Origin of the sequence: Streptomyces sp. CNQ085, from assembly GCF_022614595.1 — a bacterium.
GTDB lineage: Bacteria > Actinomycetota > Actinomycetes > Streptomycetales > Streptomycetaceae > Streptomyces.
This window is the reverse complement of the sequence record NZ_JAJFAU010000015.1, coordinates 6,788-49,753: the sequence shown is the minus strand read 5'-3', so window position 1 is coordinate 49,753 and position 42,966 is coordinate 6,788. Positions and strand designations below refer to the sequence as shown.

General features: G+C 72.1%; 41 protein-coding genes. 23 read left to right on the top strand and 18 right to left on the bottom strand.

Going from position 1 to position 42,966, the window contains the following annotated elements; all coding sequences use genetic code 11:
* The 3 genes from LJ221_RS05195 to LJ221_RS05185 form a co-directional block, all read right to left on the bottom strand.
* Window positions 1–762, bottom strand: a 762-nt coding sequence (locus tag LJ221_RS05195; protein ID WP_241714137.1) for an NAD(P)-dependent oxidoreductase, incomplete at its 3' end; no start/stop codon positions are given.
* A complete protein-coding gene (locus LJ221_RS05190; protein ID WP_241714135.1) occupies window positions 759–1,976 on the bottom strand; it encodes a GNAT family N-acetyltransferase in 1,218 nt (405 codons plus the stop codon). The genes LJ221_RS05190 and LJ221_RS05195, both read right to left, overlap by 4 nt.
* Window positions 1,973–3,199 carry a pyridoxal phosphate-dependent aminotransferase family protein gene (locus LJ221_RS05185; RefSeq protein ID WP_241714133.1) on the bottom strand — a complete coding sequence of 409 codons (1,227 nt, stop codon included), beginning with the start codon at window positions 3,197–3,199 and terminating at the stop codon, window positions 1,973–1,975. The genes LJ221_RS05190 and LJ221_RS05185 overlap by 4 nt, the downstream gene beginning before the upstream one ends.
* 470 nt (window positions 3,200–3,669) lie before the next feature.
* On the opposite strand from LJ221_RS05185, the gene LJ221_RS23395 reads away from it, so the two are divergent.
* The gene (locus LJ221_RS23395; protein WP_302851951.1) at window positions 3,670–4,938 is read left to right on the top strand and encodes a wax ester/triacylglycerol synthase domain-containing protein; all 1,269 of its coding nucleotides are present in this window, start codon (window positions 3,670–3,672) and stop codon (window positions 4,936–4,938) included.
* A gap of 233 nt (window positions 4,939–5,171) precedes the next feature.
* Complete coding sequence (locus LJ221_RS05175) at window positions 5,172–5,828, top strand: hypothetical protein (protein WP_241714131.1); 657 nt, start codon at window positions 5,172–5,174, stop codon at window positions 5,826–5,828.
* A gap of 47 nt (window positions 5,829–5,875) precedes the next feature.
* Here the strand turns inward: LJ221_RS05175 and LJ221_RS05170 are convergent, their stop codons facing one another.
* Window positions 5,876–6,331 carry a tellurite resistance TerB family protein gene (locus LJ221_RS05170; RefSeq protein WP_241714129.1) on the bottom strand — a complete coding sequence of 152 codons (456 nt, stop codon included), beginning with the start codon at window positions 6,329–6,331 and terminating at the stop codon, window positions 5,876–5,878.
* A 406-nt stretch (window positions 6,332–6,737) separates the two neighbouring features.
* Between LJ221_RS05170 and LJ221_RS05165 the strand changes: the two genes are divergently transcribed.
* Together LJ221_RS05165 and LJ221_RS05160 are read left to right on the top strand one after the other, a co-directional pair.
* Complete coding sequence (locus LJ221_RS05165) at window positions 6,738–8,090, top strand: hemolysin family protein (protein ID WP_241714127.1); 1,353 nt, start codon at window positions 6,738–6,740, stop codon at window positions 8,088–8,090.
* The gene (locus LJ221_RS05160; RefSeq protein WP_241714124.1) at window positions 8,087–9,109 is read left to right on the top strand and encodes a hemolysin family protein; all 1,023 of its coding nucleotides are present in this window, start codon (window positions 8,087–8,089) and stop codon (window positions 9,107–9,109) included. The genes LJ221_RS05165 and LJ221_RS05160 overlap by 4 nt, the downstream gene beginning before the upstream one ends.
* 93 nt (window positions 9,110–9,202) lie before the next feature.
* On the opposite strand, the gene LJ221_RS05155 is transcribed toward LJ221_RS05160, so the two are convergent.
* The gene (locus tag LJ221_RS05155; protein ID WP_241714122.1) at window positions 9,203–9,592 is read right to left on the bottom strand and encodes a hypothetical protein; all 390 of its coding nucleotides are present in this window, start codon (window positions 9,590–9,592) and stop codon (window positions 9,203–9,205) included.
* A gap of 262 nt (window positions 9,593–9,854) precedes the next feature.
* Here LJ221_RS05155 and LJ221_RS05150 point away from each other — a divergent pair, with 262 nt between their 5' ends.
* The 13 genes from LJ221_RS05150 to LJ221_RS05095 all read left to right on the top strand — a co-directional run bounded on the left by LJ221_RS05150 (window position 9,855) and on the right by LJ221_RS05095 (window position 20,836).
* Window positions 9,855–10,397 (top strand): hypothetical protein, encoded by a 543-nt coding sequence (locus LJ221_RS05150; protein ID WP_241714121.1) that lies wholly within the window; start codon window positions 9,855–9,857, stop codon window positions 10,395–10,397.
* A 120-nt stretch (window positions 10,398–10,517) separates the two neighbouring features.
* Window positions 10,518–11,726 carry an ATP-binding protein gene (locus tag LJ221_RS05145; RefSeq protein ID WP_241714119.1) on the top strand — a complete coding sequence of 403 codons (1,209 nt, stop codon included), beginning with the start codon at window positions 10,518–10,520 and terminating at the stop codon, window positions 11,724–11,726.
* Window positions 11,727–11,737: 11 nt separating this feature from the next.
* Window positions 11,738–12,223: a nucleotide pyrophosphohydrolase gene (locus tag LJ221_RS05140; protein ID WP_374228384.1), complete on the top strand. Its 486-nt coding sequence runs from the start codon at window positions 11,738–11,740 to the stop codon at window positions 12,221–12,223.
* Window positions 12,224–12,332: 109 nt separating this feature from the next.
* Window positions 12,333–12,818, top strand: coding sequence for a DUF6099 family protein (locus LJ221_RS05135; protein ID WP_241714115.1), 486 nt, complete (start codon window positions 12,333–12,335; stop codon window positions 12,816–12,818).
* 18 nt (window positions 12,819–12,836) lie between these two features.
* On the top strand, window positions 12,837–13,760 hold the full coding sequence (locus LJ221_RS05130; protein ID WP_241714113.1) for an LLM class F420-dependent oxidoreductase: 924 nt from the start codon (window positions 12,837–12,839) through the stop codon (window positions 13,758–13,760).
* 7 nt (window positions 13,761–13,767) lie between these two features.
* Window positions 13,768–14,772, top strand: coding sequence for a homocysteine S-methyltransferase (gene mmuM / locus LJ221_RS05125; RefSeq protein ID WP_241714111.1), 1,005 nt, complete (start codon window positions 13,768–13,770; stop codon window positions 14,770–14,772).
* A gap of 81 nt (window positions 14,773–14,853) precedes the next feature.
* On the top strand, window positions 14,854–15,072 hold the full coding sequence (locus LJ221_RS23890) for a hypothetical protein (protein ID WP_374228383.1): 219 nt from the start codon (window positions 14,854–14,856) through the stop codon (window positions 15,070–15,072).
* A complete protein-coding gene (locus LJ221_RS05120; RefSeq protein ID WP_241714109.1) occupies window positions 15,000–16,259 on the top strand; it encodes an arginine deiminase in 1,260 nt (419 codons plus the stop codon). The genes LJ221_RS23890 and LJ221_RS05120 overlap by 73 nt, the downstream gene beginning before the upstream one ends.
* Window positions 16,260–16,371: 112 nt before the next feature.
* Window positions 16,372–17,376 (top strand): ornithine carbamoyltransferase, encoded by a 1,005-nt coding sequence (gene argF, locus LJ221_RS05115; protein WP_241714107.1) that lies wholly within the window; start codon window positions 16,372–16,374, stop codon window positions 17,374–17,376.
* A gap of 518 nt (window positions 17,377–17,894) precedes the next feature.
* Complete coding sequence (locus LJ221_RS05110; protein ID WP_374228382.1) at window positions 17,895–18,593, top strand: hypothetical protein; 699 nt, start codon at window positions 17,895–17,897, stop codon at window positions 18,591–18,593.
* A gap of 149 nt (window positions 18,594–18,742) precedes the next feature.
* Window positions 18,743–19,438 carry a sigma-70 family RNA polymerase sigma factor gene (locus LJ221_RS05105; RefSeq protein WP_374228381.1) on the top strand — a complete coding sequence of 232 codons (696 nt, stop codon included), beginning with the start codon at window positions 18,743–18,745 and terminating at the stop codon, window positions 19,436–19,438.
* Between the two features lie 245 nt (window positions 19,439–19,683).
* Window positions 19,684–20,187 (top strand): GlxA family transcriptional regulator, encoded by a 504-nt coding sequence (locus tag LJ221_RS05100; protein ID WP_241714105.1) that lies wholly within the window; start codon window positions 19,684–19,686, stop codon window positions 20,185–20,187.
* A gap of 55 nt (window positions 20,188–20,242) precedes the next feature.
* Window positions 20,243–20,836: a DJ-1/PfpI family protein gene (locus LJ221_RS05095; protein WP_241714104.1), complete on the top strand. Its 594-nt coding sequence runs from the start codon at window positions 20,243–20,245 to the stop codon at window positions 20,834–20,836.
* Here LJ221_RS05095 and LJ221_RS05090 read toward each other — a convergent pair.
* The 11 genes from LJ221_RS05090 to LJ221_RS05040 all read right to left on the bottom strand — a co-directional run bounded on the left by LJ221_RS05090 (window position 20,829) and on the right by LJ221_RS05040 (window position 34,270).
* Window positions 20,829–21,632, bottom strand: coding sequence for an ABC transporter ATP-binding protein (locus LJ221_RS05090; RefSeq protein ID WP_241714103.1), 804 nt, complete (start codon window positions 21,630–21,632; stop codon window positions 20,829–20,831). The two genes, LJ221_RS05095 and LJ221_RS05090, sit on opposite strands and share 8 nt — an antisense overlap.
* The gene (locus LJ221_RS05085; RefSeq protein WP_241714145.1) at window positions 21,629–22,594 is read right to left on the bottom strand and encodes an iron ABC transporter permease; all 966 of its coding nucleotides are present in this window, start codon (window positions 22,592–22,594) and stop codon (window positions 21,629–21,631) included. Before LJ221_RS05085 ends, LJ221_RS05090 begins: the two co-directional genes overlap by 4 nt.
* A 74-nt stretch (window positions 22,595–22,668) precedes the next feature.
* Entirely contained in the window at window positions 22,669–23,697 is a 1,029-nt protein-coding gene (locus LJ221_RS05080; protein ID WP_241714102.1) for an ABC transporter substrate-binding protein, read from the bottom strand.
* Window positions 23,698–23,767: 70 nt separating this feature from the next.
* Entirely contained in the window at window positions 23,768–28,024 is a 4,257-nt protein-coding gene (locus LJ221_RS05075; protein WP_241714101.1) for an amino acid adenylation domain-containing protein, read from the bottom strand.
* Window positions 28,011–28,268 carry a phosphopantetheine-binding protein gene (locus tag LJ221_RS05070; RefSeq protein ID WP_241714100.1) on the bottom strand — a complete coding sequence of 86 codons (258 nt, stop codon included), beginning with the start codon at window positions 28,266–28,268 and terminating at the stop codon, window positions 28,011–28,013. Before LJ221_RS05070 ends, LJ221_RS05075 begins: the two co-directional genes overlap by 14 nt.
* 41 nt (window positions 28,269–28,309) lie before the next feature.
* On the bottom strand, window positions 28,310–29,902 hold the full coding sequence (locus tag LJ221_RS05065; protein ID WP_241714099.1) for a long-chain-fatty-acid--CoA ligase: 1,593 nt from the start codon (window positions 29,900–29,902) through the stop codon (window positions 28,310–28,312).
* Window positions 29,903–29,995: 93 nt separating this feature from the next.
* Entirely contained in the window at window positions 29,996–30,532 is a 537-nt protein-coding gene (locus tag LJ221_RS05060; protein ID WP_241714144.1) for an FcoT family thioesterase, read from the bottom strand.
* Window positions 30,533–30,534: 2 nt separating this feature from the next.
* A complete protein-coding gene (locus LJ221_RS05055) occupies window positions 30,535–31,419 on the bottom strand; it encodes a TauD/TfdA family dioxygenase (protein WP_241714098.1) in 885 nt (294 codons plus the stop codon).
* 42 nt (window positions 31,420–31,461) lie between these two features.
* The gene (locus LJ221_RS05050; RefSeq protein ID WP_241714097.1) at window positions 31,462–31,698 is read right to left on the bottom strand and encodes an acyl carrier protein; all 237 of its coding nucleotides are present in this window, start codon (window positions 31,696–31,698) and stop codon (window positions 31,462–31,464) included.
* Window positions 31,695–32,756, bottom strand: coding sequence for a beta-ketoacyl-ACP synthase III (locus LJ221_RS05045; RefSeq protein WP_241714143.1), 1,062 nt, complete (start codon window positions 32,754–32,756; stop codon window positions 31,695–31,697). Before LJ221_RS05045 ends, LJ221_RS05050 begins: the two co-directional genes overlap by 4 nt.
* A gap of 110 nt (window positions 32,757–32,866) precedes the next feature.
* Window positions 32,867–34,270, bottom strand: coding sequence for an MFS transporter (locus tag LJ221_RS05040; RefSeq protein WP_241714096.1), 1,404 nt, complete (start codon window positions 34,268–34,270; stop codon window positions 32,867–32,869).
* Window positions 34,271–34,925: 655 nt separating this feature from the next.
* Here LJ221_RS05040 and LJ221_RS23635 point away from each other — a divergent pair.
* The 3 genes from LJ221_RS23635 to LJ221_RS05025 all read left to right on the top strand — a co-directional run bounded on the left by LJ221_RS23635 (window position 34,926) and on the right by LJ221_RS05025 (window position 38,013).
* Window positions 34,926–35,051, top strand: coding sequence for a hypothetical protein (locus LJ221_RS23635; protein WP_308314724.1), 126 nt, complete (start codon window positions 34,926–34,928; stop codon window positions 35,049–35,051).
* Between the two features lie 65 nt (window positions 35,052–35,116).
* Window positions 35,117–37,420, top strand: coding sequence for a cation-translocating P-type ATPase (locus LJ221_RS05030; protein ID WP_241714141.1), 2,304 nt, complete (start codon window positions 35,117–35,119; stop codon window positions 37,418–37,420).
* Entirely contained in the window at window positions 37,417–38,013 is a 597-nt protein-coding gene (locus tag LJ221_RS05025; RefSeq protein WP_241714094.1) for a copper chaperone PCu(A)C, read from the top strand. The genes LJ221_RS05030 and LJ221_RS05025 overlap by 4 nt, the downstream gene beginning before the upstream one ends.
* On the opposite strand, the gene LJ221_RS05020 is transcribed toward LJ221_RS05025, so the two are convergent.
* Together LJ221_RS05020 and LJ221_RS05015 are read right to left on the bottom strand one after the other, a co-directional pair.
* Entirely contained in the window at window positions 37,979–38,734 is a 756-nt protein-coding gene (locus LJ221_RS05020) for an aspartyl/asparaginyl beta-hydroxylase domain-containing protein (protein ID WP_241714093.1), read from the bottom strand. The genes LJ221_RS05025 and LJ221_RS05020 overlap by 35 nt on opposite strands.
* 423 nt (window positions 38,735–39,157) lie before the next feature.
* The gene (locus tag LJ221_RS05015; RefSeq protein ID WP_241714092.1) at window positions 39,158–39,739 is read right to left on the bottom strand and encodes a hypothetical protein; all 582 of its coding nucleotides are present in this window, start codon (window positions 39,737–39,739) and stop codon (window positions 39,158–39,160) included.
* Window positions 39,740–39,879: 140 nt separating this feature from the next.
* Between LJ221_RS05015 and LJ221_RS05010 the strand changes: the two genes are divergently transcribed.
* The 3 genes from LJ221_RS05010 to LJ221_RS05000 all read left to right on the top strand — a co-directional run.
* Window positions 39,880–40,584 carry a response regulator transcription factor gene (locus tag LJ221_RS05010; RefSeq protein ID WP_241714091.1) on the top strand — a complete coding sequence of 235 codons (705 nt, stop codon included), beginning with the start codon at window positions 39,880–39,882 and terminating at the stop codon, window positions 40,582–40,584.
* Window positions 40,581–42,011 carry a HAMP domain-containing sensor histidine kinase gene (locus LJ221_RS05005; protein WP_241714089.1) on the top strand — a complete coding sequence of 477 codons (1,431 nt, stop codon included), beginning with the start codon at window positions 40,581–40,583 and terminating at the stop codon, window positions 42,009–42,011. Before LJ221_RS05010 ends, LJ221_RS05005 begins: the two co-directional genes overlap by 4 nt.
* A gap of 159 nt (window positions 42,012–42,170) precedes the next feature.
* On the top strand, window positions 42,171–42,966 hold a 796-nt coding region (locus LJ221_RS05000; protein WP_241714087.1), incomplete at its 3' end, for a hypothetical protein.

Genomic DNA, 42,966 nt, shown 5'->3' with positions numbered 1-42,966 from the left:
GGTGGGCCGGCGGTGGCCGGTCACCGCCGCCACGGCTGCCGCGAGGTCTTCGCCGCGGTGCCCGGCGCCGTCGCCGGCGTGGTAGATCCCGCGGGAGCCCTCACCGGGGCCGACGGTCGCGCCGCGGTCGGCCGCGGCGAGCAGCAGGCGGCACAGGTCGTCGACGTGGACCAGCGAGTAGCGGCGCGGCCCGAACCCGCACACGGGCAGTACGCCGCAGCGCGCCGCGGCGAGCAGCGCGGGCAGGAAGTCGGTGTCGCCGGGACCGTAGACGATCGGCGGGCGCACGACGGTACCGGGCAGGGCGCCGGCCACCGCGCGCAGCGCCTCCTCGCCGGCGAGCTTGCTGCGGCCGTACGCCGACACCGGCGCGGGCGGGTCGTCCTCGCGGCGCGGCCGGCCGGGCGGGGAGGGCCCGGCGGCGGCCAGGGAGGAGCAGTGGACCAGGCGGGGCGGGTGCGGCAGCGCGGCCAGGGCCTCGTACAGGCGGCGGGTGCCGTCGGTGTTGACGGGGGCATAGCCGTCCGGGTGGGCGGCCCTGACGGTGCCGGCCAGGTGGATCACGCGGTCGGCGCCCCAGGCGGCGGCCCGTTGCAGGCCGCGGCCGTCCGCGAGGTCGCCGGCCAGCCGCTCCACCGGTGCCGGGAGCCGGGCCCGGGCGGTGTCCCGTACCAGGGCGGCGACGGTGTGGCCCTCGTCCAGCAGCCGGCGCACCAGGCGGGCGCCGATGAAGCCGGTGGCACCGGTGACCAGGTACCTCACCGGCGGGCTCCGGGTACGGGCGCGGGGACGGCCGGGTGCGGGGTGAGGCCGCGCCGGTAGAGGCGGTGCCGGCGGTGGAGGACGCCGCCGAAGGCCTCGGCGTAGCGGTTGGCGTCGCGGTTGTCCTCCAGCAGCCAGGAGAACTCGCTCTCGGTGTACCCCAGGCGGAAGGCCGACCGCTGGGCCTCGGCGAGCAGCGCGGCGGTCAGTCCGCGGGCGCGGTGAGCGGCCCGTACTCCGGTGAGGATCACCCGGGCCCGGTCGACGCGCCGGGCCGCCCGGGGCGCGCGCAGCCGGCCCAGGGGTGTGGCGCGGGCGGCGTGCAGCGCCTGGTTGACGTCGGGCAGCCAGAAGGTGAAGGCGACCGGTTCGCCGCGCACCTCGGCGAACCACACCAGCTCCGGCCGTACCAGCGGACGCAGCCGGTCCATCGCGCGGGAGAACTCCCGGCCGGTCATGGGGACGGAGGCGTAGTTGCCGGACCACGCGTCGGTGTAGACGGCGCGGACGGCGGCCAGGTCCGCCTCCCGGCGGCGGGGGTCCAGGGGCCGCAGCCGTACGTCCGGCGCGTCCGCGGCCCAGCGGGCCGCGCGGGCGGCGGCCTCGGGCGGCTCGCCGCCGGGCGGCACGGGGACGCGCCAGGACAGCAGGTCCTTGGCCTTGACCAGCCCGCAGGCGGCGTACAGGGCGGGGTAGTAGGCGGGGTTGTACGGCATCATCACGGTGGGCGGGCCGTCGAAGCCCTCGACGAGGACCCCGCACTCGTCGTGGACGGAGAAGCCCAGCGGGCCGAGTATTCCCTCCAGTCCGCGTTCGCGCAGCCAGCCGGCGGCGGCGTCGAAGAGGGCGGATGCGGCTTCGAGGTCGTCGGCGCACTCGAAGAGGCCGAACAGGCCGCCACGCGCGTCGTGGAGTGCCTGGTAGCGGGGATCGACCGCGGCGGCGATCCGCCCGACCGCCCTCCGGCCCCGGCGGGCGAGGAACAGCTCGGCCACTCCGACCTCGAAGAACGGGTTGCGCCGCCGGTCGGTCAGGAAGCGCTGGTCCCTCCCGGCGGGCGGCAGCCGGTACGGGTCGCCGCGGTGCAGGGTGCGGGGCAGGGCGGCGAAGGCGGCGGTGTCCGCGCGCCCGCGCAGCGGACCGACCGTCAGGGGCGTGCGGGCGGCGGAGGGGGCGCTCACGGGACGCGCGGGGAGCGCGGGGGAGACGGTCACGTCACCACCGCCTCGGGCCGCCTCGGCCCGCCCGGCGCCGGCAGGACCGGGCCGAGGACACGCCGCACCCGGGCGAAGGCCTCCAGGACGAGGGTGACGTGGTCGTCGGTGTGGATCGCCTGGGGGGTCACCCGGATCAGTGCCCGGTTCCGGGCCACGGCCGGCGCCACCACGGCGTTGGTGAACACCCCGGCCTCCAGCAGCTCCTGCCACACCCGCAGGCACAGCCGCGAGTCGCCCACGTACACCGGCACCACCGGGGTGGTGGAGTCGCCGGTGTCCCAGCCCAGCGACCGCAGCCCCGCGAGCAACCGCCGGGCGTGGGCGAACACCCGTGCCCGGCGCTCGGGTTCGGACTCGATGATGCCGAGCGAGGCCAGGGCGGCGGCGGCCGAGGGTGGTGGCATCGCGGCCGAGAAGAGGACGGAGCGGGCGCTGTGGCGCAGGTGCTCGACGACGGAGGCGGGGCCGATCAGCATCCCGCCGACGGAGCCGAAACACTTCGACAGTGTCCCGGTGACCAGGTCCACCTCGCCGGTCAGCCCGAAGTACTCGCTCACGCCGCGTCCGCCGGCGCCCAGCAGGCCGATGTCGTGGGCGCCGTCCACCACCAGCCGGGCGCCGTGGCGCCGGGCCAGCTCCACCAGGCCCGGCAGCGGGCACAGGTCGCCCTCCATGGAGAACATGCCGTCGGTGACGATCAGCCTGCCGGGGCCGGGGGCCGGGCCGCAGGAGGCCAGCAGACGGTCGAGGTGGCCGAGGTCGCGGTGGCGGTAGCGGTGGTGGGCGGCGCCGCCGAGCCGGACGGCGTCCACCAGCGAGGCGTGGTTGGACATGTCGGCGAAGACGGCGTCGCGTCCGTCCAGCAGGGCGGCGAGCGCGAGGTTGGCCTGGAAGCCGGTGGTGGTCACCAGCGCGGCCTCGCCGCCGACGAACGCGGCCAGCCTGCCCTCCAGCTCCTCGTGGATGGCGAGTGTGCCGTTGAGCACGCGAGAGCCGGAGCAGGAGACGCCGTAGCGGCGCAGCGCGCGGGCCGCGGCCTCGGTCACCCGGGGATCGGCCGACAGTCCCAGATAGTCGTTGCATCCGGCCATGACCACCGTGCGGCCGTCGATCCCGGCCTCCGCGCCCCGGGGGGAGAGGGGACGGTAATAGGGCCGGGATTCGCTCTGCGCCGCCAGGCGGTGGAGAGCCGACCGTTCTTTGCCGAAGACATCCGCCATGCTGTTCCCCGAGGAGTTCGCGTCGAGAGGGTGTCGAGAGATTTTTTTGGTTTTCCGATGGATGTTCGTGTTCTTGTGCGACCGGAGTCCGGCGGCCGGTGTCCGTGACTCCACGGGAAACGGCCCCGGGTTTCCTCCGGACCGGTTCCGAGGCCCGGACCTCAGAACCGGGCCGGGGCGGCGGCGGGCGGTTTCCGGTGGGTGCCCCCGGCGGCGCACCCACCGGTCCGACCGTTACGCCGTCCGGGCCCGTCCGGGCGTCGGTTCTTTCCCGCCGGGTGTTCCGCCAGAATACTGACACAGGATCAGAAAGGGCGCGGACAGGTGACTCGTGTGTTTTCCGGGCGAGCCGTCGAAGATTTGCGCGATTTCTCGATGGGTGAGCGAGAAGGCGTATGCAGAGAAGCATCTCCCTGTCCCCGGCGGAAGAAGTCCACTGCGGTGCGCGCGGAGTTCCCGAAACGGTTGGAATGGCGGCGCTGTTCACCGGCGTGCCGCCGGGGGCGGACGCGCTGCGCGCCCGGGTCGGGGAGCGCTGGGGCGGCCTTCCCCGGCTGCGGCAGGTGCTGCTGCCCCCCGCGCCCCCGGCCCGGCTGCGCGGGCACCGCTGGCTGCCGCTCGACCGGTTCGACGTCCGTCGCCACGTCGCCGTCGTCAACGCCGCCGCGTTCACCGGCCTGCTCGGCCGGCTCGTCACCCGCGCCCTGCCCGCCGGGCTGCCGCCCTGGCGGCTGACCCTGGTACGGCACGCGGACCGGGAGCGGTTCGCCGTCGTACTGACCGCCCACCACGCCCTGCTGGACGGCCGCTCCCTGGAGATCCTGCTCAGCCGTCTGTTCGACGGCGCCCCCGGGCGCGGGGCCCGCGTCGTCCGCAGGGGCACGGGCGTGCGGGCGGTCGGGATGCCCGGGGCCCTCCGCCCGGAACGCCCCGAGCGCCCCCGCCCACTTGCGACGCTCGGGCCGGGCCGGGCCCTGCCGTTGCCCCCCGGCCTCCGCCCGCGGCCGGACCTGGCCTGGACGGAGGTGGACGCGGACGCGGTGCGGGCCGCCCGTCGCGCCCTGCCCGGCCTGGGGGCCACCCTCAACGAGGTGCTGCTGGCCGCCGCCGCGGGCGCCCTGCGCACCGTCCACGGGGATCCGGACCGCTGGCCCGGCGCACCGCGCCCGCTGTACGGCTCCTTCCCGGTGGACCTGCGCGCACCGCGGGAGGACCGGATGCTCGGCACCGTCGTCTCGGCGGTACGGGTGCCGCTCCCGGTGACCGCCGCCGACCCCGGGGAGCGGCTGGCGGCCTGCCGGGGCGCGCTGGCCGCCTTCGGCCCCCTCCACGGGGGCACGGACACCGTCCGCCGCGCGGTCGGCACCGCCGCGCGGCTGGGCGGCCCCTGGGCGGTGCGTCTGCTGGCCTCGCTGAGCTGCTCGCCGGGCTTCTGCCCCGTGACCTGCCTGGCCTTCGGCTGGCCGCGCGGCCCGTGGTCCCTGGACGGCCGGCCGCTGGAGCGGATCATCCCCCTGCCGCCCGTACTGGCCCCGGGGACCGTCTGCCTGGCCCTGACCGACTACGCGGGCGCGTACACCCTCACCGCGGTTACCCGCGCCCTCCCCGGCGGGGCCCGGCGGCTGGCCGACGCCCTCGTCCGCGAACTGCCCCTCCTCACCCGCCGGCCCGGGCCCGAGCCCGCGTCCGAGCTCGGCGCCGGGCCTGCGGCGACCGGGCGAGGCGGTTCCCCGGCGTGATCCGTGGAACGCGGAACGGACCGCCGGGGTGACATCCGCCGGCCGATGAGGAGGGGTGGCGATGAGGTACGACGAGTTCCTCGCCCGGGTTCGGGCGCTGGGGGGCGAGAGGCGGCGGAGCAGCGGTGCGAGGGCGCACGCCGTGCGCCGCGCCACCTCCCGGTGCACACAACAACCGTGTTCGCCCTGCGTCACCACTTGTCACTCTGGGCTACCTCGGTCACCGTGGGGACGTGACGAACGAACCCGCGACCTCCTCCGCCCGCTCCGACCGCCCCGCCGGGCCCGTGCGGTATCCGCAGTGGCCCGGTGCGCGCCCGGCCGCGCCCGGCCCGGTGCGGTCCGGGCTCCGTCCGGGCCGGTGGGGCGGGCAGGTGCGCGCCTACCGGGCCGACGCCACCGCCGAGGGGCCGGTGGACGGCGCGCCCGTCGCGGTGCTGCTGGGCGGATACGCCGGCCCCAGCGGCGTTCTCGCGCTGCGGTGGCTGTGCGGCCAGGCCCGCCGTATCGCCGACGGGCTCGACCCCGACCCGCTGACGGCCCGGTGGGCCGCGGAGGGCACGCTCGGCCGTGTTCCGGATCTGCCGGAGCGGCCCGGGCGGGGCGCCGACGTGCCCGCGGAGCTGCGGCGGTGGTGCTCGGACGAGGAGGAGCAGCAGGCCGCGGCCGAACGGCTCGCCCAGGGGCTGTCGTTCCGGCTCACCACCGCCGACCACACCGGGAGCTACACGCTGCGGGTGTGGCCCGTCGGCGTGATCGTCCCCCGGTCGGGTACGTCGCCGCTCACCTACGTGCGGTGGCCCCACCGGCTCCCGCCCTGGTCACCGGAGCCCCGTCCCGCCGCGCCCTCCCCGCGCCGGGGGACGGGAGCGCATCTCCTGCCCCGGTGACCGGGGCGGGCCCGGGCGGTGCGGCGTCGCCGCGGACATCGTCGCCGTCAGAGCCCGAACTCGTGGAGCGGCAGGTCGAGCAGGTGGCAGACCTCGCGGACCACCACCAGTTCGGCGGCGTCGAAGTAGCCGTCGGCCCCGCCGACGGCTATGCCGATACGGACGACGGCGCGGGCCTCGGAGGGCCTGCGCGCGGTTTTGGCGACCTCCCGCAGGGCCTCGGTCCGGTTGAGGTCGAAGTCGGCGGTGAGCCGGTCCAGCCAGTTCTCGAAGCGGCCGCGCAGTTCGCCGGCCGGGAAGCTCCGCAGCACCTCGTCGTGCTCGATCAGCTGGGCGACGCGACGGCGTTCGGCCGGGTCGATCGTCCCGTCCGCCGCGGCGACCAGCGCGCACATCGCCATGCTCGCGTCGCGGAACGCGCCGCCCGTCAGTTCGTTCCTCTTCGCCGTCAGCCTGCCCCGCACCGTCCGGGCGGACTCCGCGAGACGGTTCCACAGGGGCATGATGAACACTCCGGGTGTCAGGAGGAGGCCGGGCCGCGCCGACGCGATCGGACGGAAATGCCAAGGGCTCGCCTCCGCCTCCGCGTCCCCAACGTTTCTACAGAATCGTAGAATCAGGGATGTCCCGCGCTGTCGCCGGGGTGCCACGGAAGGAGGGGCGGGGCGTCTTTCGGGGCACCCCGCGATCCCGGCGCCGGGCCGATATCGGGAGCGGGAGGCCATTCCGGCCCCCGCGTTGCCGCTTTGCCAATCCTTTACACTTCACCGGGAGACCTCGGCCTGTCCCGAGGTACCCGGTTTCCGACCGACGCAGAAGGAGAGACACACCCGCCATGGGCGAACCTCCCAGTACCAGCCGTGCCACCCGCGGCCGCTCCGCGACGATTCCGGGAGCGGAGGTGGCACGGTGATCGAAGTCCTGCTCCTGCTGGCGGCCCTGGCCCTCGTCCTGGCCTGCGCGGTCTTCGTGGCCGCCGAGTTCTCCCTGACCACCGTCGAGCGCGGCGAACTGGACCGCGCCGCCCGCCGGGGGGAGCGCGGGGCCGAGGGCGCGCTCAGAGCCGTCCGGCAGCTCACCCTCCAGCTCTCCGGCGCCCAGCTCGGCATCACCGTCACCTCGCTGGTCATCGGCATGCTCGCCGAGCCGTCCCTGGCCGCGCTGCTGCGCGGGCCGCTGCGCGACGCCGGACTGGGCTCCGCCGCCTCCTCGGCGGCCACCGTGCTGGGCGTGGCCGTCTCCACGGTGGTGCTGATGGTGGTCGGCGAGCTGGTGCCCAAGAACTGGGCCATCTCCAGCCCGCTGGCCGTCGCCCGCGTCGTCGCCGGCCCGCAGCGCGGCTTCACTGCCCTCTTCGGCCCCTTCATCCGCCATCTGAACGGCACCGCGAACCGCTTCGTGCGCCGCTTCGGCCTGGAGCCCACCGAGGAGCTGGCCTCCGCCCGCAGCCCGGACGAACTGGTCTCCCTGGCCCGCCGCTCCGCCAAGGAGGGCGCGATCGAGGAGGACTCCGCCGAACTGTTCGTCCGTACCCTCCACCTGAGCGAGCTGAGCGCGGAGAACGTGATGACGCCGCGCGTGGATGTCCGCGCGCTGGAGGCGCACGCCACCGCCGCCGACGCCGAGAACCTGACCCTGGCCACCGGTCTGTCGGTCTTCCCCGTCTACCGCGACACCCTGGACGAGGTGATCGGCACCGTCCACATCCGCGACGTCCTGGCCCTCCCGGCGGACAGGCGCTCCGCCACCCCCGTCACCGAGCTGCTCGGCGAGCCGCTGATGGTCCCCGAGACCCTGCCGGTGGACCGGCTGCTGGAGCGCCTGCGCGCCCGCCGCACCGTCGCCGTCGTCATCGACGAGTACGGCGGCACCGCCGGGGTCGCCTCCGTGGAGGACATCGTCGAGGAGGTCGTCGGCGAGGTTCGCGACGAGCACGACCCGCTGGAGGAGCCCGACCTGCGTCCCACCGCCCCCGCCCCCGACGGACGGGCGCGCTGGGAGGCCGACGGCGGCGCCCGCCTGGACGTGCTGGCCGCGATCGGACTGGCCGCGCCCGAGGGGCCCTACGAGACCGCCGCCGGCCTGATCGCCGCGCGCCTGGAACGCATCCCCGCACCCGGCGACACCGTCGAGACCGCCGGCTGGGAGCTGCGCGTCCTCGACGTCGACCACCACCGCGCCGACCGCGTACGGATCACCGCACCCGCGCGGACCGTCTCCGCCTCGGCGGCCGGCCGCTCCCACCGGGAGGACGCCCGATGACCGCTCTGCAACTGGCCATCGGCGCCCTGATGATCCTGGTCAACGCCTTCTTCGTCGGTGCCGAGTTCGCCCTGATCTCGGTGCGCCGCAGCCAGATCGAGCCACACGCCGAGAAGGGCGCCAGGCGGGCCCGCACCACCCTGTGGGGCCTGGAGCACCTGTCGGCGATGATGGCCACCGCCCAGCTGGGCATCACCGCCTCCTCCCTGGTGCTGGGCGCGGTCGCCGAACCGGCGATCGCCCACCTGCTGGAGCCGCCCTTCGAGGCCGTCGGAGTCCCCGGTGCCCTGGTCCACCCGATCGCCTTCGTCATCGCGCTGGCCCTGGCCACCTATCTGCACATGCTCATCGGCGAGATGGTGCCCAAGAACATCGCCCTGGCCGCGCCCGTGCCCACCGCGCTGCTGCTCGGGCCGCCGCTGGTCGCCCTCACCCGGGCCCTGCGTCCGGTGATCTTCGGTATCAACGCCTTCGCCAACGCCCTGCTGCGCCTGCTCAGGGTCGAGCCGAAGGACGAGGTCGCCTCGATCTTCACCGACGCCGAACTCACCCGCATGGCGCGGGAGGCCAGCGAGGCCGGACTGATCGAACCGGGCGGCCACGAGCGGCTGCGCGAGGCCCTGGAGCTGGGCAGCCGCCCGGCGTCCGAGGTGCTGGTGCCCCTGGCCGAGATGCACACCGTCGGCCACACCGTCACCCCCGACCAGCTGGAACGGACCGCCACCACGGTCGGCTTCTCCCGGCTGCCGGTCACCGGTCCGGGCGGTGCCGTACTCGGATACCTGCACGTCAAGGACGCCATCGGCGTTGTGCACCGCGACCGGCCCTTCCCGCGCGAGGCGCTGCGCACCGTCGTACGCATCGGGGCCGGCACCCCGCTGGACGATGTCCTCACCTCCATGCGCGCCCGCGGCACCCACCTGGCCGCCGTCACCGGCGACCGCGGTGAGCTGCTGGGCTTCGTCACCATGGAGGACGTCCTGGAGAAGCTGGTCGGCCCGGCTCCGGCCGCGCGCTGACGACGGGGGGCGGGGCCGCCGGGGACGGCGGCCAGGCGGGTGCCGCCGTGCGCGCGAGCCGTGCGCGGCGGCACCTCCCCGTGCCTGCCGCCGTCAGGCGTCCTCCGCCTCCCACGGCTCCCCGGTCTTGGCCAGGTGGACCACCGCGTGTCCGTAGCCGGGCCAGTCGGTGGGGCAGGGCGGCCCGACGTGGACCTGGACGGTGATGTCGGAGCGGTCGTCGGGCCCGCCCATCAGCAGGAGCTCCAGCTCGGAGGCGATGTCGCACAGGTCCTCGGCCACCTCGGGCGTCTCCCTGGCCACCGCCGCGTGGATGACGACCTCGCCGGGGCGCGGTTCCACCGACAGGCCCAGGACCTCCTCGCCGACGCGGCCCAGCGCGGCCTGGCAGGTCCGCAGGAGAAGCTGGTCGCGGCGGAGCAGTGCCCGTACCTCGTCGGACGGCAGACTGGACGCGTAGTACAACTCAGCGGGGTGGCGCATGCGCGTACGGTAGGGGCTCGCCGCGCGCTCCGCCACGGGAACGCCCGCATTCGTAGCGTGTACGCACCCGCGTCCCCGTCCGGTGCGGTGGGGCGCACCGGGGCCCGGCCCCGGGCCCGGCCCCGGACATGCAGCCGGGCCCGGGCCCGGACCCGAGCGGCGGCGGACGGCGCGTACAGCACCGCCCGCGGGCGCGTACACCAGCCCGGCGGACGTGCCCGACGGCTTGTCCCCGCCGCCGGCGGAAGCCACGGTGGAAGACGTGATCAACGCTTCCGGACTCCTTCCCCGCACCGGCTGCCGCCCCGAGACCTCGGGGGACTTCTCATGGCGCGGCGCGCGCCTGTTCGTACGCGCCCCCGCCCGGACGCCGGGCCGCTTTCGCGACCGGGACCGTCCCGGCGGCGGGAACGGCCACCCGCCCCCGGCCTACCGGGCCGAGGCCGTCGCCGTGGGAGCGGTGGGCGACGGCACGGTCGCCGTGCAACTGGGCGCCTGCGAGGCGGCCGACCGCCGCCGGGTGCTGGACTGGCTACGGGAGCAGGCCCGCCGGATCGCCGACGGGCTCGACCCCGATCCGTTCACGGCCCGCTGGGCACCGGGCGGAGCCCTCGTCCCCCTGCCGGAGGGGCCCGCCGGGGCGGCCGACGCGCCCGCGGAACTGCGCCGGTGGTACGAGGACGAGGAGCGGCAGCGGGCCGCGTCCGAACTGCTCGCCCGGGGAACGCCGTTCCACCTCGCCGTCGCCGACCACACCGGCACGTACGTGCTGAGCGCCCGTCCCGTCGGCGCAGCCGCCCCGTGAGCCCGCGGTTCCGCGGAGTCCGCCGCCCCGTCAGCCCGGTACCGGAAGAACCCCTCGATCGGGGGAACGCGGGGCGGCCGTAACGGTTCGGCTGAAGGGGGCGCCGATAGCGTCCGGGCCATGGTCGACAACAGGGCCGGGCGGCGGCCGGTCGTCACCGAACTGAGGCTCTCCGCGTTTCGCGCACACCGCGGGATGCGGCTGCCGCTGGAGCCGCTGACCCTGCTCACCGGGGCCAGCGGCAGCGGCAAGTCCACGGTGCTGGAGGCGTACGAGGCGCTGGCGCGGCTGGCCGGAGGGGAGAGCGTGGGCGAGGTCTTCGGCGGTGCGCACGGCGGGCCGGCGGCCTGTGTTCCGCGCGGCACGCCTCCGGACGGGCAGGGCGGGCGCGGTTTCCGGCTGGGGTGCACGGTGGACGGTCCGGCCGGCCCGGTGCGCCTCGACCTCGCCGTCCAGGCCGAGCCCGAGCTGCGTGTCACGGGTGAGCGGCTGACCGGTGCGGACGGCCGCACCCTGCTGGTGACGGCGCTGCGGGACCCGGCACGGCGGGTGATGCGGGCCGAGTGGCGCACCGGGGGCGTGGGCCAGGTGGCCCGCGCCCCGCTGCCGGACGACCGGCTCGCCACCGTCCTGCTGCCACTGCGGGTGGCGGGCGCCACCGAGGGGCAGCGGCAGGTGCTGGCCGCGGCCGAGCAGGTGGTGCCGGCGCTGCGCTCGGCCTTCGTCTGCGATCCGCGGCCGGAGGCCATGCGTGAACCGGTGGCCTCCGTGGACGCGTTGCTGCGGGGTGGCTGCGACAACCTCGCGGCGGTGCTGGGCCGCCTCCGCGCCGAGTGCCGGACGCGGTACGCGGCGCTGCTGGACGCCGTACGCCCCGGATTCGGCCGCCCGGTGGCCGGACTGCCGACCGAACCGGTGGCCGAACCGGTGGCCGAGCCGGCGGCCGGACCGGTGGCGGTACGGGGGCGCACGCGGCTGGTCGGGGCGCTGGTGGAGCACGGCGACGGGCTGGAGCCGACCCCGCTGGACCGGCTCGGGGACGGGGAACTGCGCTACCTGGCGCTCGCGCTGGTCCTGCTGGCCGGCCCCGGGGTGCTCCGGGCCGGCCCGGAGCGGCAGGCGCCCGACTCCCGGCATGCGCTGGTGGTGCTGGCCGACGGGTTCGACCGGGGCATGGACGCACGGCAGCGGCGGGAACTGACCGGACTGGCGGCGCGGATGTGCGAGCGCGGCCACCTGCGGCTGCTGGGGACGGTCTGCGACGGGACGGCCGCCGGCGGGGCGGTGGGGGAGGCGGCCGGGGCCCGGGTGGTAGACCTGGGCGGATGAACGGCGGACAGGTGCAGGGAAGAGACGGGGACGGCGAGGACGCCGCGGGGAGCGGGGGGACGGGGCGCCGCCCGGCGCCGTACGGGCGGCCCGAGGGGCGGGCGGGCGAACTTCAGCGCAGACTCGCCGAGTTCGCGGCGGCACGCCGGTGGGAGCCGTACCACACACCGAAGAACCTGGTGACGGCTCTGGGAGTGGAGACGGCCGAACTGGCCGAGATCTTCCAGTGGCTCACCCCCGAGGAGTCGGCGCGGGTGATGGAGGATCCGGGTACGGCGGGGCGGGTCGCGGACGAGGTGGCCGACGTCCTCGCCTACCTGCTGCAGTTCTGCGAGGCGCTGGGGATCGACGTGCTGGCCGCGCTGGAGGCGAAGATCGAGCGGAACGAACAGCGCTTTCCTGTTGCGGAGAGTGATCGAAGGGCCGATGGGGGCGCCGATGAGACGGACGGCCCCGGCGGTGAGCGTGGAAAGGCCAATCGTCACCCTTCGGAGTGAATAGGTTCTCCACCGTGTCGATTTTTTCCACAGTTTTCCCAAACACCCTAGCCAGACGCGGCCTTGGGTATCACGCTGGGTAGCGAATGATTGTGGAGGGAAAAGGTGGATGGATGCGGTACCACTCATTGAGATCACGCGGCGAGCGCTCGCACACAGTGAGGAAGCGGCTGACGTCGTTACCGAGGCGTGGCAGGCACAGGCGCTCGCGGAGGCGGTAGGAGTCCACCTGGCCACGGCGGGCCCGCCCGAGGTGCGGGCCCAGGCCGGTGGACTGCGGGAGGCCGGCGGACGCGCCTGCGGTTCGCTGCGCGGCCCGGGGCAGCGGTCCGACGGGGCGCGCGCCGCCCGTCTGACGGAGATGAGCGACCCCCTCTCGGCCCTGCACGACCTGGGCGACCTGCTGGGGGAGGCCGGCGGCGCGCTGGTGCGAGTGGCGGTCGACGCGGAGGAGGAAGGGCTCTACTGGAGGTGCATCGAGGGCATCGACGCGGCCGACGAGTGCGGCGACAGGGTGACGGCGATCCTCAGGCGGCTCGCCCTCATACCCCGGCCCTTCCGCCGGGCCGCGCCGGTGAGGGAGGAGGCGCGGTGACGGTGCAGGATGGAGGACATGGATCTGCGCATCTTCACCGAACCCCAGCAGGGCGCCTCCTACGACACCCTCCTCGCGGTCGCCAGGGCCACCGAGGACCTGGGTTTCGACGCCTTCTTCCGTTCCGACCACTACCTGAAGATGGGTGATGTCGACGGGCTGCCCGGCCCGACGGACGCCTGGATCACCCTGGCCGGTCTCGCCCGGGAGACCAGGCGCATCCGGCTGGGCACCCTGATGACCGCGGCCACCTTCCGGCTGCCGGGCGTCCTGGCCGTCCAGGTGGCGCAGGTCGACGCCATGTCGGGCGGGCGCGTCGAACTCGGCCTGGGCGCCGGGTGGTTCGAGGCCGAGCACACGGCCTACGGCATTCCCTTCCCCAAGGAGAAGTTCTCCCGGCTCCAGGAGCAGTTGGAGATCGTCACCGGACTGTGGGCCACCGAGCCGGGCAAGACGTTCTCCTACGACGGCGCCCACTACCGGCTCGCCGAGTCGCCCGCGCTGCCCAAGCCCGCACAGGACAGGGTCCCCGTACTCGTCGGAGGCATGGGGGCCAAGCGCACCCCGGCACTGGCCGCGCGCTTCGCCGACGAGTTCAACGTCCCCTTCGTCTCCGTCGAGGACAGTGCGCGGCAGTTCGGCCGGGTGCGGGCCGCCGCCGAGGAGCACGGCCGCGCCGGGGACGACCTGGTCTACTCCAACGCCCTGGTCGCCTGCGTGGGCCGGGACGACGCCGAGGTGGCGCGGCGCGCGGCGGCCATCGGCCGCGAGGTGGCGGAGCTGAGGGAGAACGGACTGGCCGGCTCCCCTGCCGAGGTGGTCGACAAGATCGGCCGCTACGCCGAGGCGGGCTCCTCCCGGATCTATCTGCAGATCCTGGACCTGCACGATCTGGACCACCTGGAGCTGATCTCCTCCCAGGTGCAGAGCCGGCTGGGGTGAGCCCGGCGTGAGCACACCACCCGCGCCGCCGCCCGCGTCCACATCCGCGTCCGTCCCCGCGCTCCCGCTCGCGGAGGCCCTGGCGCGCGGCCCCCTCGTCCTCGACGGCGGGCTGTCCAACCAGCTCCGGGCACAGGGCTGCGACCTGTCCGACGAGCTGTGGTCGGCCCGGCTGCTCGCCGACGACCCCGCCCAGGTGGAGGCGGCCCACACCGTCTACGCGCGGGCGGGGGCGCGGGTGCTCATCACCGGCAGCTACCAGGCCTCCCACCCCGGCTTCGCCCGGCGCGGGCTGGACGGTGCGGAGACCGACGCCCTGCTGCGCCGCAGCGTGGCCCTGGCCCGGGCCGCGGCGGGCGAAACCGGCGGGCCGGTGTGGGTGGCCGCCTCGGTCGGCCCGTACGGCGCGGTGCTCGCCGACGGCGGCGAGTACCGCGGCCGGTACGGCCTGACGGTCGCCGGGCTGGAGCGTTTCCACCGGCCCCGGATCGAGGCGCTGGCTTCGGCCGCCCCGGACGCCCTGGCCCTGGAGACGGTGCCCGACGCCGACGAGGCCGAGGCCCTGCTTCGCGCGGCGGCCGGCTGCGGGGTGCCGGTGTGGCTGTCGTACACCGTGGCCGGGCCGCGTACCCGCGCCGGACAGCCGCTGGCGGACGCCTTCGCCGTCGCCGCCGGCAACGACCAGGTGATCGCGGTCGGCGTCAACTGCTGCGACCCGCGCGACGCCACGCCCGCCGTACGCCTGGCGGCGCGGGCCACGGGCAAGCCGGTGGTCGTCTACCCCAACAGCGGCGAGGGCTGGGACGCGGGGCGTGGCGCCTGGACGGGCGGAACCGTCTTCGACCCCGCCGCCGCCCGCATCTGGGTGCGCGACGGCGCCCGGCTGGTCGGCGGCTGCTGCCGGGTGGGCCCGGCGGAGATCGCCGCCCTGGCCGCGGAACTCGGAGCGGGTGCGGACCGGGAAGCGGGGCGGGGGACAGAACCGGGACCTGGACCAGGGCCGGAAGGATAGTCGTACCAGCGCCCCGCACTGGTGGAAAACCGCTGGGGCGGCCCGCCCGAACGGACCATACTCGCTCAGGCGTTCCTGACGATGACCACCACCGGCAGCGCCGAGCGGCCCGCCACCGACCTCGGGTTCCCGCTGCACAAACACCCCGACCGGGGCAGAGGGCGCGGCGGCGCACCCGGCTCGGTGTCCCGGGGTGTAGCCGCCCGGCTCGGGGTGAGGATGGTGGTATGGGACTCCACGTCGACTCCGAGACCGGGCGGCTGCGCCGCGTCATCCTGCACCGCCCCGACCTGGAGCTGAAACGGCTCACCCCGACCAACCGGGACGACCTGCTCTTCGACGACGTGCTGTGGGTGCGGCGGGCCCGCCAGGAGCACGACGGTTTCGCCGACGTCCTGCGCGACCGGGGCGTGGAGGTCCACCTGTTCGGCGACCTGCTGGCGGAGTCGCTGGAGGTCCCCGCGGCCCGCGCGTTCGTCCTGGACCGCACCTTCCACGAGAAGGAGTACGGACCGCTGGCCGCCGACCACCTGCGGGCCGTCTTCGACGAGATGTCCGGGGTGGAGCTGGCCGAGGCGCTGGTGGGCGGGATGACCAAGCGGGAGTACCTGGAGCGGCACCCCGAGCCGGTCTCGGTGCGCTTCCACGTGATGGACCTGGACGACTTCCTGGTCGCCCCGCTGCCCAACCACCTGTTCACCCGCGACACCTCCGCATGGATCTACGACGGGGTGTCCATCAACGCCATGCGCTGGCCGGCCCGGCAGCGCGAGACGATCCACTTCGAGGCGATCTACCACCACCACCCGCTGTTCGCTCCGGGCTCGGGTGCTCCCGCCTCCGGCACGGCCGGCGGGGAGGGCTTCCACATCTGGTCCGAGGGCCAGGGCGCCTACCCCTCCACCATCGAGGGCGGGGACGTGCTGGTCATCGGCAACGGCGCGGTGCTCATCGGGATGAGCGAGCGCACCACCCCGCAGGCGGTGGAGATGCTCGCCCGCGGTCTGTTCGCGGCGGGCTCGGCCCGCACCATCGTGGCACTGGACATGCCCAAGACGCGCGCCCTGATGCACCTGGACACGGTGATGACGATGGTCGACGGCGACACCTTCACCCAGTACGCGGGCCTGGGCATGCTCCGCTCCTACACCATCGAGCCCGGCGCGGCCGAGTCGGAGCTGAAGGTCACCGACCACCCGCCCGAGCACATGCACCGCGCCATCGCCGAGGCCCTGGGCCTGGACGGCGTCCGGGTGCTGACCGCCACCCAGGACGTGCACGCCGCCGAGCGCGAGCAGTGGGACGACGGCTGCAACGTGCTGGCCGTCGAGCCGGGGGTGGTCATCGCCTATGAGCGCAACGTCACCACCAACACGCATCTGCGCAAGTGCGGCATCGAGGTCATCACCATCCCCGGCAGCGAGCTGGGCCGGGGCAGGGGCGGGCCGCGCTGCATGAGCTGCCCGGTCGAGCGCGACGCGGTGTAGGCGGGAGCGGAACGGAACGGAAGCGGGACACCCTCTCTGCATAGAGATACGTTTATTCGTATAGACTTCCGGCTTTCCCGCCGTAGCCGACGAGACAGTCCTAGGAGCCCCCATGGCGATCGATCTCACGGGCCGCCACTTCCTCAAGGAGCTGGACTTCACCCCCGAGGAGTTCCGCCACCTGGTCGAGCTGGCCGCCGAGCTGAAGGCGGCCCGGCGCGCGGGCGCCGAGGAGCGGCGGCTGCGCGGGCGCGGCATCGCGCTGATCTTCGAGAAGACCTCCACCCGCACCCGCTGCGCCTTCGAGGCCGCCGCCGCCCAGCAGGGCGCCCACACCACCTACCTCGACCCCTCGGGCTCCCAGATCGGCCACAAGGAGTCGGTGCGCGACACCGCCCGGGTGCTGGGGCGGATGTACGACGCGATCGAGTACCGGGGCAGCAGCCAGGAGGCGGTGGAGGAACTGGCCGCCCACGCCGGCGTCCCCGTCTACAACGGGCTCACCGACGACTGGCACCCCACCCAGATGCTCGCCGACGTGCTCACCATGACCGAGCACTGCGACAAGCCGCTGACGGAGACCGCCTACGCCTACCTGGGCGACGCCCGCAACAACATGGGTAACTCCTATCTGGTCACCGGCGCCCTGCTCGGCATGGACGTGCGCATCGCGGCGCCGCGCGGCCTGTGGCCGGAGGAGTCCGTGGTGGCCGCGGCCCGCTCCCTGGCGCAGACCACCGGCGCGCGCGTCACCCTCACCGAGAAGGTCGAGGAGGGCGTGGCCGGCGCGGACTTCGTCGCCACCGACGTGTGGGTGTCGATGGGCGAGCCCAAAGAGGTCTGGGAGGAGCGCATCGGGCTGCTGCGGCCGTACGCCGTCACCATGGACATCCTGCGCGCCACCGGTAACCCGCGCGTCCGCTTCCTGCACTGCCTGCCCGCCTTCCACGACCTGGGCACGGCCGTGGGCCGGGAGATCCACCAGCGTTACGGACTGGAGTCGCTGGAGGTGACGGACGAGGTGTTCGAGTCGGAGCACTCGGTCGTCTTCGACGAGGCGGAGAACCGCATGCACACCATCAAGGCGGTCATGGTCGCCACCCTCGCGGGCGCGTAGGCGCCGCCGCCCCCGCGAGAACTCCGCGACCTGCAACTCCGCGTCCGCGCCGAGCAGCGGACCCCCGACTGGAAAACCCGCTACGCGGCCCGCTCCGGGGCCGAGGGCGCCATCAACGAGTTTGCGCACGGACACGGCATCCCCCGGTCGAAGCCCTGGCGAAAACTGGGCAGTTGACCTCGACCGCTCCAAGATCCCCGACAGAGCCAAACGTTTCACAGACCCAGTCATCGCGGACTTCGGCGACCATGCGCACCGCGCGACGGCGCAGCTCAAGCGGGTAACGGGAGGGTCGTGCCATGACCTTTGCGACACTACCCAGGAGGTGTAGCTCTTTTTAGAGAGTCGGCTCGAAGGTGCGATGAGTTCCCCGGCTTGGCCAAGTGCTGAATCACACCGGTCTCTTTGAGTGAGGCACCCGGTGAATTCGCGTACTGATCCGTAACGACCGCACTTCGAGTGCAAGGATGAAGCCTGTCATGGATACCGGGTGGTGTGCGCGTACGGTACGGGCCGCAGTGTTCGCGGCCGTGTGCGTGCTGCTCGCCGCCGTGGGGCACATCATGATGTCGGGCTGCGCTGTGCCCTGGTGGGCGCTGCTGGCCGGTTTTGCGGCAACGGGCGGTGCCTGCTGGGTGTTGACCGGCCGGGAACGCGGGCTGACGCTGATCGTGACGCTCGTGGTCGGGGGCCAGACGGTGCTCCACTGGGGATTCTCGCTCGCGCAGTCGGCGGTGGGGCCGACCGCCTCAGGCTCGGCCGGCGGTGGAATGGGCGCGATGCCGATGGGCTCCATGGGGCACGACATGGGTTCCATGGACATGAGCTCTATGGATATGAGTGGCCTGCACGCGCACTCCATGCAGATGCATATGGGCATGAGCCACTCGGCTCACATGTGCGCAGGCGCTGAGGTCAGCCCGGGGCACTGGCCGGTGAGCGGTATGCCGTCGCTCGGCATGTCGGGGGCTCACCTGGTGGCCGCCGTGCTGTGCGGCCTGTGGCTGGGGTACGGCGAGCGCGTCGCGTACCGTCTGCTGCGTGCCGTGGCCGGGTGGCTGGCCGCGCCGTTGCGGCTGGTGCGCATCCTGCCTGCGCTGCCGCGTCGCCCGCGCCGTCTTGTGCGGCGGACCCGTTCGCGCTGGGCGCCGCACCGTCTTCATCTCGTTCACGCGATCACCACCAGAGGACCGCCTTTGAGGACCGCTGTCGTCTAGAACAGCAGGTTTCCCGAGGTCGCTTTCGGGTGTCGTCGACACCTCGCCTCGGTTCGCGGCCGTGCCCGCGCACGGTCGCCGTCCCCTTGTTGCTGGAACCGGCGTGTCTGCGTGCCGCCGTTCCATGCGTGATTCGCGAAGGACACCAGGTGCTTTCTCCTACCCTGCCCGCATTACGTGGGCGCCGCAAGAAACGTAAGAAGCACGACAACACCCAAGAAGTCGACCAACTGATCACCGGATGGGCCCTGGCGGCCCGAGGCGGCGACGCCGAGGCCGTCGAGCGGTTCATCCGGTCCCTGCACTGCGACGTGCTGCGCTACGTCGCGCACCTGAGCGCGGACCCGCAGTCGGCGGACGACCTGACTCAGGAGACGTTCGTACGGGCGCTGGGCAGTCTGCACCGGTTCGAGGGGCGCTCCTCGGCCCGGGCCTGGCTGTTGTCGATCGCGCGTCGGGCTGTGATCGATGATTTCCGGCGTGCCGCCGCGCGGCCCCGCCTGGCCGAGCGTCATGACTGGCGGCTGGCTGCTGAACAGACCCAGCCGGTCGACGTGCCGGGGTTCGAGGAGGGCATTGCGCTCCTTGACCTGCTGGCCAGGCTGCCGGACGAGCGCCGCGAGGCGTTCATCCTCACCCAGTTGCTCGGCCTGTCGTACACGGAAGCGGCCGATGTCACCGACTGCCCAGTCGGGACGATCCGTTCCCGCGTGGCCCGGGCCCGCTCGATGCTGCTGGAACTGCTCGCCGAGTCGGAGCAGCCCTGTACAGACCGCGGCGACCCGCTGCCGGCCATCCGGCCGCCCCACTCGGCGGTAGCCGTCCTGGCAGCCGCGGCGGCCTGACTGGGAGGCTTGGTGCGTGCCCTGACGGGGTAGGCACCGAGCCTCACCGGCGAGGTGACCTCGGCGAGCCTCCGGTACGACGTCCGGACGGCCTCGCACGACGGCGCCGCGGTCCGCACGTCGAGTGGCTTGACGGTGGTGCCGGACTGCGGTGTTGCGGACATCAGCGATGTCGGCACGTTGATCGTGCCGAACGCGGACGCGGTTCCTGCGCTCGAAGCGGAGGCGGCCCGGGCGCTGACACGGTGGTGAAGGACGACCATGTCACCACCGCGGGAGGCGGCATTTCCGCCATTGAGATGGCGCTGTCCTTGCTGGAGGAGGATCTTGGGCGTGATGTGGCCCAGCAGACAGCCCAGTTTCTCGTGACCTATCTCAGAAAGCCAGGCGGTCAGGCTCAGTTCGCCGACGCGCAGGTCCGCGAGGCGCGGAGCCTCGCCTTACGCCAGCTGCAGCGGCAGGTTCAGGCGGATCCGGGGGCGGACTGGACTCTGCGATCCCTCTCCCTTCACGCCGGCCTGTCCGAGCGTCATCTCAGCCGCCAGTTCCGCGCTGAGATCGGCATGACGGCACGGCAGTACGTGGAGCGCGCCCGGGTGGCCGTCGCCTCCCGCCTGCTGATCGAGACCCCGCAGAGCGCCGAATTGATCGCGCGCGAGATCGGTTTCGGCACCGAGGCCACGATGCGCAAGTCATTCCTTCGGGTTCTTCAGGTAGCGCCTCTCGAGTACCGGCGCCGGTTCTCGTGACAAGGTGGGGCCCGAACTAGTCGGCCTCACAGGGAGAGTTGGTGAGCTCATCGGTATGGGGTCTTCTCTGACCGTCGGTGTCTTCGTGTTCGAGGACGCCGAGGAACTCGATGTCGTGGGCCCGTGGGAGGTTCTCGGTTTCTGGGCCGCGCACGTTGCCACGGCTCCTGTCCGCTTGGTCACGGTCGGTCGGGAGGAGGGGTGGGTGCGCTGCGCCAAGGGACTTCGCCTGGGTGTGGATCACGACCTTGCCGCGGCCCCCGCCTTCGACGTGCTGATCCACCCCGGCGGTGACGGCACGCGTGTGCTGAAGAAGGACAGCGCACACCATGACTGGCTCAGGAAACTGCACGATCAAGGGGTGCTGCTGGCGAGCGTGTGCACCGGTTCGCTCGTGCTGGCGGCGGCCGGGCTGCTGAAGGGGCGCTCCGCGACCACGCACCGCGACTTTGCCGGGAAACTGGCGGACATCGACAACACGATCGACGTCCGCGCCACCGAACGGTACGTCGACGACGGCGACATCGTCACCAGTGCGGGAGTGTCCGCCGGTATCGACATGGCCTTCCACCTGGTGGAGCGGCTGGAGAGCGCGGAGGCGGCGGCCGAGGTCCGCCAGGGGACGCAGTACGACCGTCCCGTCAGCTGACTTTGGCCTCCGATAGCCGCTCCAGGGCGAGGGGCTGGGCTGCGTAGGTGATGCGTACGACGCCGTCGGCGTGGCGGGCGGCGGTCGCGGCGATGCCGAACACCTCGCGCAGCAGATCGGGTGTCAACACGTCCAGGACCTGGCCCGCGGCCACCACTTGGCCCGCGTGGAGCGCCACGAGGTGGTCGCAAAGGCGGGCGGCCAGGTCGAGGTCGTGCAGGACGGCGAGGGTCGTGATGCCGGTTGCCCGGATGAGGTCGAGGACTTCGAAGCGGGCGCGGATGTCGAGGTGGTTGGTGAGTTCGTCGAGGACGAGGAGCCGGGGTTGCTGAGCGAGCGCGCGCGCGAGCAGCACGCGCTGGCGTTCGCCTCCGGACAGGCTGGTGACGTCGCGTTCGGCCATGTGCCGGATTCTGCACAGGTCGAGGGCCTCGTCTACCGCCTCGTGGTCCTCGGGGCTGTCGCGGCCGATGAGTCCGTGGTGCGGGGTGCGGCCGAGGGCGACGACCTCGGTGACGCACATGCCGGTCGGGCTGCTGCTGGCGTCCTGGAGGACGGCGGCGGTGCGGCGGGCGGCGCTGCGTGCGGACAGGGCCCATACGTCGTCGCCGTCCACCCGCACCACGCCGCGGTGGGGGCGCAGGGAGCGGTAGACGGTGCGCAGCAGTGTGGACTTGCCGCTGCCGTTGGGGCCGATGAGGCCGACGATGTCGCCGGGCTGGGCCTCCAGGTGCACGTCGTGGAGGATCGGGCGGCGGCCGAGTTCGACGTGGATCTGTTCGACGGTGAGCTTCATACGGTGTCCAGGCTCTTGTTGCGGCGCAGTAGCCACAGGAAGAAGGGTGCCCCGAACAGGGCGGTGAGGATACCGAGGGGCAGTTCGTTGGGGCGGTTGACGGTGCGGGAGAGCAGGTCGACGACGACCAGGTAGATGGCGCCGACCAGGGCGGCCTGGGGCAGCAGTCTGCGGTGATCGGCACCGGTGGTGAGACGCACCAGGTGGGGGATCATCAGGCCGACGAAGCCGATCCCGCCGGCGACGGCGATGACCGTGCCGGTCACCAGGGAGGACAGCGCCAGCAGGACGGCGCGCAGCCGGTGTACGTCGACGCCGAGGGCGGTGGCGGACTCGTCGCCGACGAGAAGCGCGTTGAGCCGGCGGCCGAAGAGGGCCAGGACCACGGTGGTGGTGAGGACGACCGTGGTGACGACGGGAAGCTGCCCCCACTGCGCGCCGGCGACGCTGCCCAGCATCCAGAACATCACCGTGCGCAGTTCGGTCGGGGTGGCGCGCAGTTGCAGGTAGCTGGTGGCCGCGAGGAACAAGTAGCCCACGGCCACCCCGGACAGGACCAGGCGGGTCGGTGCGAGGCGTCCTTGTTTCTGGCCGAGGAGGAAGACCAGGGCAGCCGCCGCGGCGGCACCGAGGAAGGCCGCCGAGGACACGCCGAGCCCGCCGAGCGCGCCGCTGGTGAGCGTGATGACGAGCACGGCCCCGAGCGACGCACCGGAGGAAACGCCGAGGACGTACGGGTCGGCGAGAGGGTTGGCGACGACGGCCTGCAGGACCACGCCGGCGACGGCCAGTCCTGCGCCGACCAGCGCGGCCAGCACGACCCGCGGCGTGCGGAAGTTCCAGACGATCTGGTCCATGGCGGGGTCCGTGACCGTCCCGCCGCCGGTCATGTGGCGCCAGATGATCCGCCACACCTCGCCCACCGGCACGGTCACCGCGCCGATGCTGATCGCCACGATCATGGCGCCCACGAGCACGGCCAGCAGCACCACCAGCACCAGCACGGGGTTCAGCCGTTTAGCTCGGCCGGGTCGCGTCAGACGTCGCTCGGGTGAAGCATCTCGGCGATCTTCTCCACGGCCAGGTCGTTGCTGGGCCCGAGGTAGATCGAGTCGGACAGCACGAGGGAGCGCTTGTTCTTCGCGGCCGGCCACTGGGGGAACTCCTTGAGCAGTTTGCGGGCGTACGCCTCGGGGTTCGGGTCGTTGTAACTGATCACCACGAGGGCATCCACCTGCTCGGCGGCGACCTTCTCCTTGCTCAGGTCGGCGAAGGTGGTCTTGGACGTGGAGGAGAAGGCGTTGCTGCCGCCCGCCTTGGCCAGGATGTCGTTCCAGATGCCGTGGGCCGCGACGGAGCTGAAGTCATTGCCGCCCATACTCATGTTGGAGAAGACCACCATGACGTTGGGCTTCTTCTCGCCCTTCACCTTGGCCGACACATCACTGATCCGCTTGCGCGACTCGGTGATGAGCTTTTCGGCGCGGTCGCTGACGTTGAAGATCTTCCCCAGATCGCGCAGCAGTTGATAGCTGTCGTCGATGGTCATGCGGGAGGTGTCCTGGTCACAACCCTGTGGGGAGACATAGGTGTTGGCGCTGACCGCTTTGAGGTCGTCACGGGTCGCGAAGCCGTTCTTCGCGTCGAAGCCGTACGACGTGGTGGACAGCACGAGGTCCGGGCTCAGGCCCAGCATGGCCTCGCGGGGGATGTCGTAGGCGTCGTTGAGCTTGACGTCGCCGGTGGGCAGCTTCTTGATGGCCGCGGCCCGGCCCGGGACCTCGGAACGGCCGTACGATTGCTCGTTCGCCACGATGCGGTCACCGAGCCCCAGCGCCAGCAGCGAGGAAACCTCCGCGACGGAGGCACCGTTCATCACGACCACCCGGCTAGGTGCCTTGGTGTACGTGGTGGTCTGTCCGCAGTTCTTGAGGGTGACCGGATATCCGGGGGCGCTCACGTCCGCGGCGGCCTTGGCCGCCGGGGACGACGGGGCCCCGCATGCCGTGACGGCCAGGCACAGGGCGCCGGCCAGGGCCACGGCAGCGGGCCGTTTCGTCTGCACACGATCTCCTTGGGGCGGGAAGGACTTCTCTCAGGTAGTCGGTGCGGGGTGGGCCTGAGTTCCCAGGAGGTCAGTCCTTCCGTCCTCCGGGTGGCGGCAGGATTCCGTTTTTCACGCAGTAGTCCAGATACCGGAACACCAGTGCCCGATCGGCCTCCGGGCAGGTGATGCCCGTGTCTTCGAGCCCCCGCAGCACGTTGTCCGCTCGGACGCGGCCCAGCGCGAGCTCCGGCTCGGACTCCTCGTCGTCGGTGAGGGAATCGAAGAACGCCCCGGTCGTCGCCGCCACGTCGGCCGAGCGGGGCAGTTCCCGGCGCCACTGCGCCAGCGGGAACTGCTTGACGGTGTACCCGTACTCCTGCACCCAGTCGTACACGTCGGCCAGTCGTACGGGGGCAAGGGGGGCGTGGTTGAAGACCGTGCCGGGGGCGGCAGTCAGGGACAGCCGTACGACGGCACGGGCGACGTAGTCCGCCGTGGTCCACACCTCGGCATCGAACAGCTCGGGCACGATGCCGGCCGGGATGCCGGAGGCCAGAACGCTCCACAGGAAGTCCCGCCGGTTCACCTGGCCGGTGTCCGGTGCTCCCGTCACGCGACCCAGACGGTGCAGGGTGACGGGAAGACCGCGTTCGGCGGCCTGTTCCAGGAGGCGTTCGGACGCCCACTTGGACTGCTGGTAGCCGTTGACCAGCCCTGGATGCGGTGGGAAGAACGTTTCGGGCACTTCCGGGCTCTGGCTGCGAGGCGGGGCGACGGACAGGGTCGATACCAGGTGGACCGGGATCGAGCGTGCGGAGGCCATGCGCAGTAGCTGACGGGTGGATTCGGTGTTGGCGGCACGCAGGCTGGCGTAGTCGCGCATGATGCTGACCGTCGCCGCGTTGTGGATGATGGCGTCGCAGGTCTCGGCCAGTTCGGCGAGCCTGTCCGCGCCGAGCCCCAGGTCTGGGCGGGCGAGGTCGGCGGGGACGGCGGTGATCCGTTCGGCGCCCGCCGGCAGCGGAATCTCCTGAGCGGCCAGGGCCTGGCGGATGCGGTCGGCGGCCTCGGCGGGGGTCGCGGCCCGGACCGGGCAGACGATCTCGGCGTCGGTGGCGGTGAGCAGTTCGGCGAGCAGATGGGGGCCGACGAAGCCGGTGGCGCCGGTGAGCAGAATGGTGCGTGGTGTCCCGGTCGTACGGGGCGAGGCGCCGGGCCGGATGTCGTCGGCCAGGACGGAGTCGGCCAAGACGGTCTCGGGCAACGCGGACGCGGCAGCCGGGGCATCGCCGCGGTGCTCCAGGCGGTGTGCGAGGCCGGCGGCTGTCGGATGCTCGAAGAGCCAGGCGACGCGGACCTCCCGCTCCAGCTCGACGCCGAGCCGGTTGGCGACCTGGATCGCCTGGAGTGACTGGGCGCCGAGGTCGAAGAAGTCGTCCTCGGGTGTCATTCGCTCAACGCCCAAGATCTGGGCCCAGACGCGGGTGATGGTCGCCTCCAGGCCGCCCACTTCCTCCGCTGGGGCGGCCGGCTCTTTTATGACCGTGCCGAGGGCGTTCCTGTCGATCTTCCCCGTGCTGGTGCGGGGCAGCCGGTCGGTGAATTCCACGGCCGACGGGACCATCGCCGCCGGTAGGACCTTCCGTAGCCCCTCCCGCACCTCGGCGGCGGTGGGCCGGGGATCCTCCGCGACGACATGGGCGGCCAGCCGCCGTGTCCCGTCCGGCAGGACCTGCCCGACGACGGCGGCTTCGCGCACGCGCGGCTGGGCGAGAAGAGTGGCCTCGACCTCGGAGGGATGGACACGATGTCCGCTGATCTTGAATTCGTCGTCCGCCCGTCCGAGGAACCGCAGTTGTCCGTCGTCGCTGAGGCGGACCAGGTCGCCGGTGCGGAAGGCCCTTGGATGGCCGGGCAGTTGTGGGAGCGGTGCGAACCGGGCGTCGTCCGGCGCGTCCGCGCCGCGATAGCCCAGGGCCAGCGCGTCGCCGAGGAGGTAGAGTTCGCCGCCGACAATGGCTGTGCGCATGCCGGGCAGCGGGACTCCGATCGGCACGTCGCCCGGGTCCGCAGAGGCTTCGTGGAGCGCGGCGACTGTGACCACGACCGTCGCCTCGGTCGGGCCGTATGTGTTGAACAGCTGGACCGATGTGCCGACCGTGTTCCGCCAGCGGTCGACGCGTTCGGGCAGGGCGGCCTCTCCGCCGATGATGACGGTCCGCACCCCGTCGGGCAGCGGAGCGGTACCGGTGGAGATCGTGTAGGCCAGTTCGTGCCAGTAGGCCGTGGGCAGGTCCAGCACGCTGATCCGCAGCTGGTCGACCGCGCGCAGGAACTGGGGCACCGACTCGGTCATCTCGCGAGTGCGCACGACGAGGGTGGCGCCCGTGCACAGGGTGAGGAAAACCTCCTCGACACTGGCGTCGAAGTGCAGGGGCGCGAACTGCAGGACGCGGTCCTCGCGGCGCAGGCCGTAGCGGTGCGCGGCACCAGCGACGAAGGTGGCCAGCGCGCCATGGCTGATCTCCACGCCCTTGGGTCGGCCGGTGGATCCCGAGGTGTAGATGAGGTAGGCCAGATCGTCCGCCGTTCCGACCTGGGCAATCGGTGCCTCGATGTCGTCGCCGGGGGTGTCCAGCAGAAGGACGGGCCGACCTGCGAAGCGAGCGGCGTGTGCGCTCTGGGTGAGGATGAGCGAGGGCTGGGCGCTGTCCAGGAGCGCTTGCGTCCTCGTTTCCGGGGCATCGGGGTCGAGTGGGCAGTACGCGGCGTCCGAGAGCAGGACGGCGAGTATGGCGGTGACGGCGTCGATGCCGCGCGGCAGGGCGACGGCCACGACCGCACCGGGGCCCACACCTCGGGCGGCGAGCCGTCGCGCGAGCTGTCGCGCGGAGCCGGACAACTCCGCGTAGGTGATGGTCCGCCCGTCGTGCTCGACGGCGGGGGCGCCACCGCGCCGGACGGCATGGTCGGCGATGAGGCTCAGCACCGGCCGGGCCGGGCCGGGCAGCGGGCCGCCGTCCAGGACGGTGCACGGGCGCCGGCCGATCGCACGGTCCGGTGCGGCCAGGGCCTCGCGCAGCAGCGCCAGCAGTCCCCGCTGGTGCGTGGCCAGGTCTGCCTCGTCGTAGAGGTCCGGGTTGGCGTCGACGGCGATGCGCAGGCCCGCGCCCTCGGCGCGGTCGTACACGTTGACTGCGAGGTCGTCGACGGGTCCTGCGGAGACGTTGTGGACCGTGCTGCGGTGGCCTGCGAACCGGAGGTCGTACTCGAAGGGCATGATGTTCACGCCCGGCCCGGACAGCCGTCGCTTGCCGCCGACCAACTTCAGGTCACGCCGCAGCTGTTCGTAGCGGTACCGCTGGTGCGGCCGGCCGGCCCGGAGCTCCGCGGCCACTCTGGTGGCCAGGTCCCGCAGGCCGTCCTGCTCGCCCACGGCGACGCGGAGGGGCAGGATGTTGCGCACCATGCAGGGCACGCGCAGGGACACCGATCCGAGGCGGCCCATGGCCGGAAGGCTCAGCACGACCTCGGGGGCGCCGCTGACTTGATGGATGTAGGCGGCGGTGACGGCGAGCAGGAGATCGGACCACGTCACCGACAAGTCGTCGGCGACGGCGCGCAGCTGCTTTGTCTCGTCGGGATCCAGGTCGATGACGCGGCGCAGGAAGGTGCGGGCGGGAAGTGCCTGTTCGGCGGCGAGGCTGGGGACCGGCGGGCGGTCCGCGAAGCGCTGGGTCCAGTAGGCGCGGTTCTTGGTGAAGCGCTCCGAGGCGTGGTAGGCGGCCTCCTCCTGCCGGACCGACTCCAGGGTGCCGAAGCCGCTCTCGCCCAGCGGGGCGTCCTCCACCAGGGCCGTGTACAGCTGTGCCACGCGGCGCGCGACCAGGGACAGGCCGAATCCGTCGAGTGCGATGTGGTGGACGCGGTGGTACCAGAGGAACTCGTCGGGGGCCGTACGCAGCAGGGCATGGCCGAAGACCGGGTCGCGCGCGAGGTCGAGGGGGCGGGCGATGTCCTGGGCCATCCATGCGAGGGCGGCCTGGTGCGGATCCGCTGCGGTGGTCAGGTCGGCGATGTGCGGTTCCCACTCGATGCCGGGAACGCTCACCTGCCAGGGCCGGCCCGTCTCATCGGTGAGGAAGCGGACGTTCAGGGCCTCGGCCTCCGCCACGGCGTGGCGCAGCGCCTTCTCGAAGACGGTGGGGTCCACCGGGCCGTGGATGTGCACGTATTCGGCGGTGTTGTAGGCGGGGCTGTCCGGATCGAGGTGGTGGCCGGTCCAGATGCCCTCCTGCGAGGCGAGGAGCGGGTGGCGCTCGGCGCGCGGGTCAGGCGTCGGCATGAGCCGCTCCCGCCTGGCGTTCGGACAGCAGTTGCCACCACGCGCCGAAGGAGGTGCGCTCGGCGAGCTCGACGAAGCTCACCTCCGCACCGGCGCTCCGCCAGTGCTCGGCGAGGGTGGTGATGCGCAGCGAGTCCAGGCCCGCGTCCAGGGGGTTTTCGTCCAGGTCGACTTCGTCCGGTTGCTGGTGCAGGAACTCCGCCAGATCCGCACGGAAGGTGTCCAGCGTCAGGGGCTCAGGCATGGTGTTCTCTCTTGGTAGCTGCACGGGGTGGCGGGTGCCGGTCAGTTGACCTTGCGGTCGGCGTCGCTCCAGAAGCGGTCGCGCAGTTCACGGCGGAGGATCTTGCCGCTGGGGTTGCGCGGGACGTGCTCGATGAACTCGTAGGCCGCGGGCAGCTTGAAGGCGGCCAGGCGGTCGACGAGGAGGCGGTGCAGGTCCCGTGGGGAGGGTTCCTGCCCGGCTACGGGTACGACGAAGGCGTGGACCTTCTCGCCCCACCGCTCGTCGGGGGCGCTCACGATCACCGCCTCGGCCACGCCGGGGTGGCGCTCCAGGACGTTCTCGATCTCGGCGGGGTAGACGTTCTCGCCCGCGACGAGGATCGCGTCCTTGATGCGGTCCTGGATGAAGATGTAGCCGTCCTCGTCGACGTATCCGGCGTCTCCGGTGTGGATCCAGCCGTCGACGAGGGTCTCGGCGGTCTTGTCGGGCAGAGCCCAGTACTCGACCATGTGGGCCGGAGTGGCCAGGCAGATCTCGCCGACGGCACCCGTCGGCAGTTCCTTGCCGTCCCCGTCGATGACCTTGCTGCCGACCCCTGGGTACGGATGTCCCGCGGCCTTCATCCGGGGGTGGCCGGGGATGTGGTCGGCGGGCGGCAGGCATACGGCGGTGTTGCCGGTCTCGGTCAGGCCGTAGATCTGGGCGAACTCGCTGCCGAACATGGCCAGGCTCTCTTCGAGGAGCGCCTCGGAGATCGGCGAGCCACCGTAAACGATCTTTCGGAGCGTGGTGAAGTTGTCCGGCTTCACACCGGGCTCGGCCAGCACCATGCGCAGCATGGCGGGGACCACGCAGGCGGTGGTGATGCCCCGGTCGCGGATGAGGTCGATCGCATCGCGGGGAGCGAAAGCGCGCATCGCCAACACGGTTACGCCGGCGTTGAAGTTCTGGGTGGCCCACCACAGGCCGCCGACATGGAAGCCGGGGATGCCGACCAGGGCGACGTCACCGACTCGCCAGTCGATCCAGTCGAGTTGCTCGCTCGCCAGGGCATCACGGATGGCGAAGAAGCTCCGGTGGGCGAGGACGACACCCTTGGGCAGGCCGGTGGTTCCGCTGGTGTAGAGCTGGGCGATCGGCGTGTCGGGGGTGGGCGAGGAAGAGGGCTCGGCATCCGGGTGATCCGCCTTCCAGGCGGCGAAGCCTTCTGCCGTGCCCAGCCGGACGACCGTCTTCGGCGGGGCGCCCGGCAGCCGGTCGAGGACGGGCGCGAACTCATCCTCCAGGAAGAGCAGTTCGCTGCCGGAGTCCTGGAGGATGTGGCTGACCTCGGGGGCGGTCAGCCGCCAGTTGATGGGCACCAGAACGGTCTCGCTCTTGGCGCAGCCGAAGAGGATCTCGTAGTAGTGCTCGGATTCCTTGCCCAGATAGGCGACTCGGGCGCCGGGAGAGGCCCCGGCGGCGTGGATGGCGTGGGCGATGCGGTTGCTCTCGCCGTGCAGCTGGGCGTAGGTGAGGGCGCGGTCCTCGCAGGTGACCGCGGTGACCTGCGGGCTGTGCGCGGCGTGGAAGCGTGCTGTGTCGACGAGGGTCTTGAGCTGTGGGTGGTGCAGCCTTTCGCCGGGTGTCCCGGGCGCGGACGGTTCGGCCATGGGCGGGGCCTGCCTCTCGTTCTGCTCTCGGTCTGCCGGAGGGGGTGCCGCCGCCGGATGGGGCGGCGGCACGCCGTGGTGCGGTTGCCGCGTCTACGGGGCGTTGACGAAGGCGAGCTTCACGGTGCCGTCGCACCGGCCGCCGGCGTCGTCCCAGTACCGGTAGGCGGTCTCGGCCACGAGCAGCGGTTCGCCTCCCGGCGAGCGCCGCTCCACGGACAGGAACTCGATCTCGCCGGAGAAGGAACGCGCGTTGATGGGGCGCCGGAAACTGCCGCTGAAGCGGGCGATCAGGATGTCCGGCAGCTGATGGCGCCAGTAGTCGTCCAGCGTCCAGCCGGCGAACTCCTCCAGCAGCCCCTCTTTCACCGCCTTGGCGACGGTGTAGTACATCATCTGGTTGTAGCTGATGTTGACTTCGACGGCGTTGAGATGGCCAGTGTCGTCGATGTAGCAGGATTCCGGGATGGCCAGCTCGCAGCGCGCGGACACGAGGCTGGACCGGGTGCTCACCGCCGCGGACTTCAGGTACTTGCAGTGCGCCTTGTACGGCCGCAGGACCTGGGGCAGCAGTTCGTCGTCGTTGTCGTAGTCCTGCGCCGGCGGCTTGTGCTGTACAGACGTCTGCATGCTCACGCGGCCTCGTCGTAGAGCCTGCGCGCGTCGTGCACGGTCACCCGGAAGGAGACGGTCGGCTCCGGGGTGGTGGTGTGCCGGGCGCGGTGGATCAGGCTGCGGTTGTCCCAGACCAGGAGGTCGCCCTTCTCGAAGGTCTGCAGGTGGATGTTGGGGTGGTCGAAGCTGTCGTCGAGCTGGCCGGTGGCCTCGAAGAGGCGCTGGAGCAGGTCGCCCTCCAGCGGTTTGCCGTCCCCGTCCTCCATGCCGATGGTGAAGCCCTCGCTGATGTAGAGGACCGTTTCGCCGGTCATGGGGTGGATGAACGTGCTGGGCTTGACCACCGGCGGGGTCTTGGTGTCGACCTCCTCGATGATCTCCGAGATCGGCCGGTAGACGTCCGAGGGCCGGATCTTGAAGTACTTGCGCACCGAGTGCCGGGAGAACGTGCCCGCCACTTCCTTCTTGAAGTCCTCGGGAAGCTGCTCGTACGCCTTGCCCATGTCGATGAAGTAGGTCCCCCGGTTCTTCTCCGGGATGACCTGCGGGTAGATGAACGTCAGGCCGAAGGGGTCCGGCATGAACTGGTAGTCGGCGTGCCAGAACTTCCCGGTCTTCGGCACGCCTATCTGCTTGCCGTCCTCCGGCACGTTGGAGGAGACGAATATCTCCTCGACCTCGGGGTGCTTGTACATCGGCTCGTAGTACGTCTCCGGGCGGCCGAACAGCTGGCCGAGCTGCAGGAACTGACGGGGCGCCAGGTCCTGGTTCTTCAGGACGACGATCTTCTTTGTGTAGACGGCCGCCTTGATGGCGTCGATGTCCTCCGCGGAAGCAGCGGTGTGGTCGAACCCTTCGACCGTGGCGCCGATTTCCTTGCCCGTGACTTCCTTGATCTGCATGATCCCCGCTCTCGGTAGAGGTGTCAGTGGTGGTGACGGTGGCTACTGGGCGAGCTTCGAGTCGATGAGCTTGGTGGTCGCGCCGAGGGTGAGGTCTTCCTGGAGTTCGTTGTCGTCGATGTGGACGCCGAGGTCGCGCTCGATGCGCATGCTGATCTCGACCATGGTGAGAGAGTCGATGTCCAGCTGGGCGAAGGTGACGTCCGGGCTGGTCCGGTCGCGCGGCGCGTCGTGCAGTTTCGTGACGATCTCGACCAGTTGGTCGTAGGTGGTGCTCATGGCTCCTGCGTTCCTCCTGTGTCGTGAGGGTGATCGGTCTGGGCGAGAGCGGGCCATGTCAGGAGACAGGACCCCCAGGTGAGCCCGCCGCCGAACGCGGTGAGCAGCAGGCGTTCGCCCGCGTGGATGGTGTGCCGGGCAGCCGCATCGGCCAGGGCGAGCGGGATCGATGCGGCGCCGGTGTTGCCCACGGACTCGACGTTGGTCACCAGTCGTTCCGGGGGCAGTCCGAGGTCCTCCGCCACCGAGCGCAGGATGCGCAGGTTGGCCTGGTGGGGGACGATGCGGTCGATGTCGTCGATCTTGCGGTCGGCCAGCGTGAGCGTGGCGCGGGCGGAGGCCGTCATGCGGGTGACCGCGTGCCGGAAGACCTCCTTGCCGCGCATGGCGAAGTAGTGGTCCTGCGCGGCGACCGGACCGGAGGCCGAGCGCTGCCGTGAGCCGCCGGCCGCCACCATGATCAGTTCCTCGCCGGCGCCGTCGCTGCCGAGGTCGAAGTGGCCGACTGCGCCGGGTTCGTCGGCGTGGCCGGCGCGCAGGACGACGGCTCCGGCACCGTCGCCGAAGATGATCGCGTTGGTCCGGTCGTCCGGGTCGACGATCGTGGAGTAGGTGTCCGCGCCGATCAGCAGTACGCGTTCGGCCACCCCGGCTGCGATGAGGCCGGCGGCCGAGGCCAGTCCGTAGACGAACCCGGTGCATACGGCGCTGACGTCGAAGGCCGCTGTTCCCGTCAGACCGAGACGGTCGGCCACGAGAGGGGCGGTTGCCGGGCAGGAACGGTCCGGAGTCGTCGTGGCGACGACGACGGCGTCCACGTCGTCCACGCCCGCGGACCGAAGGGCCCTCCGACCTGCCTCCACCGCCAGGTCGGACGTGGCCTGGCCGGGTTCGGCGAAGTGGCGGCGATCGATTCCGGTACGGGACCGGATCCAGGTGTCGCTGGTGTCGAGCCGTCGGGAGAGTTCCTCATTGGTCACGACACGCGGCGGAAGCCGGCCGGCGAGCCCGCACAGGACGGCAGCACGATCGCGAGGTGAGGTGGGAGGGGCGGACATGCTGACCGGTCGGTCGAGGCTGTTGGACACAAGGGCTCCTGGGTCTTCAGGCGCGAGGGAGGGAGGTCCGGGGTGGCGGGTGCGGAACGGTCCTAGGAGGACGGGCGTGCTCAGGCGTCCGCACGCCTCCGAAAGGGCAGCAGGGCCACGGCGCCGAGACAGATTCCGGCTGCGATCACGTACGCGGCGCCACGGACTCCGTCCAGCAGACCGGCAGCCGTCAGGTCGTGGCTGCCGGTGCCGGCGACAGCTACCAGGACGGCCAGGCCCACGGCGCTGCCGACCTGCAAGGTGGTGGAGGCCAGGCCCGACGCGATGCCCTGGTCCTGGGCGGGGATGCCGGTGGCGGCCGCGATCCACATGCCCGTCCAGGTGGCGCCCTGCCCCAGGCTGAGCAGCACGATCCCGGGCAGCAGGCGGGCATAGGAGCCGTCGGCACTGAATGTGAGGGCGAGGAGCAGGGCGCCGACGGCGCCGGTCGCCATGCTGCCCAGCAGCATGGCGCGCACGCCCAGCGCTGCAACGGCCCTCTCGCCGACCTTCGTCCCGGCGGCCACGACGACGGCCGGGACGAGGAAGGCGGCGCCTGTGGCCATCGCGCTGTAGCCGTGCACCGTCTGGAAGTAGAGGGTCAGAAAGTACGGCAGCGAGCTGAACGTGGCGCTGAACAGTGCGGTCAGCGCCATGGCGCCCAGCAGGCTGCGGTAGCGGAACAGGTGCCCCGGTGTCAGCGGGGCGTGGCTGCGGGTCTCAACGAGGACGAACAGGGACAGCGAGATCACCGAGAGGGCCGCGCATATCAGGACGCTGCGGCTGCTCCAGCCGGCCTCCGGTGCATGGATGAGGACGAAGACGAGCAGCGTGATGCCCGCGGTGGCGGTCAGGGCGCCCGGGAGGTCGAAGTCCCGCTGGCGGGGCAGGGAGCCGTCCGCGGGGAAGAGGAACGTTCCGGCCATGGCGATGGCCCCGGCCAGCGGGACGTTGACGAGGAACACCGCGGGCCAGCCGAAGGCGTCGACGAGCACCCCACCCAGCAGGGACCCGAAGCACAGCCCACCGGCCCCGGCGGCGCCCCACACGGCCAGCGCCCGGTTACGGCTGGGGCCTTCCTCGTAAAGGGTGTTGATAAGGGAGAGAGCGGCGGGGAACAGCAGTGAGCCACCGATGCCCTGCGCCGCGCGCACTGCGACCAGCACGCCCGCCGACTCCGACAGCCCGCCCACCAGCGAGGAGACCGCGTACAGCAGCGCGGCCACGACGAAGATCCTGCGTCGGCCCAGCAGATCCGTGGCCCGGCCGCCGAGCAGCAGGAATCCGCCGGTCGTCACGACGTAGGCGCTGACCACCCACTGCAGGTCTTGTCCCGAGAAGCCGAGCGCGCTGCCGATGCTGGGGAGGGCGACGTACACGATGCTGTAGTCGAGCGAGATGACCAGTTGCGCGGCGGCCAGGACCAGCAGCGGCAACCCGAGGCGCTGGCGGGACGGAGCAGATGGCGAATTCACTGCAGGCATTGCGGAAAGATTCCCCCCCTAAGAATCCGGCCCCTGAAACAGGACGGCGGCTCACCTCGGGATCGTGGCTCACTTCCTGCGCCAGCCACAAGCACTCTCCCCTCACTTTCGGACTGGCTTGCGAGTCGGTTGTGAGAACCGTCCACTTCTTCATTGAAGGTCGAACATCTCAGGCGGTTGCTCGCGGAGTCGGCTGCGGAACATGCCAGGTGGGTGTGAGGATTTAGTGGACGAGGGGCGCTCCGGACGTGCGTGCGGATGGCGGAGGGGTGGGTTCTTTGTTCGACAGGTCGGCTGGCGGTGTCTGCTGGTTCCAGCCTTCTCGGTCGAATCTCGGCACGTTATGGATGGCTGATTTTGGTACTCTCATAATCCCGTTGACCCGGTCTTCGGTATCGTTCAGGGCGATCCGGGGTGTGATATTTCGAAAGGGCGGAGAAACCCTTACTCATAGTAAGTCGGATGACGGAGGCGTCTGGTTCCCGGCGACATTGAAGTTTTTTCTCACATGCTTGAGCCGGGCCAATTGCCGGGTACCCCCCTACCGTATGTACGCATGGAGGAGTCGAAGCGTGGTCTATTGGTCCCCCCGGCCTTACTGGGGTTCGTCGTCCTGCTCGTGTCGTTGACGGCAGCGTCATATGCCGTGGGACGCATGGCAGGTCCGGTGGCCCCGGGCATGCACCGCACCGTGCCAGTGTCCGAGGAGCCGCAGGAGCCGGGTATGCCGGGCATGCACGGCCTCGGCCCGGCCGACCGTGAAGTGCGGGTGGACCAGTGACCACCGCCGATCAGCGTGAGACGGCCGACGAGCCCGATGCGATCACTGATCTGCTGGTCGGGGGCATGACGTGCGCCGCGTGCGTGGGCCGGGTCGAGAAGAAGCTGGGTCGCGTCGAGGGGGTGACGGCAACCGTCAACCTGGCAACCGGGCGGGCCCGCGTCTCCCATCCCGCATCGGTGACCGCCCAGCAGCTGATCTCCGTGGTGGAAAGCGCCGGTTACACGGCCGAGCTACCGCAGCCGCCCGCCGAAGAGCAGCACGCGGACGCGGCACGCGAGCAGCAGGAGGCTGGCGCGGGCATCAGTGACAGGGGCCGGCTGCTGATCACGGCGTTGCTGTCGCTGCCCGTGCTCCTGCTTTCCATGGTGCCCTCCCTGCAGTTCACCTACTGGCAGTGGGTGTGTTTCAACCTGGCCGTTCCGGTGGTGGGTTGGAGTGCGTGGCCGTTCCACGAGCGGGCATGGAAGGGGCTACGGCACGCCACGGCGACCATGGACACCCTGGTCTCCCTCGGTGTGCTCGCCTCGTTCGCCTGGTCCACGTACGCCCTGTGCTTCGGAGGCGCGGGCCAGCCGGGCATGCGCATGCCGTTCAGTCTGGTGCCCGAGGCTGGCAGCGGGAGCGCGCATCTGTACCTGGAAGCGGCCGTGAGCGTGCCGCTGTTCGTACTGGCCGGCCGTTACCTGGAGGAACGCGCCAAGCAGGGCACGGGATCGGCGCTGCGCGCGCTCGCCGAACTCGGCGCGAAGGACGTCGAGTTGCGTGAGGGCGACCAGGGGCGGCGGGTCCCGGTCTCCGCACTCCGGGTCGGCCAGGAGTTTCTGGTACGACCGGGTGAGAAGGTCGCTACGGACGGTGTGGTCACCGACGGCAGCTCCGCCCTGGACCTGTCACTGGTGACCGGCGAGAGCGTGCCGGTGGAGGTCGGGCCGGAATCGGCGGTGGTGGGCGGTGCCGTCAACGCCGGTGGTTTGCTGGTGGTTCGGGCCACGGCGGTCGGCGCCGACACGCAGCTCGCACGGATCACCCAGCTGGTGAGCGACGCGCAGGCGGGCAAGGCGCGCATCCAGCGGCTGGCTGACGCCGTCGCGGGGGTCTTCGTCCCCGCCATCGTGACCGTGGCGTGCACCGTGCTGGGGTTCTGGCTCGGCGCCGGGGCGGACGCCTCGGCCGCCGTGACCGCGGCGGTCGCCGTCCTCGTCGTCGCGTGTCCCTGCGCCCTCGGCCTGGCCACCCCGACCGCCTTCATGGCCGCCACCGGCCGCGGCGCGCAGCTCGGCGTCCTGCTCCGGGGACCGGAGGCGCTGGAACGGCTGCGGCACATCGACACCGTGGTCTTCGACAAGACCGGCACCCTCACCACCGGACGCATGACCCTCACCGACACGGCGGTGATGGCCGGGGAAGACGCGAGCGCAATCCTCCGACTGGCCGGGGCGGTCGAGTACGGCTCCGAGCATCCCATCGGCCGAGCCATCGCCACCGCTGCCCGCCAGGCCGCGGAGGGCGGCCAGCTGCCGCCGGTGGCCGACTTCCGTGCCGTTCCCGGAGTCGGCGTCCACGGCCGGGTCGACGGTCATGAGGTCGTCGTAGGCCGCCCGCGACCTGACACCCCGCTCCCGGACACCCTCCAGCGGGGTCTGGACGACGCCCACGCCTCCGCTCGCACAGCCGTGCTCGTCGAGAGGGACGGCCGCCCGGTCGGCATCCTCGCGGTCGGCGACACACTGCGGCCCTCCAGCTACTCCGCCGTACGACACCTGCGCAAGCTGGGCATAGAGCCCATCCTGGTGACCGGCGACGGACCGGCCGCCGCCCATGCCGTGGCCGAGCAGGTCGGCATCGACGAGGTGCACGCCGAGGTCACCCCGGAGGGCAAGACCGCCATCGTTGCAAGGCTCCGGGACGAGGGGCGCCGTGTGGCAGTCATCGGTGACGGGGTCAACGACGCCGCCGCGCTGGCCTCCGCCGACCTGGGCATCGCCATGGGTGGCGGCACTGACGCGGCGATCGGCGCCGCCGACATCACCCTCGTACGCGAGGACATGCAGGCAGTGGTCGCGGCCGTACAGCTCACCCGCCGGACTCTGAGCACCATCCGCGCCAACCTCGCCTGGGCGTTCGGCTACAACGTCGTCACCGTTCCCCTGGCCGCCACCGGCTGGCTCAACCCGATGTTCGCCGCCGTGGCGATGTCCGCCAGTTCCGTCCTTGTCGTCGCCAACAGCCTGCGGCTGCGCGCCTATTCGCCCACCGGACACCGCTACCGCTCCGCCTCTGCGTCTGCCTCCGCCTACAAGAGTGGTCCGACACAACCGTCCGCGGCGGACAGCCATACCGCCTCGCCCCTGGAGGAGATCCGATGAGTTCCGCCCCGTCCACCGACTCGGCCGAACGCTCCTCGCCGCCCTGGCGCCGTATGACTGCCGGTGCGCTGAGCGCCGCTCTCGTACCCGTGGTCACGTGCGTGACGGCCTTGATGCTCCTGACGGCCTACACGACAACGGGTGCGGCCGGTGAACCGCCGGCAAGGATCAGCGTCAGCAACGCTCGCATCTTCGTGCCGTCCAACTCCGAGAACACGGCCGCCTTCTTCGACATCAGCAACACCGGGGCCGCCGACGACGTGCTGACGTCCGTCTCCTCGCCGGAACTCGGGGTCACCATGCTGGGCCAGCGGGTCACGAAGGACGGAGCGGGACGCATGGAGCCGCTGGACAGCCTCACGATCCCGGCCCGAAGCCGCGTGGACATGACCCCGTACAGCGTAGACGTGATGGTCATGGATCCACCGAAGCTGAAGATCGGGGACAAGGTCTGCTTCGACCTGTGGTTCCGCAGCTCCGGCCAGGTGACAGTAGAGGCGGTGACCGTTCCTCCGCAGTCATGGCGAGGAGGGGCTGCCGCCGCGTTCCTCCCCGCTGTCACTCCTCGCCCATCAGCTTGCGGATCTCGGTGATGGCCGCGACGAGCGCCTTCCGCTCGGGGACGGTGGTCTCCGGGTGCCACAGGTCGACCAGCAGGCACGTGCGCGGACGCGTCGTCCCGCGGTTCCACGCCTCGTGCTCGAAGGAGTAGTCGAAGAGCAGGCACTTACCCTCCTCCCACGACCGCGTCTCGCCCGCAACCGTGATGCCGCACTCCTCGGGGATGTCGACCGCCAGGTGCAGGTTGATGCTGAAGTTCCACAGGTCGCAGTGGGGAGCAATCGCCGCTCCGGGCAGCAGAGTCGAGAAGTGGCACTCCAGCAGGGGGCAGAGCTTCCCGGTGTCGACCGCCTCCTCCTTCAGGACCTGGAAGGCGGTCGGCGCCGTGTCGGCCGACTCAGCCACCAGGCCACCCTTGCGGAAGAGGTAAAGAGCCTGCCAGTCCGACTGGCGGGTGAGGTAGTGCTCGTAATCGGAGAAAGCGTTCCGCCGGGCAGCCCAGGCGGTCTCCAACTCCTTCTTGATCGTGGCGTGGTTCGCTTCGAAGGCGTGCACCACCGGTGCCAACTCAGGGTGGCCGTACGGATCGTGCCAGGGCTGCTGAGAAACTCCCGGTAAGATCCACCTGGCCCCCTTCTGCAACGGATGGCGATCCCCCTTTCCCGCTGCCAGCATCTGCTCGACCCGGGCGATAGAGTCCGGTCCGTGCTCACTTCTGATGGCGGCGAAGGCGTCGTCTATCTCCGGGGTCATAAAATCTCCAGATTTCGAGCTTCACGGTCCCTGCATACCGTGTGGAGGCTACCCAGGACGTACCCATCTCGTTCCCGGGGAAAGGGCACGGCGTGGCCGGTATGGGGGCACGGCAGATGGCATGCATGGCGCAGTGCGCCGGTAGTGCTTCCAGCGCTTCGGAATTTCGGCTGTTGCTGGGAACCGGGGGGCGGCGTGAACCGACCTCCTTTAAGGAAATTCGTGTGTCAGAGGTCGAGTCGGATCTCGATGGCGAGAGCGCCGAGGGCTTCCTTCTCGGGCCGATAGATCTCACCACCGCGAGGGCGGTGTCCGTCTTGGCTCCGGGCCCGTTGTGCCTGGCCGGGGTATCACTGGACCGGATGATCGGGGGCTCCTCCGTGGTGACCGCCGTGCCGTGCCCCGGCGGTACCCCGGCCGCCCTCAGACGGTCGACTCCCTGACCGCCACGCTGTAGCTGGAAGGCGTGGGCGAGGTGACCTCGATCCGCGAGCGGAAGGAGTCGCCGGTGAAGACCACGGTCAGATCCCTCGGCCCGCCGCGCCGGGTGGCCGCGGTGAAACCGCCGGCCGGCAGCGCCGAGACCAGGCAGGCGCCGCTGCTGCCGAACCGTATGGACGCACGCCCTCCCGTGGTCTGGAAGGTGCGCACCTCGGCGCCGGCCGTACGGCAGCCCTCCTCGCCGCCGGTGTTCGCGGTGGGCGAGGGGGTGGGGCGGGCGGCGGGACGGGTGGTCGGGGAGGCCGGCGGCTTCGGCGCGGGGACGGGGACGGGGGAGGAGGCGCGCCGGGTGGGCGAGGGGGTCGGCCTGGGAGTGGGAGTGGGAGACCTGCTCGGCTCGGCGCTCGCCGTCGGGGAGGAGACGACCGTCCCCGGGGTGTCGCGGGCCACGGGCGGGATGGGCCGGGTCGTCCCGGCCACGAACTGGACGGTGAGGCTCACCGTCGTCACGCTGAGGGACGTGCACGACAGCCACAGCAGCACGTAACGCAGGTAGCGGGGCACCGCCCCATACTGCCCGACCGCTCAGACGGCCTCACAACGGCCTCCGCCGGTGCCCGCGAAGGTTCGTGAGGGCCCGTGGGGGACTCCTGGCGGGCCCTGCTCGCCCCCGCCGTCCGCGGCACCCGTTACCGTCCCTGGCCATGGCATCGGTACTTCTGGTCGAGGACGACCCCGTGATACGGGCCAGGCTCATCGACGTCCTGTCCCGGCACGACCACGTGGTGCGCAGCTCCCCCTACGGCTTCGAGGCCCTGCGGGAGGTGACGCGGCAGCCGCCGGACGCGGTGGTGCTCGACCTGGGGCTGCCCGACCTCGACGGCGTCGACGTCCTGCGCATGCTGCGCAGCATCTCGCAGGTGCCGGTGCTGGTGGCCACCGCGCGCGACGACGAGGCCGAGATCATCCGGCTGCTCAACGCCGGCGCCGACGACTACCTGGTCAAGCCCTTCTCCGGCGGGCAGTTGGCGGCCCGGCTCGGGGCGGTGCTGCGCCGCTCCGCCACCGCCGAACGTGCCCCCGCCCCGGCGGCGGCGCGCCGGGAGGGCGCGATACGCGTGGGCGGCCTGGCCGTCGACCGGCAGGCGCGGTCGGTCTTCCTGGACGGCAGCGAACTGCGCCTGACACGCAGGGAGTTCGATCTGCTGGCCTATCTCGCCGAGCGCGCGGACCGGGTGGTGCCGCGCCGCCGTCTCCTGGCGGACGTGTGGCGGCAGCCCTACGTCGAGGAGCAGACCCTGGACGTGCACGTGTCCTCCCTGCGCCGCAAGCTCGGCGAGCGGGCGAGCCGGCCGCGTTATCTGCACACCGTGCGGGGCGTGGGCATCAAACTGGTGACGCCGCGATGAGGCGGACGCTGGCCGGCGTCTCGCTGGCCGTCACCTCCATGGTCGCGCTCTCCTTCCTGATCCCCCTGGCCCTGCTGGTCAAGTCCGAGGTGAGGTCCCGGGCGATCACGGTGGCCGAGCAGCGGGCGGCGGCACTGGCCCCCGTACTGGCCCTGACCACCCGCCCGGACGAGGTGCGGCAGGCCGTGGCCGAGGTCGACGACACCGGCCGGCTGGGCGTCCACCTGCCCGACGGGCGCCTGGTGGGCGCCTCGTACGCGCCCGCCGACGCCTGGCGGCGGGCGGCCCGGCAGCAGCGGACCTTCGCCCGGGACACCGAGAAGGGCTGGGTTCATCTGCAGCCGGTGGTGCTGGCCAGGGACCGGGTGGCGGTGGTCGAGTCCTTCGTGCCGCGCGCCGAGTTCGAGCGCGGCGTGGGCTCGTCCTGGCTGGTGATGTCGGCGCTGGCGCTGGCCCTGGTGGCGGGGTCGGTGCTGGTCGCCGACCGGCTGGGGGCGCGGGTGGTGCGCGCCTCGCGGGACCTCTCGCGCGCCGCCAACGCCCTGGGCGAGGGGGATCTCGGCAGAAGGCTGGAGCCCGAGGGCCCTCCCGAACTGCGTGAGGCCGGCGCCGCGTTCAACACCATGGCCGACCGCGTCGTCGAACTGCTGGCGATGGAGCGCGAGCTGGTGGCCGACCTCTCGCACCGTCTCAGGACTCCGCTGACGGCGCTGCGCCTGGAATCCGAGCGCATCGCCTCCGGCCTGCGGCGGGAGGACGCCGGCCGGCTGGAGTCGGCCGTCACCCATCTGGAGGAGGAGCTGGACTCCATCATCAAGACGGCCCGCACGCCTCTGGCGGCGGCCTCGTTCGCCCCGGACTCACCGGGGCCGGGGGTCTCGTGCGAGGCGGCGCGCGTGGTGTCGGCGCGCACCGACTTCTGGTCGGTCCTGGCCGCGCAGCAGGGCCGGGAGTGCGCGGTGACCGTGACGGACGAGCCCACCCCCGTGACGCTGCCGGAGGAGGACCTGGCCGCGGCCGTCGACGCCCTGGTCGGCAACGTCCTCCGGCACACCCCGGAGGGCACGGCCCTGGCGGTGGGCGTGCACCGCACGGCGCACGCGGTGGTGGTGACCGTGGACGACGCCGGCCCCGGTATCCCCGACCCCGAGCGGGCGCTGGCCCGGGGCGCGAGCGTCGGCGGCTCCACCGGCCTGGGCCTGGACATAGCCCGCCGGGCCGCCGACGCCGGGCGCGGCCGGCTGGAGGTCGGCCGCGCGCCGCTGGGCGGGGCGCGGGTGCGGATGGAGCTGGAACTGGCGCCCGAGCGCACACCGGGCGGCGGGCGCGTCTCCCACGGGCGGCGGCGCCGTTTCCGGCTCCGCCGCCCCCACCGCGCCCCGCCGCGCGGGGGCGGAGGCGGATTTCACGGACCGGGCCCGGGGTGATCACGTCACTGTCACGATCGAACGCCGGTCCGAAGCTTTCCGTCCCGACGGCGGCGCGGAATCCTAGAGTTGGCGGATCACCGGAACCGTGGCGGGCCGGCGCCGGACGACCCCTCGGGGCGGCACCGGAGCCCGCCAGTGGAGGAGGAAGAACACCCGATGCGATCCACCGCCGTACGCCGTACCGCCCTCGCCGCCTCCGCGGCCTGCCTGGCCCTGCTGGCCACCGCCTGCGGCGGTTCGGACTCCGGCGGGAGCGACGAGGAGGGGGCCGAGGCCGGCAAGTCCTCCTCCGCCGGGCCGGCCGCCGGGGTGAAGACCTCCGAGGAGCTGGAGAAGCTCGTGCTCGCCGACGGCGATGTCGAGGACCACGAGGTCGAGGAGCTGGGACCCGGGGAGAGCGTCTCCGCCGGGGACGTCTCCTCCGACAAGGACGAGTGCGCGCCCCTGGCGCACGCCCAGCTCGGCGTGCCGCTGGGCGACCCGGCGGCGACCGCCCGGCGCGTGGTCACCGAGGTGCCCGGGAACCTGGCCGACAGCGGCGCGGACGGCTCCGGGGAGCTGACCGAGGAGGACCTGGAGAACTTCGAGGACGCGATCAAGAGCGCCTTCGACGCCACGACGACGATGGTCACCCTCGCCTCCTACGAGGACGGGGGAGCACAGAAGGCATTCACCGGCCTCCGCGCCGCCGCCGAGTCCTGCTCCGGCGGGTTCACCGCAGGCGTCGAGGGCGACGGGCAGGAGGTGACCGGCGTCGAGGAGGAGAAGGTCACCGGCGGCGAGGAGGCCGCCGCCTGGACGGTGACCACCGAGCGGGACGGCGACCGGATGCCGCTCAAGCTGGCCGTGGTGCGGCAGGGGCGCGCACTCGTCCTTGTCGGAGGAGACGTCCCCGGCGGAGACGCTCTCCCCGGGTCCCAGCTCCTCGACCTCGTGGTCCTCGACATCGCCG

Bases quoted from the DNA above. Each gene is read 5' to 3' on its own strand.
- LJ221_RS05185 (WP_241714133.1), bottom strand. From the start codon at position 3,199: ATGGCGGATGTCTTCGGCAAAGAACGGTCGGCTCTCCACCGCCTGGCG.
- LJ221_RS23395 (WP_302851951.1), top strand. From the start codon at position 3,670: ATGGCGGCGCTGTTCACCGGCGTGCCGCCGGGGGCGGACGCGCTGCGC.
- LJ221_RS05170 (WP_241714129.1), bottom strand. From the start codon at position 6,331: ATGCCCCTGTGGAACCGTCTCGCGGAGTCCGCCCGGACGGTGCGGGGC.
- LJ221_RS05160 (WP_241714124.1), top strand. From the start codon at position 8,087: ATGACCGCTCTGCAACTGGCCATCGGCGCCCTGATGATCCTGGTCAAC.
- LJ221_RS05155 (WP_241714122.1), bottom strand. From the start codon at position 9,592: ATGCGCCACCCCGCTGAGTTGTACTACGCGTCCAGTCTGCCGTCCGAC.
- LJ221_RS05145 (WP_241714119.1), top strand. From the start codon at position 10,518: ATGGTCGACAACAGGGCCGGGCGGCGGCCGGTCGTCACCGAACTGAGG.
- LJ221_RS05135 (WP_241714115.1), top strand. From the start codon at position 12,333: ATGGATGCGGTACCACTCATTGAGATCACGCGGCGAGCGCTCGCACAC.
- LJ221_RS05130 (WP_241714113.1), top strand. From the start codon at position 12,837: ATGGATCTGCGCATCTTCACCGAACCCCAGCAGGGCGCCTCCTACGAC.
- LJ221_RS23890 (WP_374228383.1), top strand. From the start codon at position 14,854: ATGACCACCACCGGCAGCGCCGAGCGGCCCGCCACCGACCTCGGGTTC.
- LJ221_RS05120 (WP_241714109.1), top strand. From the start codon at position 15,000: ATGGGACTCCACGTCGACTCCGAGACCGGGCGGCTGCGCCGCGTCATC.
- argF (WP_241714107.1), top strand. From the start codon at position 16,372: ATGGCGATCGATCTCACGGGCCGCCACTTCCTCAAGGAGCTGGACTTC.
- LJ221_RS05095 (WP_241714104.1), top strand. From the start codon at position 20,243: ATGGGGTCTTCTCTGACCGTCGGTGTCTTCGTGTTCGAGGACGCCGAG.
- LJ221_RS05090 (WP_241714103.1), bottom strand. From the start codon at position 21,632: ATGAAGCTCACCGTCGAACAGATCCACGTCGAACTCGGCCGCCGCCCG.
- LJ221_RS05085 (WP_241714145.1), bottom strand. From the start codon at position 22,594: ATGATCGTGGCGATCAGCATCGGCGCGGTGACCGTGCCGGTGGGCGAG.
- LJ221_RS05075 (WP_241714101.1), bottom strand. From the start codon at position 28,024: ATGCCGACGCCTGACCCGCGCGCCGAGCGCCACCCGCTCCTCGCCTCG.
- LJ221_RS05070 (WP_241714100.1), bottom strand. From the start codon at position 28,268: ATGCCTGAGCCCCTGACGCTGGACACCTTCCGTGCGGATCTGGCGGAG.
- LJ221_RS05065 (WP_241714099.1), bottom strand. From the start codon at position 29,902: ATGGCCGAACCGTCCGCGCCCGGGACACCCGGCGAAAGGCTGCACCAC.
- LJ221_RS05060 (WP_241714144.1), bottom strand. From the start codon at position 30,532: ATGCAGACGTCTGTACAGCACAAGCCGCCGGCGCAGGACTACGACAAC.
- LJ221_RS05055 (WP_241714098.1), bottom strand. From the start codon at position 31,419: ATGCAGATCAAGGAAGTCACGGGCAAGGAAATCGGCGCCACGGTCGAA.
- LJ221_RS05050 (WP_241714097.1), bottom strand. From the start codon at position 31,698: ATGAGCACCACCTACGACCAACTGGTCGAGATCGTCACGAAACTGCAC.
- LJ221_RS05045 (WP_241714143.1), bottom strand. From the start codon at position 32,756: ATGTCCGCCCCTCCCACCTCACCTCGCGATCGTGCTGCCGTCCTGTGC.
- LJ221_RS05040 (WP_241714096.1), bottom strand. From the start codon at position 34,270: ATGCCTGCAGTGAATTCGCCATCTGCTCCGTCCCGCCAGCGCCTCGGG.
- LJ221_RS23635 (WP_308314724.1), top strand. From the start codon at position 34,926: ATGGCAGGTCCGGTGGCCCCGGGCATGCACCGCACCGTGCCAGTGTCC.
- LJ221_RS05030 (WP_241714141.1), top strand. From the start codon at position 35,117: ATGACGTGCGCCGCGTGCGTGGGCCGGGTCGAGAAGAAGCTGGGTCGC.
- LJ221_RS05025 (WP_241714094.1), top strand. From the start codon at position 37,417: ATGAGTTCCGCCCCGTCCACCGACTCGGCCGAACGCTCCTCGCCGCCC.
- LJ221_RS05020 (WP_241714093.1), bottom strand. From the start codon at position 38,734: ATGACCCCGGAGATAGACGACGCCTTCGCCGCCATCAGAAGTGAGCAC.
- LJ221_RS05010 (WP_241714091.1), top strand. From the start codon at position 39,880: ATGGCATCGGTACTTCTGGTCGAGGACGACCCCGTGATACGGGCCAGG.
- LJ221_RS05005 (WP_241714089.1), top strand. From the start codon at position 40,581: ATGAGGCGGACGCTGGCCGGCGTCTCGCTGGCCGTCACCTCCATGGTC.